The sequence below is a fragment of the Streptomyces sp. NPDC053560 genome, from assembly GCF_044544605.1.
Taxonomy (GTDB): Bacteria; Actinomycetota; Actinomycetes; order Streptomycetales; family Streptomycetaceae; genus Streptomyces.
This window is the reverse complement of record NZ_JBITXI010000003.1, coordinates 224,765-281,435: the sequence shown is the minus strand read 5'-3', so window position 1 is coordinate 281,435 and position 56,671 is coordinate 224,765. Positions and strand designations below refer to the sequence as shown.

At 69.9% G+C, this 56,671-nt stretch carries 48 protein-coding genes and 2 pseudogenes (2 of these 50 cut by a window edge); 19 read left to right on the top strand and 31 right to left on the bottom strand.

The annotated features are described in order from the left end of the window. The 3 genes from ACIGQF_RS08125 to ACIGQF_RS08115 all read right to left on the bottom strand — a co-directional run. Window positions 1-937, bottom strand: the 5' portion of a protein-coding gene (locus ACIGQF_RS08125; RefSeq protein ID WP_399707029.1) for an alpha/beta hydrolase. Its footprint begins 788 nt before the window's first position; 937 of the gene's 1,725 nt are visible here — the first part of the coding sequence; it begins with the start codon at window positions 935-937; its stop codon lies beyond the left edge, outside the window. A 75-nt stretch (window positions 938-1,012) separates the two neighbouring features. Beyond that, window positions 1,013-1,432, bottom strand: coding sequence for an SHOCT domain-containing protein (locus tag ACIGQF_RS08120; RefSeq protein WP_399707026.1), 420 nt, complete (start codon window positions 1,430-1,432; stop codon window positions 1,013-1,015). Window positions 1,433-1,462: 30 nt separating this feature from the next. Beyond that, a complete protein-coding gene (locus ACIGQF_RS08115) occupies window positions 1,463-2,596 on the bottom strand; it encodes a DUF1269 domain-containing protein (protein WP_399707023.1) in 1,134 nt (377 codons plus the stop codon). Between the two features lie 199 nt (window positions 2,597-2,795). On the opposite strand from ACIGQF_RS08115, the gene ACIGQF_RS08110 reads away from it, so the two are divergent. The 6 genes from ACIGQF_RS08110 to ACIGQF_RS08085 all read left to right on the top strand — a co-directional run bounded on the left by ACIGQF_RS08110 (window position 2,796) and on the right by ACIGQF_RS08085 (window position 10,109). Further along, window positions 2,796-3,866, top strand: coding sequence for a glycoside hydrolase family 43 protein (locus tag ACIGQF_RS08110; RefSeq protein ID WP_399707020.1), 1,071 nt, complete (start codon window positions 2,796-2,798; stop codon window positions 3,864-3,866). Window positions 3,867-4,102: 236 nt separating this feature from the next. Continuing rightward, on the top strand, window positions 4,103-5,134 hold the full coding sequence (locus ACIGQF_RS08105) for a LacI family DNA-binding transcriptional regulator (protein ID WP_399707017.1): 1,032 nt from the start codon (window positions 4,103-4,105) through the stop codon (window positions 5,132-5,134). A 205-nt stretch (window positions 5,135-5,339) separates the two neighbouring features. Further along, window positions 5,340-6,434 (top strand): ABC transporter substrate-binding protein, encoded by a 1,095-nt coding sequence (locus ACIGQF_RS08100; protein WP_399707015.1) that lies wholly within the window; start codon window positions 5,340-5,342, stop codon window positions 6,432-6,434. A gap of 129 nt (window positions 6,435-6,563) precedes the next feature. After that, window positions 6,564-8,123: a sugar ABC transporter ATP-binding protein gene (locus tag ACIGQF_RS08095; protein WP_399707012.1), complete on the top strand. Its 1,560-nt coding sequence runs from the start codon at window positions 6,564-6,566 to the stop codon at window positions 8,121-8,123. Further along, window positions 8,116-9,078, top strand: a complete 963-nt coding sequence (locus tag ACIGQF_RS08090; protein ID WP_399707008.1) for an ABC transporter permease — start codon at window positions 8,116-8,118, stop codon at window positions 9,076-9,078. Before ACIGQF_RS08095 ends, ACIGQF_RS08090 begins: the two co-directional genes overlap by 8 nt. Beyond that, window positions 9,075-10,109 (top strand): ABC transporter permease, encoded by a 1,035-nt coding sequence (locus ACIGQF_RS08085; protein WP_399707005.1) that lies wholly within the window; start codon window positions 9,075-9,077, stop codon window positions 10,107-10,109. Before ACIGQF_RS08090 ends, ACIGQF_RS08085 begins: the two co-directional genes overlap by 4 nt. Window positions 10,110-10,506: 397 nt before the next feature. Here ACIGQF_RS08085 and ACIGQF_RS08080 read toward each other — a convergent pair whose 3' ends face one another. The 3 genes from ACIGQF_RS08080 to ACIGQF_RS08070 all read right to left on the bottom strand — a co-directional run bounded on the left by ACIGQF_RS08080 (window position 10,507) and on the right by ACIGQF_RS08070 (window position 13,628). Further along, the gene (locus tag ACIGQF_RS08080) at window positions 10,507-11,172 is read right to left on the bottom strand and encodes a 1,4-alpha-glucan branching protein (protein ID WP_399707002.1); all 666 of its coding nucleotides are present in this window, start codon (window positions 11,170-11,172) and stop codon (window positions 10,507-10,509) included. A 104-nt stretch (window positions 11,173-11,276) separates the two neighbouring features. Continuing rightward, entirely contained in the window at window positions 11,277-12,581 is a 1,305-nt protein-coding gene (locus tag ACIGQF_RS08075; protein WP_399707620.1) for a radical SAM protein, read from the bottom strand. Between the two features lie 288 nt (window positions 12,582-12,869). Beyond that, on the bottom strand, window positions 12,870-13,628 hold the full coding sequence (locus ACIGQF_RS08070; protein ID WP_399706999.1) for an AraC family transcriptional regulator: 759 nt from the start codon (window positions 13,626-13,628) through the stop codon (window positions 12,870-12,872). Between the two features lie 54 nt (window positions 13,629-13,682). Here ACIGQF_RS08070 and ACIGQF_RS08065 point away from each other — a divergent pair, with 54 nt between their 5' ends. After that, window positions 13,683-14,903 (top strand): MFS transporter, encoded by a 1,221-nt coding sequence (locus ACIGQF_RS08065; RefSeq protein WP_399706996.1) that lies wholly within the window; start codon window positions 13,683-13,685, stop codon window positions 14,901-14,903. Continuing rightward, the gene (locus ACIGQF_RS08060) at window positions 14,900-15,130 is read left to right on the top strand and encodes a hypothetical protein (RefSeq protein WP_399706993.1); all 231 of its coding nucleotides are present in this window, start codon (window positions 14,900-14,902) and stop codon (window positions 15,128-15,130) included. Before ACIGQF_RS08065 ends, ACIGQF_RS08060 begins: the two co-directional genes overlap by 4 nt. Window positions 15,131-15,147: 17 nt before the next feature. Here ACIGQF_RS08060 and ssuE read toward each other — a convergent pair whose 3' ends face one another. The 7 genes from ssuE to ACIGQF_RS08025 form a co-directional block, all read right to left on the bottom strand. Then, window positions 15,148-15,681: an NADPH-dependent FMN reductase gene (gene ssuE, locus ACIGQF_RS08055; protein WP_399706991.1), complete on the bottom strand. Its 534-nt coding sequence runs from the start codon at window positions 15,679-15,681 to the stop codon at window positions 15,148-15,150. Window positions 15,682-15,790: 109 nt separating this feature from the next. Continuing rightward, window positions 15,791-16,648, bottom strand: coding sequence for a PAS domain-containing protein (locus tag ACIGQF_RS08050; protein WP_399706989.1), 858 nt, complete (start codon window positions 16,646-16,648; stop codon window positions 15,791-15,793). Window positions 16,649-16,759: 111 nt separating this feature from the next. Beyond that, window positions 16,760-17,494 (bottom strand): thioesterase II family protein, encoded by a 735-nt coding sequence (locus tag ACIGQF_RS08045; RefSeq protein WP_399706986.1) that lies wholly within the window; start codon window positions 17,492-17,494, stop codon window positions 16,760-16,762. A gap of 33 nt (window positions 17,495-17,527) precedes the next feature. Further along, on the bottom strand, window positions 17,528-17,758 hold the full coding sequence (locus ACIGQF_RS08040) for a phosphopantetheine-binding protein (RefSeq protein WP_399706983.1): 231 nt from the start codon (window positions 17,756-17,758) through the stop codon (window positions 17,528-17,530). Between the two features lie 39 nt (window positions 17,759-17,797). Next, window positions 17,798-18,367, bottom strand: coding sequence for a hypothetical protein (locus ACIGQF_RS08035; RefSeq protein ID WP_399706980.1), 570 nt, complete (start codon window positions 18,365-18,367; stop codon window positions 17,798-17,800). A gap of 66 nt (window positions 18,368-18,433) precedes the next feature. After that, window positions 18,434-19,651 (bottom strand): acyl-CoA dehydrogenase family protein, encoded by a 1,218-nt coding sequence (locus ACIGQF_RS08030; RefSeq protein WP_399706978.1) that lies wholly within the window; start codon window positions 19,649-19,651, stop codon window positions 18,434-18,436. Then, a complete protein-coding gene (locus tag ACIGQF_RS08025) occupies window positions 19,648-21,339 on the bottom strand; it encodes an amino acid adenylation domain-containing protein (protein ID WP_399706975.1) in 1,692 nt (563 codons plus the stop codon). The genes ACIGQF_RS08030 and ACIGQF_RS08025 overlap by 4 nt, the downstream gene beginning before the upstream one ends. 482 nt (window positions 21,340-21,821) lie before the next feature. On the opposite strand from ACIGQF_RS08025, the gene ACIGQF_RS08020 reads away from it, so the two are divergent. Beyond that, entirely contained in the window at window positions 21,822-22,643 is an 822-nt protein-coding gene (locus tag ACIGQF_RS08020; RefSeq protein ID WP_399706972.1) for an APH(3'') family aminoglycoside O-phosphotransferase, read from the top strand. A gap of 111 nt (window positions 22,644-22,754) precedes the next feature. Here ACIGQF_RS08020 and ACIGQF_RS08015 read toward each other — a convergent pair whose 3' ends face one another. After that, window positions 22,755-23,438 carry a BTAD domain-containing putative transcriptional regulator gene (locus tag ACIGQF_RS08015; protein ID WP_399706969.1) on the bottom strand — a complete coding sequence of 228 codons (684 nt, stop codon included), beginning with the start codon at window positions 23,436-23,438 and terminating at the stop codon, window positions 22,755-22,757. Window positions 23,439-24,365: 927 nt separating this feature from the next. Here ACIGQF_RS08015 and ACIGQF_RS08010 point away from each other — a divergent pair. Further along, on the top strand, window positions 24,366-24,833 hold the full coding sequence (locus ACIGQF_RS08010) for a hypothetical protein (protein ID WP_399706967.1): 468 nt from the start codon (window positions 24,366-24,368) through the stop codon (window positions 24,831-24,833). After that, the gene (gene ectB, locus ACIGQF_RS08005; protein ID WP_399706965.1) at window positions 24,830-26,107 is read left to right on the top strand and encodes a diaminobutyrate--2-oxoglutarate transaminase; all 1,278 of its coding nucleotides are present in this window, start codon (window positions 24,830-24,832) and stop codon (window positions 26,105-26,107) included. The genes ACIGQF_RS08010 and ectB overlap by 4 nt, the downstream gene beginning before the upstream one ends. A 291-nt stretch (window positions 26,108-26,398) precedes the next feature. On the opposite strand, the gene ACIGQF_RS08000 is transcribed toward ectB, so the two are convergent. From ACIGQF_RS08000 to ACIGQF_RS07985, 4 genes are all read right to left on the bottom strand, one after another. Next, window positions 26,399-27,331, bottom strand: coding sequence for a hydrolase (locus ACIGQF_RS08000; protein WP_399706962.1), 933 nt, complete (start codon window positions 27,329-27,331; stop codon window positions 26,399-26,401). A gap of 130 nt (window positions 27,332-27,461) precedes the next feature. Continuing rightward, window positions 27,462-30,992 (bottom strand): hypothetical protein, encoded by a 3,531-nt coding sequence (locus ACIGQF_RS07995; RefSeq protein ID WP_399706959.1) that lies wholly within the window; start codon window positions 30,990-30,992, stop codon window positions 27,462-27,464. Beyond that, window positions 30,989-31,411 carry a hypothetical protein gene (locus ACIGQF_RS07990; RefSeq protein WP_399706956.1) on the bottom strand — a complete coding sequence of 141 codons (423 nt, stop codon included), beginning with the start codon at window positions 31,409-31,411 and terminating at the stop codon, window positions 30,989-30,991. The genes ACIGQF_RS07995 and ACIGQF_RS07990 overlap by 4 nt, the downstream gene beginning before the upstream one ends. 305 nt (window positions 31,412-31,716) lie before the next feature. Further along, window positions 31,717-32,232, bottom strand: coding sequence for a hypothetical protein (locus ACIGQF_RS07985; protein ID WP_399706953.1), 516 nt, complete (start codon window positions 32,230-32,232; stop codon window positions 31,717-31,719). Between the two features lie 849 nt (window positions 32,233-33,081). Between ACIGQF_RS07985 and ACIGQF_RS07980 the strand changes: the two genes are divergently transcribed. Then, entirely contained in the window at window positions 33,082-33,423 is a 342-nt protein-coding gene (locus ACIGQF_RS07980; RefSeq protein WP_399706950.1) for a hypothetical protein, read from the top strand. A gap of 21 nt (window positions 33,424-33,444) precedes the next feature. On the opposite strand, the gene ACIGQF_RS07975 is transcribed toward ACIGQF_RS07980, so the two are convergent. The 7 genes from ACIGQF_RS07975 to ACIGQF_RS07945 form a co-directional block, all read right to left on the bottom strand. Next, the gene (locus ACIGQF_RS07975) at window positions 33,445-36,432 is read right to left on the bottom strand and encodes a BTAD domain-containing putative transcriptional regulator (RefSeq protein WP_399706948.1); all 2,988 of its coding nucleotides are present in this window, start codon (window positions 36,430-36,432) and stop codon (window positions 33,445-33,447) included. Between the two features lie 43 nt (window positions 36,433-36,475). Beyond that, window positions 36,476-38,245 carry an ABC transporter ATP-binding protein gene (locus ACIGQF_RS07970; RefSeq protein ID WP_399706946.1) on the bottom strand — a complete coding sequence of 590 codons (1,770 nt, stop codon included), beginning with the start codon at window positions 38,243-38,245 and terminating at the stop codon, window positions 36,476-36,478. Then, on the bottom strand, window positions 38,232-38,663 hold the full coding sequence (locus ACIGQF_RS07965) for a lasso peptide biosynthesis B2 protein (protein WP_399707618.1): 432 nt from the start codon (window positions 38,661-38,663) through the stop codon (window positions 38,232-38,234). Before ACIGQF_RS07965 ends, ACIGQF_RS07970 begins: the two co-directional genes overlap by 14 nt. A 101-nt stretch (window positions 38,664-38,764) precedes the next feature. After that, window positions 38,765-39,025 carry a lasso peptide biosynthesis PqqD family chaperone gene (locus ACIGQF_RS07960; protein WP_399706943.1) on the bottom strand — a complete coding sequence of 87 codons (261 nt, stop codon included), beginning with the start codon at window positions 39,023-39,025 and terminating at the stop codon, window positions 38,765-38,767. Between the two features lie 9 nt (window positions 39,026-39,034). Continuing rightward, window positions 39,035-40,879 (bottom strand): asparagine synthase-related protein, encoded by a 1,845-nt coding sequence (locus ACIGQF_RS07955; RefSeq protein ID WP_399706941.1) that lies wholly within the window; start codon window positions 40,877-40,879, stop codon window positions 39,035-39,037. A gap of 15 nt (window positions 40,880-40,894) precedes the next feature. Beyond that, entirely contained in the window at window positions 40,895-41,017 is a 123-nt protein-coding gene (locus ACIGQF_RS07950) for a lasso RiPP family leader peptide-containing protein (RefSeq protein WP_399706938.1), read from the bottom strand. 115 nt (window positions 41,018-41,132) lie between these two features. After that, a complete protein-coding gene (locus tag ACIGQF_RS07945) occupies window positions 41,133-41,840 on the bottom strand; it encodes a BTAD domain-containing putative transcriptional regulator (protein WP_399706935.1) in 708 nt (235 codons plus the stop codon). An 824-nt stretch (window positions 41,841-42,664) separates the two neighbouring features. Between ACIGQF_RS07945 and ACIGQF_RS07940 the strand changes: the two are divergent. After that, window positions 42,665-42,781 (top strand): annotated as a pseudogene (locus ACIGQF_RS07940) (hypothetical protein); the annotation flags it as partial. A 44-nt stretch (window positions 42,782-42,825) separates the two neighbouring features. Here the strand turns inward: ACIGQF_RS07940 and ACIGQF_RS07935 are convergent. Beyond that, window positions 42,826-43,950 (bottom strand): annotated as a pseudogene (locus ACIGQF_RS07935) (cation:proton antiporter); the annotation flags it as partial. Window positions 43,951-43,972: 22 nt separating this feature from the next. Further along, complete coding sequence (locus ACIGQF_RS07930) at window positions 43,973-45,874, bottom strand: alkyl/aryl-sulfatase (RefSeq protein WP_399706933.1); 1,902 nt, start codon at window positions 45,872-45,874, stop codon at window positions 43,973-43,975. Between the two features lie 297 nt (window positions 45,875-46,171). On the opposite strand from ACIGQF_RS07930, the gene ACIGQF_RS07925 reads away from it, so the two are divergent. The 6 genes from ACIGQF_RS07925 (at window position 46,172) to ACIGQF_RS07900 (ending at window position 51,213) form a co-directional block, all read left to right on the top strand. Next, complete coding sequence (locus tag ACIGQF_RS07925) at window positions 46,172-47,575, top strand: DUF2254 domain-containing protein (RefSeq protein WP_399706930.1); 1,404 nt, start codon at window positions 46,172-46,174, stop codon at window positions 47,573-47,575. A 201-nt stretch (window positions 47,576-47,776) separates the two neighbouring features. Further along, complete coding sequence (locus ACIGQF_RS07920; RefSeq protein ID WP_399706928.1) at window positions 47,777-49,075, top strand: cation:proton antiporter; 1,299 nt, start codon at window positions 47,777-47,779, stop codon at window positions 49,073-49,075. Between the two features lie 192 nt (window positions 49,076-49,267). Continuing rightward, window positions 49,268-49,867, top strand: coding sequence for a sulfite oxidase-like oxidoreductase (locus ACIGQF_RS07915; protein ID WP_399706925.1), 600 nt, complete (start codon window positions 49,268-49,270; stop codon window positions 49,865-49,867). Then, entirely contained in the window at window positions 49,837-50,601 is a 765-nt protein-coding gene (locus ACIGQF_RS07910) for a ferredoxin reductase (protein ID WP_399706922.1), read from the top strand. The genes ACIGQF_RS07915 and ACIGQF_RS07910 overlap by 31 nt, the downstream gene beginning before the upstream one ends. Window position 50,602: 1 nt before the next feature. Beyond that, entirely contained in the window at window positions 50,603-50,884 is a 282-nt protein-coding gene (locus ACIGQF_RS07905) for a DUF6510 family protein (RefSeq protein WP_399706919.1), read from the top strand. After that, on the top strand, window positions 50,881-51,213 hold the full coding sequence (locus ACIGQF_RS07900) for a hypothetical protein (protein WP_399706917.1): 333 nt from the start codon (window positions 50,881-50,883) through the stop codon (window positions 51,211-51,213). The genes ACIGQF_RS07905 and ACIGQF_RS07900 overlap by 4 nt, the downstream gene beginning before the upstream one ends. Before the next feature lie 73 nt (window positions 51,214-51,286). On the opposite strand, the gene ACIGQF_RS07895 is transcribed toward ACIGQF_RS07900, so the two are convergent. The 4 genes from ACIGQF_RS07895 to ACIGQF_RS07880 all read right to left on the bottom strand — a co-directional run. Continuing rightward, window positions 51,287-52,909 (bottom strand): amidase, encoded by a 1,623-nt coding sequence (locus ACIGQF_RS07895; RefSeq protein ID WP_399706915.1) that lies wholly within the window; start codon window positions 52,907-52,909, stop codon window positions 51,287-51,289. Between the two features lie 166 nt (window positions 52,910-53,075). After that, the gene (locus ACIGQF_RS07890; protein WP_399706913.1) at window positions 53,076-53,492 is read right to left on the bottom strand and encodes a hypothetical protein; all 417 of its coding nucleotides are present in this window, start codon (window positions 53,490-53,492) and stop codon (window positions 53,076-53,078) included. Window positions 53,493-53,638: 146 nt separating this feature from the next. Then, window positions 53,639-56,560: an alpha-glucuronidase family glycosyl hydrolase gene (locus ACIGQF_RS07885; RefSeq protein WP_399706911.1), complete on the bottom strand. Its 2,922-nt coding sequence runs from the start codon at window positions 56,558-56,560 to the stop codon at window positions 53,639-53,641. Window positions 56,561-56,608: 48 nt separating this feature from the next. Continuing rightward, window positions 56,609-56,671: the 3' portion of a carbohydrate ABC transporter permease gene (locus ACIGQF_RS07880; RefSeq protein ID WP_399706908.1), read on the bottom strand. 888 nt of this gene lie beyond the right edge of the window; the window shows 63 of its 951 coding nt (coding positions 889-951); the start codon falls outside the window, past its right edge; the stop codon is at window positions 56,609-56,611.

Sequence of the window (56,671 nt, the reverse complement as noted above, 5' to 3'; positions counted from 1 at the left end):
GCAGGTTCTCGCGCCGGAAGCCGCCCTGCCGGGTCAGATCGGCGACCGCTTCGGCGGCCCGGGACTCCGCACTGCCGGCCGATGCCAGCCCGGCGTAGGACCGGATCGGCGCCCTTGCCAGGCGGCCGGTGAACCTCGCGATGTCGTTCGCCGAAGGGCCGGTGCCGGTGAAGTTCCGCCCTTGCCTGCCCAGCGAGTCCCACGGTACGAGCGAGCCCGGCCCGCCCGAGCGCAGGCTCGACGAGGGCTGGCGCACCCCCTCCTCGGTCGTGGTGTCGCGCAGCGAGAACGCCTTGTTGGCGACGCCGACGAAGCCGTTGAGCAGCAGGCCGGTGACGATCGCCCAGACGAGGCCGGCGACCAGGGCCCAGCCGACCGCGGTCGCCGCGCGCGGCCCGACCCAGCGCCTCAGCAGGTCCTTCAGCCGGCGATACAGGTCGCGGATGCCGCGCGCGGTCAGCAGGAGGAGGCCGAAGACCAGTGCCGCGATGAGGGGCGAGATCACGGCGAGCGGGATGTTGTAGTGGGTGACTCCCATCAGCCGCCGGATTTCGTACTGCCAGTACTGCCCGAAGCCGAAGAAGAGGCCGAACAGGATGGCCGCACTGAGAAAGAACGCGGTCCAGGACCTGGGGTGCGGGGGCCGCGGCTCGCGATCGGCGAACGCACGCCACACCCACGCGGCGAGCACGCCGGCACCGTAACCGAGGGCCGCGTTGATGCCACAGATCAGGCCCTGCAGGATGCCGCCGCGCGGGAGCAGCGACGGGGTGTAGGAGAGACAGGCGAACAGGAGCGCTCCCCAACAGCCGGGGAGGGTGACGGACAGCAGCTCCCGGCGCTTGCGGGACCTCGGCGACGGGCGTGGTTCGTCCGCCGCCGAGGCATCCGCACTCCGGGACGGGCCGGCCGGTGACCCCGGACTGTTTTCCACCATGGCTACCCTCCGTCCGGAAGGCCGCGCCAGGACAGAGCAGCGACCGGTGCGACCGATGTCAGTGCATGACCGGGGTCAGTGCAGGATCCTGTCCTTCGCCCGCTGGAACTCGTCGTCCGAAATGTCGCCGCGTTCCCTGATCCGGGAGAGCTTCGCCAACTCGTCGGCCTGGCTGGGCCGGGACGTGCCGGTCGCCGCTGTCCGGCGGACGTAGTTGTCGAACGCCTCCTGCTGCGCCTGTGCCCTGTTCACTTCGCGCCGGCCCATGCCGCGGCCCCGGGCGAGAACGTAGACCAGGACACCGATGAAAGGCAGCACGACCACAAAGATGATCCAGGCCGCCTTGGCCCACCCGTTCAGCCCGTCGTCACGGAAGACATCGCCGATGACGCGGAAGAGCAGGAAGAACCACAGCACCCACATGAACAGCACGAACGTGGTCCAGAAAACCCCCAGGAGCGGATAGTCGTACGCGAGGGTCACGGAACCGCTCATGGACTTCTCCTTCCTTTCGCTTGCCTGCGGTCACACGCCGTGCAGCGCGGCGATGAGCTCGTCTTCGCGTTCCTTGGTGAGCGAGGTGTGCAGAACCGTGGGGTTGAAAGGCCGGAGGGCTTCCCGTACCCGGTCGGGAGTGGACTTCCGTACGAGCGCGAAAACCGCGGCACGCCCGGGCTCCAGGGCGCCGGCCGTCTCCTTGATGAACGCGTCGTTGAGGCCGACGTCCCGGAGCTTGCCTGCGACGGCGCCGGTCGCCGCGCCCGCCGCCGCACCGAAGACCGGCATCAGGAAGAGCATCCCGAACAGGGTTCCCCACAGGGCTCCCGTGGCCGCTCCCTTGGCGGTGGTGTTGTGGGCCTGCTGGACGTGCACCTTGCCGTCCTGGCTGCGCCAGGCCAGCGCGGCGTCCTCCAGGTCGAGCAGTTCTTCCTGGGAGAGCTGGCTGCTGAGACGCATGACGGCTTCGGCCTGTTCCTTGTCGGAGAAGCCGAGCACCACGAGTCCGGTCATGGGAACCTCCTGGGCAACGGGCCGGGCGTCGGCCCTGTGCGTTTCGTCGGTGGTCTCGACGGCGATTCCGCCCGCGGATTCACCCGTCGTCCGTTCAGTCGCCGGTTCAGTCGCTGGTTCAGCCGTCCGTTCCGTTGGTTCTTCTGACGCCCCTTCGTCGAGGCGCGCGGCGGCGGCGAGCAGTTCAGCGGCCACGGGGGCCATCGCCTCCTCGGTGAGGAAGCCCTCCGCGAGCGGCACGCCGCCCTGCTCGCGGATCGCACCTTTCAGCCTCCTCGCCCACCGGTGTTCAAGGAGGAGGAAACCCGCTGTGGCACCCGGATCCAGCGCATCCGCGATCTCTCGGATGTCGTCCGCGGCCATCCCGAAGGCGCGCCCCGGGGCCAGCGAAGGAAATGCCTTCTCCGCTTTCCGCATGCTGCCCGGTTCGAGTCCGAGCAGCGCGCTGATCGTGTCGCCCATTCCCTCGGCCTGATAGCCGAGGGCGACGAGATCACCGTTGGTGTCCTTCCGTACGACCAGGAGGTCCAGGACGAGTATCTGGCCCGCGGCCGCGAGTTCTTCCAGCTCTTCGAGGATCCGCCCCTCGAATGCCGCATCCGGGCCGAAGGTGATCACCAACAGCTGTATGGGCCCGGTCTCGGTCATCGTGTGCCTCCCTCGATAGGGGCTGCACGTCATTGAGCAGCAGATGGCGCCGGGCGGCATCCCCCGTAGCGGGTGAATGAACCCAACGCCGCGCATTCGCCGACGCGTTGACATGTCCAGTGCTAGTCGCAATGCTGTCGGAGCCATCTTCCATCGATGTAAAGCAGCATGGGAGAGGCCGAATCGATGGGACGGGACCATGAAGCTTTCTCGTTGTCTGTCCGGCGCCGCCGCCTTTGTGCTGGCCGGCGTGCTCGCCACCGTGATGTCCCTGTCGTCCGCCGAACCGGCCCGGGCGGATCAGACCGGTCTCCGGGCCGCCGACCCGAGCGTGATCCGGGTCGACAGCACCTACATCTCGGTGCAGTCGACCGGCGGCGGCATCGCCGTACGGCAAGCCTCGTCGACGGCCGGTCTCGCCTCGGCGCCCGCCCGGCAGGTCTGGTCGGACACCCGCGGCCTCGGGGAGGTCTGGGCCCCGGAGATCGTGCGGGACGGTGGCCGCTACTACATCTACTTCTCGGCCGGCCGCGGTGCCGCGCACCGGATGTACGTCATCAGCTCTGCCGCCGCGGACAACGGCTACACCGCCGAGACGAAGCTGGCGCTGCCGGACGACAAGTGGGCCATCGACGGAACCCTGTTCACCTTCAACGGACAGCGCTGGTTCGTCTGGTCCGGCTGGGCCGGCGACACCAACGTCGAGCAGAACCTCTACATCGCCCGGATGAGCAGCCCCACCGCACCCACCGGCGCCCGGTACGTCATCTCGCAGCCGCGGGAGGGCTGGGAGCGGGTGGTCGGCAACCCGTTCATCAACGAGGCGCCCGAAGCCATCAAGGACCCGAACGGGCAGCTGCACATCGTGTACTCCGCCAACGGCAGCTGGAGTGAGCAGTATTGCCTCGCCGACCTGCGTCTGCGGGCCGGCGGCGACCCGACGTATGTGTGGGACTGGTACAAGTCGAACGGCTGCCTGTTCGGCTCCAACCGCGCGACGATGATGTCCGGCTGGGACCCGACCCTGTACGTCAACGGCCCCGGCCACCACAGCTTCGTCCTGCTCAACGGCGACATCAACACCAGCCCGCCCGCGGGCCCGAAGTTCCCGCTGATGTTCCACGCGGTGCCGAAGGGAACGCCGTACTCGTGGGAGAACCGGTACTGGTACACCGGCACGTTCACCTGGTGGGGCAACAGCACCTACAGCCGTGCCAACGTGCCGGGGCCGAACACGGACACCGGCTGGAGCATCAAGTTCTTCGAGTGAGCGGTTGGCCCTTGGAAGAAAGGCCCGTTGCCGGGTTCTGACCGGACCGGCAGCGGGCGCACACCAGCACCGGACGGCGGCGCCACACGGACCTGGTTCATCGTCTTGTCAGCGTGACAGGCGAGCCGTATAACGTTGTAAAACTGCGCATCAGGGCTCGGCGCACGGCCCGCGCTGGTGACTGACATGGGACCCGCACCGGCCACCGGAGTCGGGCCGTTCGGGAAAGGATCGACGTGCGGGTCAGCCTCAAGGATGTCGCCGCGCACGCGGGGGTCTCCATCAAGACCGTCTCGAACGTGGTGAACGATCACCCGCACGTGACACCGGCGATGCGCGAGCGCGTCCAGCGGTCCATCGACGCGCTCGGCTACCTGCCCAACCTCGCGGCCAGGCACCTCCGCAAGGGACGTACGGGCATCATCGCCCTCGCGCTGCCCGAGTTCGGCAACCCCTACTTCGCCGAACTTGCCGCCGCGGTCATCGACGCGGCCGCCGAGCACGACTACATCGTGCTGCTGGACCACACCGGCGGCCGCCGTGAGCAGGAGATCCTGGTCAGCCAGGCCTTCCGGGCGCGGGTCATCGACGGACTGATCCTCAGCCCCATCGAGCTGGAGGCCGAGGACCTGTGCGACCGCGCGGAGGACGCGCCGATGGTGCTGCTCGGCGAACGCGAATACGACCTGCCGTACGACCACATCGCCATCGACAACGTCGCGGCGGCCCGCTCCGCCGTCCGCCACATGGTCGCCTTGGGGCGCCGGGAGGTGGCGTTCATCGGTGCCCGGCGCGGGCGCAGCGAGCCCGCCGAACTGCGGGTGCGCGGCTGGCGCGAGGAGCTGACCGCCGCCGGCCTGCCCGCCGACGACGGGCTCGTGGCCGTCACCGACGGCTGGGGGTTCGCGGACGGCGCCGCGGCCATGACCGGCATTCTGCGGGCCGGGCGATGTCCCGACGCGGTCTTCGCCTACAACGACCCGATGGCCATCGGTGCGATGCGGGTGCTGCACGAGTGGGGGCTGCGCGTGCCCGAGGATGTCGCGATGGCCGGGTTCGACGACGTGGTCGAGGGGCGCTTCGGCACGGTGACGCTCACCTCCGTGTCGCCGGACAAGGGAGCCATCGGCCGGCTCGCGGTGGAGTCGGTGCTCGCGCGGCTCAGCGGCAGGACGCCCGAGCGCCGGCGCATCCGGGCGAGCCACCGCCTCGTCGAGCGGGAGAGCACGCTGGGGCGCCGTACGGCGAGCGACGGCCGGCGTGCTTGAGCGCCGTACCAACGGCCGCCGACGGTCGGCAACCTGCCTGCCGAAGTCCGCGTGTCGTGCACGAAGGGTTTACAGCATCCTTCCAACGATGTAAAAACCCCTTGCGACGGACCGAACAACGTCCAACGCCCGGGGGAGAAGCACCACTTCCGCTCGTCGTTCAGCTCCCCCACTTCCTCCCAGCGGCACCCGGAACGGGGTCTTCATGCAGCACACCACTCACCGCTCTCACCTGCTCGCCCGTCCTGCGCTCGTGGTCGTCGCTGCCGCGGTGGCCCTGGCCGCCACCGGCTGCGCGAAGTCCGAGGACGACGTGTCGGACGGCAAAAACTCCTCGTCGGCCGCCGACGCCGGGCAGAAGGTCGTCACGCCGAAGCCCGGCAGCAAGAGCTGCACCATCGACGCCTACGGCGCCAAGAAGCTGGACTTGAAAGGCGCGACCGTCGGCTTCTCCCAGTCGGAGAAGGAGGCCAACCCGTTCCGCATCGCCGAGACGAAGTCCATCAAGGACGAGGCCTCCAGACGCGGCGTCAAGCTGCTCACGGCCAACGCCCAGTCGCAGTTCTCCAAGCAGATCAGCGATGTGCAGGACCTGCTCGCCAAGGGTGTCGACCTGCTGGTCATCGCACCGCTCAACTCCGACGGCTGGGACCCGGTGCTGAAGGCGGCCGCCGCCAAGAAGGTCCCGATCGTGACGATCGACCGCAAGATCAATGCCACTGCCTGCAAGGACTACGTCTCCTTCATCGCCTCCGACTTCGTCGAGCAGGGCCGGCGCGCCGCCGACCAGATGATCGAAGCGACCGGCGGCGAGGGAGAGGTCGCGATCCTGCGCGGCTCCGCGGGGAACAACGTCACCACCGAGCGCACCAAGGGGTTCAAGGAGCAGATCGAGAAGAAGGCCCCGGGCCTGAAGGTCGTCTTCGAGCAGACCGGCGACTTCACCCGCGAGAAGGGTCAGCAGGTCACCGAGCAGCTCATCCAGTCCAAGCCGGGGATCAAAGGCATCTACGCGGAGAACGACGAGATGGGCCTGGGCGCGATGGCCGCGCTCAAGGGCGCGGGCAAGAAGTCCGGTGACATCAAGATCGTCACGGTCGACGGCACCCGCAGCGCGGTCCAGGGCGTCGTGGACGGCTGGATCAGCGGTGTCGTCGAATCCAACCCGCGGTTCGGCCCGCTGGCGTTCCAGACGCTGGACACCTTCACCAAGGGCGAGAAGGTGCCCCAGGACGTCGTCATCCAGGACAGCGCCTACACCGCGGACAACGCCAAGCAGGACATCGGCAAGGCGTACTGACGCCCCGGCAGGGCCCGGAGGCAGCACGACGCTGCTGGTGGTCATCATCGCCGTGCCCGCTCGTGGCCCTGCTTCGTCCCGCCCCTTCTTCCCCTCCCGCAAGCCTCACCCCCCTTTCAGGAGGCACAGGTGTCTGCCCCGGCCGAAGTCCTCGCCGTCCGCGGACTGAGCAAGTCCTTTCCCGGCGTCCGGGCCCTGGACGACGTGGACCTCACCCTGCGTCCCGGTGAGGTGCACGCCCTGATCGGCGAGAACGGCGCCGGCAAGTCGACTCTCATCAAGCTCCTCACCGGCGTCCACCGGCCCGACGCGGGGGACATCACCCTCCAGGGCCGCAAGGTCTCCTTCGCCACCCCGCTGGAGGCCCAGAAGGCCGGCATCTCGACCATTTACCAAGAGGTCAACCTCATCCCGCTGCTGAGCGTGGCCCGCAACCTCTTCCTGGGCCGCGAGCCACGCACCCGGCTGGGTCTGCTGGACTTCGCCCGTATGCACCGGGAGGCCGGGGAGACACTGCGCACCTATGGCGTACGGGTGGACGTCCGGCAGCCGCTGCGTACCCTCGGCGTCGGCGCGCAGCAGATGGTGGCACTGGCCCGAGCGGTGGCGACCGACGCGCGGATCGTCATCATGGACGAACCGACCTCCTCCCTCGAACCGCGGGAGGTGGAGACCCTGTTCGCGGTGATCCGTCGGCTCCGCGACGACGGCATCGCCGTGGTCTACGTCAGCCACCGCCTCGATGAGCTGTACGCGGTGTGCGACACGGTCACCGTGCTGCGCGACGGCCGTCGCGTCCACCACGGCGACCTGGCAGGCCTCGACCGGCTGGCGCTGGTGTCGACCATGCTCGGCCGGGAGCTGGGCGAGGTGCGCAAGGAGGGGCTGACGAAGTTCGCCGGCGATCACCATGTCGCCGACAGCCAGCCCGTGCTGGAAGCGGACGGCCTGAGCGTCGCGCACAAGCTGCACGACGTATCCGTACGCATCCGGCCGGGCGAGGTCGTCGGACTGGGCGGGCTGCTCGGCTCCGGACGTACCGAGACGGCGAAGGCGATCTCCGGCGCCCTGCCGGTGCGCTCGGGGAACGTCATGGTGGCCGGCGTCCCGCTGCGGGGCGGCTCCACCCCCGCCGCCATCCGCGCGGGCATCAGCCTGCTGCCCGAGGACCGCAAGAGCGAAGGCATCGTCCCCGGCCTCTCCGTCCGCGAGAACATCGCGCTGGCCGCCCTGCCGCGTCTCTCGCGCTTCGGACTGGTCTCCGAGGCCCGCCTGGACAGCGTCGTCGACACGTTCGTCGAGCGGCTGCGGATCAAGGCGTCCTCGCCGCACCAGAAGGTCGGCGAACTCTCCGGCGGCAACCAGCAGAAGGTGCTCCTGGCCCGTTGGCTGGCGATGAACCCCAAGGTGCTGCTGCTCGACGAGCCCACCCGGGGCATCGACGTCGGCGCCAAGGCCGAGGTGCAGAAACTCGTGGACGAACTGGCCGCTGACGGCCTGGGCGTCCTGCTCATCTCCTCCGACCTGGAGGAACTGATCGAAGGGTCCGACCGCGTGGTCGTACTGAAGGACGGTGCGGTCGTCGGCGAACTGACCGGCGACGACGTCACCGAGGACAAGCTGATGCGGACCATCGCCGGGGACGCTCCGGCGGCGGACGCGGTCGGGAAGGCGGCCACCGATGGCTGAAGCCACCGTGCGGATGGCCCCGCTGGACAAGGCACGCGTCCTGCAGTGGCTGCAGACCTACGGCGTGTACGCCGGAGTGGCACTGCTGCTGGTCGTCAACATCGTCATCACACCGCACTTCCTGTCCGCGGAGAATTTCCGTACGCAGGCGGTGCAGGTCGCCCCGGTCATCATCGTCGCGCTGGGCATGGCCCTGGTCATCGGCACCGAGGGCGTCGACCTGTCGGTCGGTGCCGTGATGGCACTGGCGGCCTCGGTGACGGCCCTCTACCTCGGCTACGGCCTGCTGCCGGCCCTGTTGGTGGTGGCACTGTTCGCCGCCGGCGTCGGACTGGCCAACGGGGCACTGGTGGCCCTGGTGGGAGTACAGCCCATCGTGGCCACCCTGGCCCTCATGGTCGGCGGCCGGGGCCTCGCCCTGGTGCTGCTGCCGCAGCTGAAGGACCTCCACAACCCCGCGCTGGCCTCCCTGGGCTCCGCCGACATCGTGGGCATTCCCTACCTCATCCTGATCGCCGCTGTCCTGTCGCTGCTGGTCGCCTTCGTGGTGCGCCGCACCACCTTCGGCCGCCGCCTCCTTGCCATCGGCGACAGCCGCCCCGCGGCCCAGCTCGCCGGCCTGCCGGTACGCCGCGTACTGATCGTGGTGTACGTACTCTCCGCGCTGCTCGCGGCCGTGGCCGGCGTCCTCGCCACCGCCCGGCTCCAGGCCAGCGACCCGACCTCCCTCGGCAACCTGATGGAACTCTCCGCCATCACCGCCGTCGTGGTCGGTGGCACTCCGCTGAGCGGCGGCCGGGTCAACATCGGCGGCACCGTAGCGGGAGCCGTCCTCATCCAGCTGCTCACCGCCACCCTCATCAAGCACGATCTGCCCCCTTCGTGGACCCAGATCGCCCAGGCCATAGTGATCGTGTGCGCGGTCTACGCGGCACGGGGACGGGGGAAGCGATGACCGCCACGGAGACGGGCACGCCCGTGACCACGGCGAGCAACGAACCGACGGCCGCTTCCGAACCGGTCGGACACGCCCGTTCCGAGCGGCTGAGCGCGCTGGGCCAGCAGCATGGTGCGCTGGCCGTCCTGGTGATCGTCTTTCTGGTGGCGTCGTTCGGTCTCGACTCCTTCGCCACCGGCGACAACATCGCCAACATGGCGACCAGTTCGGCGTTCCTGGCCGTCGTCGCCCTGGGCATGACCTTCGTGATCATCACGGGCGGCATCGACCTGTCCGTCGGCTCCCTGTTCGCCCTCGGCGGGGTGCTGGCCGCCTGGGGCGCACGCCACGGATCCCTGCTCGCCCTGCTGCTGCCGTTGGTGGTGTGCGGTGCGATCGGCCTCGTCAACGGGCTGCTGGTGGCCCGCTCCCGGCTGGCACCCTTCATCGTCACCCTGGCCGCCATGCTCGGAGCGCGCGGCCTGCTGCTGGCCCTCACGGACGAGGGCGCCGACACCTACCTCATCGGCAAGGGCTCGCTCCTCGCCGAACTCGGCCAGGGCACCACCCTCGGCCTCGGCAACCCCGTATGGATCATGCTGGCCCTGTTCGTCGCGGGCGCCGTGGTGCTGCGCCGTACCCGGTTCGGCCAGCATGTGTACGCGGTGGGCGGCAACGAGGACGCGGCGGCCCTGATGGGCGCCCCGGTGGCCCGCACCAAGATCATTGTCTATTCCCTGTCCGGTGTGCTGGCCGGGCTGGCCGGCGCGCTCAACGCCGCCTGGCTCGCCTCCGGCGTGACCATCCTCGGCAACGGCATGGAGCTGGACGCCATCTCCGCAGTCGTCATCGGCGGCACCCTGCTGACCGGCGGCCTCGGCTACATCAGCGGCTCGCTGGTCGGCGTCCTGCTGCTGAAGGTGATCCAGAACGTCATCAACCAGATCGGCTCGCTGGACTCCTCCTACCAGCAGGTCGTCAGCGGTGCCTTCCTGGCCGTGGTGGTCATCGCCCAGACCTGGCTCGGCCGCAGGCGGCAGCTGATGTGACCCCGTACACGCACGTCTCCCACCCCCACCTCTCAAGGAGTCACGACGTGTCGCTCACCCGCACGTCGTTCCCCTGTTCCCCGGCGCAGACGCTGGGCCCGACGGGCCACCACCGCACTGGCCGCGCTCACCTTGATGGGCACGGCCCTGGCGGCCTCCGGCACCGCGGCCGCCGCACGGACCTTCTGCCCCGTCCGGGGCGTCAACGGGGGGAGTGCGGCTGCCCGCTCACCACTTCCCCGACCAGTACCTGCGCCACTACGACAGCGAACTGCGGCCGGCCACCCCGGGCGGCACACACCTGGGCCCCGTGGGCACCGTGACGGGCGCGTAGCGGCCGTCCGGCGACAGCGGCCGGCCCGGTGGGTGGCGGTACACCGGGCCGGTCGGTCGTGAGCTATGCCAGGGCGCAGGTGCGCAAGGTGGCGAATACTCCGCGTGCGCGGGCGTCGTCCGGCAGGTTCCAGTGACCGGTGACGTGGCCGATCACCCCCGGCCCGGGGACGAACGGGCCGTCCGGGGCGGGCTGCAGGACGCGGTGCAGGCGGAGGGTCGCGCCGTCCGGCACAGTCAGCTCAGTGCTTTCTAGGCCGTCGGCGGCAGTGGGGGAGAAGTGCGTGGAGAGGGATCCCTCGCCGGTGTACGCGGCGGTGACCTCCCGGTCGGGGGTGTTGCTGATGCTCTGAGCCTGGGCCTGCGCCCGGCCCTCGATCAGCGCCAGCAACTGGATGACCAGCACCGGGTCGTGGCAGCCGTCGTAGGCCCAGCGTTTCCCCAGCACCCCGTGCTCCATCGTGCCGATGAGCGCGTGCTCCGCCCCGTCCAGCGGTGCACCACGGTAGGTGAAGGGGATCAGGTACGTGAGGAGCTGGGGACCGGAGGCGTCGGTGACGACCATGAACTCGATGCCGACCTCACCTTCCGGGTCGTCCAGCCGGAAGCCACCCGCCTTCTCCAGCTTCGGTCCGCCCGGGCCGCCGTCGTACCACGGGCGGTCGGGCAGCCAGGAGTTGAGCAGTTCCAGTTTGGTCGGCGTGATGGTGGTGCGGTGCATGACGGCCATGACTGCTGCTCTCTTCCGTTATGTGGACGTGGAACGCGCTCCGGCGGCCCTGAGGCAGCCGGAGCGCATGACGGGTTGCTACCCGAGCGTGATCCGTCGCGCGGTCACTCGCCGGAGACGGGAGCGCCTTCCTCCGCGGGCAGGGTGTCCATGAAGGAGCTGACCGAGAAGACCGCGCGGCCGACGCCCGCCGGACCGTAGCCGGGAGGCGAGGACAGGCCGTGCCGCTGCATCGCCGAGCGGTAGGCGTCCAGCAGCCGGATGTGGTACTCCAGCGGCGCGCCCTGCGGGTTGCTCCTGCCCAGCGGCGTCGTCGGCTCCGGGCACCAGGTGGTGAACCGCGGGGTGATGCCGTTGGACATGAAGAAGTCCAGGCCCTCGGTGGTGGAGGCGACGGCCTCGTCCACGGTGTTGAAGCCGTAGGGCGCCGCCATCTCGACGCCGGCGACGAAGTTCGGGATCACGTTGCGCGGCCCGAAGACGTCCGCCGAGTCCAGGATCCGGCGGTGCCACTCCTCGCGGCCGACGTACCGCTCCTTGCCGGGGCAGTACAGCTCGAAGAGGCGCTTGTCCCAGACCTCGAAGTTCGGGTGGTAGATGCGGATGCCGTAGTCGTGGAAGCGCTTGACGTCGTCCTTGGGCAGCGCCTGCGCGACGACCTTGCCGGTCCAGCGGCCGGGGAACCGCTCCTCGATGGCCTTGGCGTACATCCCGTAGAAGTCCGCCTCGTCCATGCCCTGCACCTTGGAGGTGATCGAGCCACCGGTGAGGGTGTAGGCGCTGGAGGCGCCGAGGGTGTCGTGGTCGGAGATGATCTGGAGCGCCTCCAGCACCTCCTCGACGGGCTTGACTCCCGTGTAGGGGCGGCCTGCGGCCTTGTGCTGGCGCCAGTTGTGGTTGATGTCGCAGTACTGGCACTCCTCCTTGGCGCCGAAGTACTGGCACACCCGGAAGACCGTCAGGTAGATCAGGTAGCCCCACTGGATGGTGGGTGCCACCTCCATCACCGACTTGCCGTTGGCCAGCGTGTGCCGGTAGTAGTCCGGCATCGGCGGCAGGCCGACGTCCGAGATCCGCTTCCCGTCGAGGTAGAGCCCGAGGGCGCCGTCCTCGCCGGCCTGCACCCGGTAGGGGGAGTCCGGGTTCACGCGCACCGAGACGACGGTACGGCGCAGGTCGTACGGGCCGCCGGTGAGCACGACCTCCTCCGGCGGCCGCCGCAGCGCGGCCTCACCCAGCTCGGGGAGCGTGCGGTGGTCGAAGGAGAAGATGAAGTAGGACTTCGGCTTGACCTCGCCGGTCGCTTCGTCGGTCGTGTCGCTGAGCGCCGAGTCGTCGAAGGCCATTCCGCCCCGGAGCAGGTCTTCCTTGATCACCGCTTCGCGCGGGATGTGCGGGAAGCGCTGCATCAGGTCCTCGACCAGCGCGGTCCGGTTCGGGTGTCCCTGCAGGTCCTGCTGGGGGGACGGGGCCCGGCGGGACGGCACGGGGGACGGCATCGGCAACGGCGTCGGGGATGACGGCATGGTGTGAACGAACTCCTCACTTCGCGGCCCGGGGGCGCCCCCGACGGTACTCCTGCGCCCGAATCGCCCGCACACCTGCCTCCCCGTTCGGCGATCATTTCCGGCACGGGACCGCTCTGCCGGCGCGTCGATACCCCTCGGCGACTGCTTACGGTGCGTCCGTTCTCACTCTCAGCGATTGCGGCGGGCCGTGGTCGCGGCGCGGCCCGGTGTGTGGCCGAAGGTGCGGCGGAAGACGTCGATGAATGCGCTGGCCGAAGACCAGCCGCACTGGTGCGCCACGACCGTCACCGGCGTGTCCTGGGCGAGCAGCGCCAGGGCGTGGCCGAGCCGCAGCTGGGTGCGCCACTGCGGGAACGTCATGCCCAGGTCGGCCTTGAACAGGCGGGACAGCGTCCGCTCGCTGGCGCCGACCTGTCTGCCCAGGGCCGCCAGAGTGCGGTTGTCGGCCGGATCGGCGTGCAGGATCTCGCAGAGCGCCTTGAGCTGGGGCGCGGTGGGCGTCGGTACGTGGAGCGGCTGCTGGGGGGCGACCCGCAGCTGGTCGCAGAGGACGGCACGCAGGCGGCGTTGTTCCGGGCTGTCAGCGGCCGGGTCGCGGGTGCAGGCGAGGATCAGCTCGCGCAGCAGTGGGCCGACGGTCAGTACGGTGGGCTCGTCCAGGCCGAGCGGGTTGGTGTCGGCGGGCAGGCCGATCAGGTGCAGTTCGAGCTCGCCCTGTGCGTGGTGGGAGTGCACGGTGCCGGCCGGTACCCAGATCGCCCGGGTGGCCGGGGCCGTCCATGAGCCCGCGCCGGTGGTGACGGCGAGTACGCCCCGGCCCGCGTAGACGATCTGGTGGTCGTCGTGGCGATGGGCGTCGATGCCTGCGCCGGGGGCCAGCCAGCGGGCGTTGGTGGGTGCCACCGACTCATGGCGGATTTCCCTCATTGATTGGCAGAATATCGGAAGTACGGCATGGCGACCACGGCCGATCATGGCGCTATGCCAAGGAACAAGTCGATCGTGCTGCTGTCGGTGGGACATGCCTGCGTGGACGTCTATCAGGGCGCCGTGGCGGCCCTGGTCCCGTTTTTCGTCGCCGAGCGCGCCTACACGTACGCCGCGGCCTCGGGCATCGTGCTCGCCGCCAGCCTTCTGTCCTCGGTGGCGCAGCCCTTCTTCGGAGCGCTCACCGACCGGCACCCCATCCCCTGGCTGCTGCCGGTGAGCACGCTGCTCGGCGGACTGGGCGTGGCGCTGAGCGGGATCACCGGCTCGTACGCGCTCACGCTGCTGTTCGTCGCGCTGTCCGGCATCGGAGTCGCCGCCTACCATCCGGAGTCCGCGCGCCTCGCGCGGGTCGCCAGCAAGGGCCGCCACAGCTCCATGGGGTGGTTCTCCCTGGGCGGCAACGTTGGTTTCTCCGCGGCTCCGCTCCTGGTCACTGCTGTGATCGCCACCGGCGGACTGCGGCTGTCCCCCTTGCTGATCCTGCCCGCGCTGGTCGGCAGTGTGCTGACGCTGCCGGTGCTGCGGGCGCTGGCGAAGGTGCCGCAGGCCGCCGGCGGCAAGGGGGCCGCGGAGGGCCGGGACGACTGGAACTCGTTCATACGGCTGTCACTGGCGGTGGTGTGCCGGTCGATCGCGTTCGTCGGGCTGAGCACCTTCATCGCCTTCCACGTCCGGGAGCAGACGGGTGGCGGCACGGTCGCCGGTTCGGCCGCTCTGTTCGTGCTCTACCTCGGCGGTGCCGTCGGCACGGTCGTCGGCAGCAACCTGGCGCACCGCTGGGACCGGGTCACGGTGGTGAGCACGGCGTACCTGGTCACGGCCGCCGCTGTCGCCGGCGTGGTGTTCGTGCCGGGCCCGGCGATCTACCTGTTCGTGGCGCTGACCTCGATCGGCCTGTACGTGCCGTTCTCGCTGCAGGTCACGCTCGCCCAGGACTATCTGCCCACCCGTGTCGGAACGGCCAGCGGCATCACCCTCGGCCTGATGGTCAGCGTCGGCGGCCTGACCAGCCCGATCATCGGCAGCATCGCCGATGCCACGTCGCTGCGTACGGCCCTGATGCCCCTCATCGTGATGCCCGCCCTGAGCTGGCTGCTGTTCCGCACCTTGCCCGAACCGGCCGTGCCCGAGCCCCTGCTGGGAGACAGCGCTGAGGAAGCCGCGCCGGAGGCCGGCACTCAGGAGACCGGCACCCAGCGAGCCGCCACGTGACGTCCCCCTCGACCGCATCCGCCGAGGCTGCCCGTCCACCGGTCCAGGAGGCCTGTCCGCTGGCCGCCTGGGGGTGCCGTACCGGGCTGGAGCACCCCGACTGGCAGCTGATGTCCAGCCACGCCACGTCGGTCGGCAGCGTCGAGTACTGCCGGTGCACCTGTGCGGCGGTGGTGCTGCTCCACGAGGGTGAGGTGGCGGCCTTCGCGGCTCCCGATCCCGCCTAGCATCGCGGCCGGCCGGCTCAGGTCGCTGCGATCAGGGACTTGCGGAACTGCTCGATCACCTCGTCGAGGAGGTGCGTGCCCTCCGGGAGCAGCTGCGGCTCGCCCTCGTGGAAGGTGAGGTGCTCGTTGAGGAGGAAGAAGCTCTGCACCACGTGCCGTGCGCCCAGCGAGACGGCCACGGGCCGCAGGGCGTAGTCGAGGACGAGGAGATGGGCCATGCTGCCGCCGGTGGCCAGTGGCAGCACGGCCTTCTGCCGGAACCCGTACTGGGGCAGCAGGTCCAGGAAGGTCTTGAGCAGGCCCGAGAAGCTCGCTTTGTACGTCGGTGTGGCGAGGACGATGCCATCGGCCCGGGCGACCTGTTCGAGGGCCTCGGCGATCGCGGGATCCGTGGCGTCGGCGTTCATCAGCGGTGCGGCCGGCAGGGTGCGGACTTTCAGGTGCCCGACGTGCCACTCGGACTCGGCGAGGCGCCGCGCCACGTGGTCGCCGATGGCTTCGGTCTTGGAGGTCGCTGACGGGCTGCCGGATATGACCAATACGTGGGACACAGCCACCCCTGGTGTCGTGTGGTCCGGTCGGGAAACCTGGCGAGTGCGGAGCGGGGGGGGGGGGGGGGGGGGGGGGCCCCCCCCCCCCCCCCCCCCCCCCCGCCGCACGTCAGGCCGGCCAGCCGAAGGCGCTGATGGTGTCACGCTCGCGCTGCGGCTCCGGGTCGCTGAAGACGAAGCACCGCGTGTTGGTGACGCTGCCGCCCTCGGCCTGGGCGGTCGAGAAGATCAGCACCGGCTGCGGGGCGCCTTCCCTGGTGAGGAAGTTGGCCCGGAAGTTGATGATCGGCGAGTCCTCGTCCCAGCGGCCGAGGAAGTCGTCGAGCAGCCCCTGGTCCTCGTAGATGGTGCGGATGTGCTGACCGACGTACTCGTTCGGCGAGGGGGTGTATCCGACGAGGGCGACGTCCGCCGGGTTGGCGTGCATGACCTGGCCGTTGACGCCGATCAGGTGGATCGCCACCGGGGCGACCTCATAGAACTCGCGCAGCACGTCCTCCTGGTCCTTGGCGGGGGCCAGGGTGGGCAGCGGGCATGCGTTGACGGCGCGGATCCAGGTAGAGGCGTCGGAGGTGACGTCCTCGACGGTGCTGTTGGAGACCGGGAGCCGCTCGCCCAGCTCCGGCCGGCTCACCCAGTGGATGCGGGTGTCGGCGCCGCTGCCGGTCAGGACGGCGTTCACGCGGGCGGTCTGCTCGTGCGTGCCGTCGATGCCACGGTAGGTGACCTGGACGTTCTCCACGCGCTGGTCCTTCTCCAGGCGCTGGATCAGCTCCTTGAGACCGTCCGTCGCGCCGTCGAGCAGGATACGGCCGCCCAGGTGGTCGGCCTCCCCGCCCATCAGCACGGACTGGGCCCGGTTGTGCAGGACGATGGCGCCGGAGCGGTCGGTGACCGTGATGCCCACCGAGCTGTTCGCGATGACATCGATCAGCTGGTCGACGGAGGGTCGCTGGTCGTTCGGCATTGCTGACTCCATTCGTTCGGGGTGCTGAGGTGAGGGGACTGGTTACGGTGTGTTACGAGAGGTTGCTTTCGGTGTGTCGGTGTGAGGGGACAGGTTCGATGGGCCGGCTTGTCACTCCGGGGGCGTGATGCTTTCCGGGTGCCGGCTGTGGTGGACGGTCCGCGTGATGGCCTCCGCGATCGCCCGCGGGTCGGACAGGTAGTAGTCGTGGCCGCCGCGGAAGGTGGACAGCCCCAGGTACGGGCCGCTCGTGAAGCGTTGCCACTGCTCCATCTCGGCCGGGCGGGCGAAAGGGTCCGAGGCGCCGCACAGCAGGGCCAGGGGTGCCCGCACCGCCTGGTGAGCGGTCCGGTACTCACCCCGCATCCGCAGGTCCCGATCCATCCACTGCTCCCCGGCGCCGTCCTGCCGGTCCGGTGCCCGCAGGGCGGCGAACGCGGTGGTCAGCAATGAGCGGGGCTTGCTTCCCGGCTCGCGGGCGCCCGACGCGGACAGGCTGGCGGCCTCGCATACGGGCCGGGCCTCGAAACGCAGCGTCAGTTCGTAGGCGTACAGCGCGCCCAGGCTGTGTCCGAAGAAGTGCAGCCGGCGCCCCGGCAGGGCCTCGGCCAGTTCGGTGGCCCAGCGGTCGGCCGCTTCGTGCACGGAACCGGGCGGCTCCTCGGTGGCCAGCCGGCCGCGTCCCGGCGTCTCGCAGTGCACGGCGGGCAGGGCGTCGGCGAGGAGGTCACCGATCGGGAAGTACGGCGAGGCGACGCTGCCCGCCGGCGGCAGGAAGACGATGACGTCGTCGGCACTGTCCGCAGCGCCCTGGATGACTATGGACCGTTGGGTACTAGCACCCATCGTCGCTCCCCGCACGGATGTCGGCCGTCAGTGTCATTGGAAGAAGTTCTGCTCGATCTCCTTGAGGGTGCGAAAGGAATCGAGACTGACGGCGTCCGCGTCCAGTGCCGTTCCGCGCAGGTCCTCGATGTACAGGACGAGCTCGACGAACTGCAGGGAATCCACGAGGCGCGAGTCGATGATGTCGGTCTCGGGCGCCAGGTCCGTCAGGTCCGGATTCCGTTCGAGAATCCAGTCGCGTACGTCCGTCCAGGTCGCTGTCATCAGCCCTCCATGTGCCGTGCGGCGTTCGGTCCGGTGGTGTCACTGCCCGGCGGGGGTGGTCAGGCCGATGAGCGCGTTGAACGCCCCTACGCGGTCCGCCACTTCGTTTGCCAGGGCGAGATCCGACGGGCCGTAGACCCCACGGCGGTGCTTCGCCTCCCGGACGAAGACGACGTGGCCGCCGGACAGTCCGCGGTAGTCCAGCGAGACCACCACCGCCGAGTCACCGCCCCCCTCCCGCAGCAGCTCCAGGTGGCGCGGGTCGGTCTTGCCGGCGAGCTTCTCGTGCTCGCTGACGACGAGCTGCCGCTGCCCCGCCTCCACGGCGATGTCGCGCAGCGTTTTGAGGACGGCGGTCAGCTCGTCCGGGCCCTGGACGACGGCCTGCCCGTGGGTGGGCCCGGCGTCCAGCGAGACCGCGGTGGCGAAGAAGGGCGCGCAGGCCCGGGCGACGGCCGGGAGGACGCCGGCCGCGTCCTCGGTGTCGCGGACGGTGGTGCTGACGTGCGCGACGAATCCCAGGGACTCCTCGGCTGCCTTGCGCCCCGCGATGTACTTCAGGGCGGTGTTCCAGTTCTGGGTCGGGGCTCCGGCGGTGTTTTCGGGCATGGCGAGTCCTCGGAGGGTGGGGTGCGGATGGATGTGGGCGAGGTGACCGGGAAGGGGACCGGTCGCTCAGTGGAACCGGACGTCCGGGTCGAGCAGGCACAGCCGTCCGTCGGCGAGATGCAGCCGGTCGTTGCTGAAGTTGAGGACGGCCGAGCGCAGGTCGCGCAGCGCCTTTTCCAGGCGGGTCGGCGAGTCCTGGAGGTAGCCGTGCTTGAGGCCGACCGCGTCGATGAGCTCCTCCACGGCGGCGTGGCACTCCTCGGCCGCCGTGATCTTCAAGTTGTTGAGCAGCAGCTGGTGGCTGGTGACCGACCAGTCCGTACCGGACTCGGCCAGCTCCTGGGTCCGGCGCAGCAGCGCGTGCACGGTCTCCAGTCGCTGCCGGGCCCGGGAGAGCCGGGTGAGCAGCAACTCGGAGGTGAGGTCGAAGCGCTTGCGGCCGGCCGGGTCGCGCAGCAGGCGCAGCACCCGGGACAGGGCCCCGGCGGCGGTGCCCAGCCAGGCGGCAGACCAGCCGAGGTGGGCGAGCGGGCCGAAGACGGACTGCACGATGCGGTGGAAGGCACCGTGCTCGCCGATCACCTGATGGCCGGGGATACGGCCGCTGAGCTTGAGCGGCAGGCTGTGGGTGGCCCGCATGCCCAAGGGGCTCCACCCTCCGACCACCTGCACGTCCAGCTGGTGGCGGTGGGCGTAGACGAGGGACACATGGTGATCGGCCGTGGCGTACGGGCTGCGCATGGTGATCAGGAACCCGTCGGCAGAGGTGCCGCCGGTCGAGATGGGGACCGCCCGGTCGACCTCCAGCGTGCCGTCCGCCTCGTGCAGCGGCTCCTCGGACTTGAACAGGTCCGCGCCCTTGCCGCTCTCGGTGGTCACGGAGGCCAGGTACAGCTTGCCGGCGGCGAGGAGCGGGATCAGTTCCTCGCGCAGCGGCGACGCGGCGTGCCGTACCACGGCCTCGGCCTGCTGACAGTGCATCACGAAAATCATGGACAGCGACATGTCGGTACGCCCGAGCACCAGGCCGGCCTCGATGAGGTCGCCGAGGGTGCCGCCGAGGCCGCCTTCCTCCTTGGGCACCAGCAGGCCCAGCAGACGGGTGTCGCGCAGCTGCGCCAGGGCCTCATCGGGGAACGTCGCGTCCCGGTCGTTCCGGTCCAGGTGCCGCTCAGCGACCTGGGTCACCGCCGCGAGGCGTTCCGCGAGGTCGGGGACGCCGGTCCGGCCCGCACCCTTGAATGTCGTTGCTGTTGCCGTAGCCGTGGACGTTGCCGTGGTCATCGTGCCTCTTTCCGGGGGCCGGCGGGGGTCGCCGTGAGCGACCGGTAGTCGATCTTTCCGTTGCGGCTCAGGGGGAGCGCGTCCCATTGCCGCCAGTGCCGTGGCACCATCACCGGGGGCAGGGCCGCGCTCAGCGCCTGCTTCAGTTCCTGCTGCGGCACCTCCTCGCGCAGGGTGTAGTGGGCGACGAGTTCGCTGACGGGTCCCTCGTCGGAGACGGTGACGGCGCAGCTCTCGACGGCGGGGTGCCGGCTGAGGGTGGCCTCGATCTCGCCCAGTTCCATGCGTACGCCGCCGACCTTCACCTGCCGGTCGTCGCGGCCCAGGTAGTGCACGAGCCCGTCCTCGACCCGGGCGAGGTCGCCGGTGCGGTAGATCCGTCCGGTCGACGAGTCCGGGTCGAAGGGGTCGCGGAAGAAGGCACGTTCGGTAGTGGCGGGGTCGTTGAGATAGCCGAGCCCGACGCAGGTGCCGCCGACGAACAGCTCGCCGCTTTCCCTCGGTTCGGCCGGCCGCCAGGCGCCGTCGTCGTTCTGGAGCAGGACGTGGAGGGTGCAGTTGGCCACGGGAGTGCCGACCGGCAGCCGGGGGCGCGCCAGGTCGGCGCGGGTCACCACGTGCAGGGTGACATCGTCGGAGCACTCCGCGGGCCCGTAGGCGTTGACCAGGGACACATGCGGGAGCGTGTCGAGCACCTGCTCCGCGAGGGCGGGGTACACCTCTTCGCCGGTGGACAGCAGCCACCGCAGACCCGGCAGCGCCGGTCCGTCCTTGCGCCGTATTTCGTCGATCAGCCGGCCGATGACGGTGGGTACCAGCTCCACGACGGTCACGCCCGTGGTGTCGAGGGCACCGAGCAACCAGCGCGGCATACGCATCGCCGCGTCGTCGAGCACGACGACCCTGCCGCCGACCAGGAAGGGGCAGAGCATCTGCCAGATGGAGATGTCGAACACCAGCGGGGCGGAGAAGGCGATGGCGTCCTCGGGCCCCAGGGCCAGGTCTGCCACCTTGGACCACAGGTGGTTGAGCAGGCCGCGGTGTTCGATGGTGGCGCCCTTCGGGCGGCCGGTGGTGCCGGAGGTGAAGATCGTGTAGCGGGCCTCGCCGCTACGGTCACCGTACGGCCCGTCGTCCAGGCCGCCGGGCCTGCCCTCGGCCGGCAGGCTGAGGGTGCCGACCCCTTCGGCGACGGCGGCCGAGTGGGCGGCGGAGGCGGTTCCGTCGGAGTAGTCGAGCAGCAGGGCGGGCCGGCTGCGGTCGAGCACGTCCCGGACGCGGCCCTCCGGCCAGCCCAGGTCGATCGGCAGGTACGACGCCCCGAGGCTCTCCAGCGCGAGGAAGGCCACTGGCGTGTGCGCACTGCGCGGCCCGACGCAGGCGACGACGTCACCGGCCTCCACCCCGCGGATCCGCATTGCGTCCCGCGCCGCGGCGACCCGGGCTACCAACTCGGCGTAGGTCAGGGTGCGTTCGCGGTCCTGGACCGCACAGGCGTCCGGTCGGATCCGGGCGTGCCGGGCGACGTGGTCGAGGAGGGCGGTCGCCGAGTCGAGGTCCGCGGGGTTGCGCAGTACCAGTTCCCGGGCCCGGGTGACCGCACCCGGCGCCAGCGGCAGTTCGGGGCGGACCTGTGGATCGGGGTCTGCGGTTGCGGTGCGAGGCGGGGCCGAGGCCTGGCTGTCCAAGGTCTCTCCTGGATCCATCGGGGGTGGCGAGTGGTGATCGGTCAGCTGGGCGTCGCGAGGACGAGGTGCGCTTCGTGCGGCAGTCGGTGGTGCAGAAGGTCCATCGCGGAGTGCCGCCGCAACCGAACTTCGTCGCGGGGGCCGATCGCGCTGTCAGCCTTGCAAGCCCCTGTCGAGGTCTTGTCGAAAGAGAGCCCCACAAGCGGTCAACGAATGCGCATGAGGACGGCAAAGATGCAGGCCAGGGGTGCAGTGGAGGCTCCCGGGGGACCCGGAAGCGGTGGTGGGGAGGTGAGGCGGCGAGGCGCGGCGGCAGACTTCACGCGCCCGCGAAGGCGGGCGAGACGTACCTGATGGCGGGGCCGGCCGTGGGGTCCTTGCGGCAGGTCGGCGCGGTCAGGGAGCCGGCTCTGGGCACGCGCGTGGTAAGGATGAAGATCTGCGGTCCGGGTCCCATTGCCGGGCTGGCTAGAGTGGCGGCCATGAGCGATCGCCGTGGAACTCGGACCATGTCGCCGGTGCTGCTCGGCGTGGATGACGGCGGCTGGTTGCCTGTTACCGCGGGCGAGTCGGGAGCGGCCGTCTTTCGCAGCGCAGACGCCACTCGGTATGCCAAGTGCGTGCCCGCTGCGGATGCGGCCGACCTGAAAGCCGAGCGCGACCGGGTCACCTGGCTGAGCGAACAGGGTGTACCGGGTCCCCGAGTGCTCGACTGGCAGTTCGGTGACGCCGGCGGCTGTCTGGTGACGAGTGCTGTCCCCGGCATACCTGCTGATCAGGTGCCTGCTGAGGACCTGCGGGGCGCCTGGCAACGCATCGCGGACGCGGTCCGCCGACTGCACGAGGCGCCCGTGTCCCGGTGTCCCTTCCGCTGGGGGCTGGACGCCATGGTCGCCGTGGCACGCGACGTCGTGGCGCGTGACGCCGTCAACCCCGAGTTCCTCCCCGTCGACCAGCAGCGGACGCCCGCCGCGGAGCTGCTGGACCGCCTCAGCCGGCAGGTCTCACAGCGACGGGAGCAGGAAGCCGCCGACCTGGTCGTTTGCCACGGGGATCTGTGCCTGCCCAACATCATCCTCGATCCGCGGACCCTGGACGTGTCGGGCTTCATCGACTTGGGCCGCCTCGGACTGGCCGACCGCTACGCCGACCTGGCGCTGCTGCTCGCCAACGCGCGAGAAACGTGGCCGGACGAGGAGCAGGCTCGGAGTGCGGACGTGGCCTTTGCCGAGAGGTACGGCATCGCCCTCGACCACGACCGCCTGCGCTTCTACCTCCATCTCGACCCGCTCACCTGGGGCTGATCGATTTCCTGGGGGCGATCAGTGGTGAACGTGCGCATCGAGGTGGCCGGAGGCACGGCGGAACGTGGCCGGGCGCGGTGGTGCACCGCCCCGCGACCACGCACCTCTCGCTCACACGGCGCTGGGCTCCGACGACAGGATGGCCAGTTGGAGGTCCTTGAGCGGAGTGCCGGGCTCGATGCCGATCTCGCTCACCAGCCGGGTGCGCAACGCGCGCAGCACTTCCAGTGCCTCGGCCCGGCGTCCGACCAGGGCGAGTGCGCGGACGTACTGGGCGTGCAGCCCCTCGTGGAGAGGGTGCATGGTCGTCACCGCGGCGAGCTGGGTGATGGCTCGTTGGTGCAGGCCGGCCTTGATCTGCGCTTCTGCCCGTATCGCTATGGCATCGAGCCGGGACTCCTCGAAGAACCGTCGCTTGGAATCGAGTACCGGGCCCGCCGGGGTGTCGACCAGGGCGTCGCCCCGCCACAGCTCCAGCGCGTCATCGAGCAGTGCGATGCCGGCCTGGGTCTCGCCCCGCTCCAGCGCCCTGGTTCCCAGGTTCCGTATCCGCTGGAATTCCAGCCAGTCCAGCCGGATATGGGTGCTTTTCATTCCGTAGCCGCCGGCGCCGGTCACCAGGATCTCCCGGGCGACTTGGGAGGACGGGCATCCGGTGAGTTGGGACAACGTTTTCCTGCAGTTCAGGATGTAGGTCTGCAGGGTACGGAGCCCGGTGGCGGGCGGTCGCTCCCGCCAGAGCTCGCGCTTGAAGGCGGACAACGGAACCACCTGGTCCGCGTGGACCAGCAGCATGGCCATAACCGTGCGAATCTTTGGTGCGATCGAGACGCCTTCGGCCGAAGCGGAGACACCCAGGCGCAGAGGGCCGAGGACTCCGCTGTGAACCGCGACTCCAACATCCTCGTTCAGCGGGCGTGTTCGTGCTAACGGTCCAGGAGCTAGTTCGTCCATAAGCTTCGAGCGATACACCAGTGCCCACCAATCTCTTTGCGTGCCAGATGCCGGTGACCCATCGAAATTCACAGAAGCCAACACGAACATACACAGGGCTTCACAGGGCAACCAGACGTATCCGGCCTCCCGTGGCGTTAAAGCTACGACCGGACTTTGCATACAACGCCTGTGGTGGCGAAAGATGAACTCCCGTTTCGCTCCTTTTGTGACGACTGGCGCAGGGGCCGCCACCCATTCCAGGCGTGGAATTATGCGGGGGAACAGGGGATCGCTACCCGCAGTCACCTCTCGGTTCCCATGCCGCTTTCATGAGTGTCCGAGTCCCGTTGCGGCGCGCTGAAATGGCGCAATCTGCACCGTGGTTTCCAGCCGCTCCGGTGGCTCGCGGGCGTTGGCGGAAACTCCCGCGTTACACAGTGGCAATGCTTGTACAGCATCCGCGCATGATCGCGGCGATCACTGCCGGGCACCCGTCCGAGCTGCGATTCGACATTCTCTTCAACCGTTTCTTGAACACCCTTTGCAACTCTTCCGATGTCCCATCGACTCCGCCCCCGGCCGAGTCCGCGTCGAAGGAGTCCAGGGCGGCGAACGCCGTATTGACAGAGAGCGCTTTGCGTAACAAGTAGCCCAAGTGCTCGCCGTTCCGTTCCCGTTACCCCTCACGAACGACAGGCGTGACACGGCACGCCCCGCACCCCACCAGCAGCCCCTCGTCCGTCGCCGGACAGCACATGGCGGGCTGTAGGCAGGAGACAGCTCACCATGTCCGACACAGGCGTCCCACTTCGTGCAGATCCGGTCCGCCAGGCGCAGCGGCGCCGGCCGTGGACTGCCGTGGAGCGGCAGGGGCTTGCCCTCCGGTTCATCCTGATCATCGGTGACGAGCGACTGACCGAGGTACTTCGGATCGTGTGCGACCACGACGCCGTGACGGTGGATTTCCCCGAGGCGTCCGTCCGTGTCGGCCTGTCCCGACTGCTTCCCGAGGGATCCGGCGTCGTGCTCGACTGCCGGGCCTCCTACCGCTCCGGCGACCTCGGTCCGTACGAGAGCCCGTATGAGAGTCCGTACGACACCACCCGCAGGTGGCAGCGGACCCTCACCGGCTCCCCGGGTGCGCCGCACCAGAGGGAAGCGCTCCTGCAGGAGATCCTGGCCGGCCGCGACCGAGTTCCCCGGCCCGCCCGGACTCGCCTGTCCACTCCTCTGCCCCTCAAGGATGTGCAATGACCCTTCCTCGCATCGTCACTCACCCCGATCCCGACGTCTTCGAGACCCTGGAGTCGGAAGTCCGCAGCTACTGCCGCGGCTGGCCGACCGTCTTCGACCGTGCCCGCGGCTCGTACCTGTACGACGAGCGGGGCCGTGCCTACGTCGACTTCTTCACCGGGGCGGGTTCGCTGAACTACGGCCACAACAACCCTGTCCTCAAGGGCGCGTTGCTCGACTACCTTCAGCGCGACGGTGTCACCCACGGTCTGGACATGTCGACCACGGCCAAACGCGCGTTCCTGGAGACCTTCCGGGACGTGGTCCTGAAGCCCCGCGAACTGCCGTACAAGGTGATGTTCCCGGGCCCGACCGGCGCCAATGCCGTCGAGGCAGCGCTCAAGCTGGCCCGCAAGGTCAAAGGGCGCGAGACCGTCGTGTCGTTCACGAACGCCTTCCACGGTATGACCCTCGGCGCCCTCGCCGTCACGGGCAACACCTTCAAACGGGCCGGCGCGGGTGTACCGCTGGTACACAGCACCCCGCTGCCCTACGACGGCTATCTCGACGACGCCTCTTCTTTCGCCTGGTTCGAGCGGCTGCTGGCGGACAAGGGCTCCGGACTGGACCGTCCCGCCGCTGTGATCGTCGAGACCGTGCAGGGCGAGGGCGGCATCAACGTGGCCGGGGCCGGGTGGCTTCGCGAACTCGCCGAGCTGTGCCGGCACCACGACATGCTGCTGATCGTGGATGACGTCCAGATGGGCTGTGGCCGCACCGGTGCGTTCTTCTCCTTCGAGGAATCGGGCATCGTCCCCGACATCGTCACCGTGTCCAAGTCCATCAGCGGCTACGGACTGCCGATGGCGTTGTGCCTCTTCAAGCCGGAACTCGACATCTGGGAACCGGGCGAACACAACGGAACCTTCCGCGGCAACAACCCCGCCTTCGTCACCGCCACCGCCGCGCTCAACACCTACTGGCGGGACGACCAGCTGGAGAAGCAGACGCTGCTCCGGGGCGAGCAGGTCGCGCAGGAGCTGGCGACGGTCAGTGCCGAACACCTCGAAGAGGTGAAGGGGGTACGTGGCCGGGGCCTGGTGTGGGGTCTGGAGTTCCACGACACGCATCGCGCGACGCGGGCCGCCGCGCGGGCCTTCGAACTCGGCCTACTGGTCGAAACCTCCGGCCCGGACAGTGAGGTGCTCAAACTCCTGCCGCCCCTCACGGTGACCCCCGACGAACTCGACGAGGGCCTGCACGTCCTGGCTCGCGCGATACGGGAGACGGCCTGACCACCCTTGACCATCCTGTCCGGAAGCCGGCGCCGTGCCCTGTCGGGCGCTGACCCTCATGAATCCGTTTCATGCTGGTCAGCGCGGCGCCGGTGCCTGGGCAGACCAAAGCCTGCCGGCTCCTCACTTCGTGCCGTGATGACGAGGTGCGAGTTCCTCAGGCCGCGGCAGAGCCTCTCGACGCCGCTGGTACAGCCCTCCCAGTCCACGGAGCCGTGTTCAGCATCTCCTCGGGATCGAAAGTGTCCTCTTCGGCTATGGACACGCGGAACCCTCATATCCATTGGTGGTTCAGCCGGGCGGTGTGAAGCGGAGGAGCGTGGCGGTGTCGCGGTCCGCCAGCCAGAAGCTGCCTTCGGTGGCGGGGACGAGGGCGGTCAGATTCTTCGCTCCTCGTACGGGCCAGAGGATGACTTTGCCCTTGAGCTTGCCCTGGGTGGCGATGCGCCCGACTCGGTGGTCCGTTGTGAACCAGAGGGCCTTGTCCGGCCCGAGGACGATGTCGCTCGGGTACTTGGAGCCATGTACCGGGAAATGGGTGAGGCCGCCGTCGGTGTCCATGCGTCCGATGCTGCGCCGGTCGGTGAACCACAGCGCTTCGTCGGGTCCGGCGACGATGTCATTGGGGGCCGAGTTCTTGGGCAGGGGCCACTTCTTGTAGTCCCCCTCGGCGGTGAGACGTCCGATGCCCTCGTGCTGCTTCGCGCCGTACTCGTTCTTCTGGGAGAACCACACCGCCCCGTCCGGCCCCAGGGCCATGCCGCCGGCGCCGACGTCGAACTGGGTCTTCAGCCGTGTGATGCGGTCCAGCCCCCGCTTCGCGTCTGCGCGGCTGAAGACCTTCGAGCCGCGGTCGGAGTGGTCGAACCAGATGGTGTCGTCGGGGCCGAGTGTCAGGGCGTCGGGGAAACCCGGGCCGTCGGCACTGGCGCCCGGCCCGTTACCGGGTGCGCCGTAACTGTCGCTCCACCAGGTGAACTTGCCGGACGGGCCGAGGCGTCCGATCTGGTCGCCGGCGGTGTACCAGATCCCGCCGTCCGGGGACTCCTGGAGGTCGGCCGGAGCGGGCAGCAAGCCGCCGTCGCGGGGCAGGGGGTGCTGGGTGACCTTCCCCGAGGGGGCGATCTCCGCGATCGCGGCGAGCGCCGACTCGGTGACCCACAGCGTCCCGTCGTCGGACCGAATCATGTCGCCGGGGGAGGCGTTGCCCGGCAGGAGGATCACGGTAGGGACAGAAGGAGAGGGGGCGGGAGTCGGAGTGCCGTCGTCCGCGCGGCCGTGGGAATCCGGCCCGCAGCCGGCCACCGCGAGCGCCGCCGTCAGTGCGAGCGCCGCGGCGGTCCTCCGCCGTGCCTCACTTCCCGCAGCGCAGCGACGACGGTGCCTCCGTGCCCATGTGCTGCTCCCAGTCGCCCGGCCGGAGTTCCCTGCCGGCCGACGAGCAGACGGTACGGATCCAGACACGCGGATCGAGCCTCCATTCGATGAGCTGACCCATGTCGTTGGTGGTAGGGCCGTCTGGTTCGGGGGCGTCGGTCTCCGAGATGTCGGCCTCCGTCGCGGTGACGAGCTTCTTCCCGTCGGCTGTGAGGGTGAGGCCCGTCGACTCCGGCTTGTTGCCCTCGGGCAGCGGGAGCGTCCCGAGGGCACTCTCGGACGGCAGGTCGAGGAGGCGAACGGTGTGGTCCTGGGACGTCGTCCCGGCGACGAGGCCCCCGCCGGTGACCGGGCCGACGGCGGGGTCGGCTACGCCCTCGACCGTGCCGAGACGCCGGCTGCCGGACGGGGTCCACGACTCCAGAGCGCTGCTGCCGCGTTGGACGAGCAGGAGGTCGCCGGCGTAGGTGAAGCCCCGGGCGTCGTTCACGGGGATCGTACGGATGCGACCGGACTCGGTGTTGATGACGCGGATGCGGGCGCCGCCGGGCTCGCCCATGGCTTCCCCGTCAAGCACCGCGGCATGCTCGGCCCGCGCGTCCAGCGCCACGTAGCTGCGGCTCAGCTCGGCGCGGGAGGAGGCCGTCGGCGCCATGGACCTCGGGCCCGGCACCTCGCGCAGCACCTTGCCGGACTCCGCGTCCCTGAAGCGGACCGTGCCGGAGGCGTGCACCTCTGCCACCTGCCGGCCGCCGGGCAGGTACTGCAGCAGCTGGGGAGGGTCGGAGAGCCGGAGCGGGTTCGGTAGCGCGGGCCAGGTGCCGACGGAGCGCCACGCGCGTCCGCGGACGAGGATCTCCGCGCTGCCGTCCGTCCCCACCACAGTCAGACGTTTGCTGTCGGGCCGCCACAGCAGCTCCGCGAACCGGGGGACTTTCACCCTGGGGGGCATCATCCGCTGCCACTCCTTCGTGGCGGGAACACCGAGTCTCAGGGTCGACAGCCGCGTTCCTTCGCTGTCCATGACCGCCGCGTCGCGCCCGTCCGGCGAGACGGACACGCGCGGCGCCTCACAGGCCAGGCAGGAGTCCGGGACCGGGACTCCGACAGCTCGTGAGATACGTGTGCGCTGGTTCAGGTCCCACAGGCTGAGCATGTCGCGGGATGCGGAGACGAGCCTGCTGCTGCCGGAGCCGACGAAGCTGAGGGCGCCCCGGGGGACCGAGCCGGCACCCGTGAGGGTGAGGGGGTCGGACGCCTTCCCGCCAGGCGCGTGCGTCCGGCTCACGCGCAGGGTGGGACCGATGGCCGTGGCCACATGGGAGCCGCCGGGGCTGACGGCCAGGGCTGTCGTAAGGCCCGGTTCCGTCTTCGCCTCCAGATCCGGTTTGTAGCCGTCGGGCTTGCCTCGAGTCGGCCAGACCGGCAGCGAGGAGCCCTTGTTGCTGTAGCTGATGTGGCTGCCGTCCGGTGCGAGTGCGGAGGCCACGTTGTAGGTGCCGAAGCTGAGGGAGTTCCCGGCGGTGCGGGTGAGCCGCTTCATGGAGACCCGGTTCCAGTCGCCGTTGGCGTCCTCAAGGATCACCAGCTCCGCATCCCCGTCGAAGGCGAGCGCTGTCGGGTCCGACGTCATGTCCTTGAGCTGGAGGTGTCTGGTTCTGCCCGAGCCCCGGTCCAGGACCGAGAGCGTGCTCGGGACCTCGAACTCCGAGGTCCTCGTGGTGACCGCGACGTAACGCCCCGACGGGGAGACCGCGAGGGCCGTAGGCAGCTCCCTCCTGGGCAGTCGGGGCGTGGCCGAGCGCTCCCCGTACGCCCATACGCGGACCGTGCGGCGGTCGGCGGCCGCGATCGTACCGCCACTGTTGTTGGCCGCGACTGTCTCCACCGGGCCGGGGAGACGGCCGAGCTCGACATGGCGGCCGAACCGATTCCCCTCAACGACCCACTTCTCCACCATGCCGTTCCGGGTCCCGGCGACGGCACCCCGCCCGTCCGCCGTGCCCGCCACCGCGGTGACCGTCCCGGCGGCCCGCACGCTTCCGGTCAGATGGGGACTCTCGGTGACCGCGCGGAAGAGGGCCCGGCGGGTCAGTGGGTCGGCGTGCTGCCGGTAGGCCCGCTCGGCGAACAGTCCCGCGAGCCCTACGTCGCTGCGCAGCAGATCCTCCGACACATCGGCCATCCGGTGCGCGGTGGTCAGCCGGTCCCTGGCGGCCGACTCCCGGTGCTCCACCACGACACCGGACGTCACGGCCGCCACGACCAGGGCCATCGCGGTGACCAGGCGGGCGGTGCGGAAGCGGCGGGCGTACCGGTCGGCCTGCCGGAGCGTTTCGGCGAACTTGACGTCCGCGGGCTCGGGCGCGTTCGCGGCATCGGTCCGGTTCGCGGCGGGAGCAACCAGCCGCAGCCCCTTGCGGCGCGCGGCCAGCAGCTTGCTCTCCATGCCGCTGACGCCGGTGAGACGCTCACCATTGCCCAGCGCCCCCGTCACCGCGGTGCGCGGACGCAGACCGTAGAAAATGCCGCGCAAGCCGGCCACGCTGGGCCGCCGTGTCCGGGGATGCCGCAGGAGTTCCCGCAGGCCCAGGGCGAAGGCGACGCCGAGGGAAGGGCCCTCGATCCGTGGGGGAAGGGCAGGACGGTCCGTGATGACGAGGCGCCACAGCACGCACCGCGAGCCGCGACCGGGCCCCGCCAGGGCCCACGCCCGGCCGAGGGCGGTCGCGAACTGGCCGTCGGAGCTGCGCAGACCCGTCATGGAGCGGGGGTCGGGGTACAGGCCCGGAGGCCCGGCGGGGAACTCGCAGAGCTGCAGTACGCCGGTGGCACCGGGCTCCTCGCCGTCCTCGGGATCCGTCTCTCCGAACACCACCGGTACCTGTACGAGCGGCCGTCTGCGCGGCTCGCAGCCCGCCATCAGCAGCGCGGCGGTGATCAGCGTGCCGTCCGGTGCGGGGGATCGCTCGGCCTCGCCACCGGGCAGCTGCGGGATGCGTTCGAGGACCGCGTTCAGCCGCTCGGCGGTGTCCGCCGGAAGACCGTCGACTCCCCGGCCGGACGGCTGAGCAGGGCCGGGCGCGGCGTGGGCGGACAACAGGCCGCTGCCCGCCCACATGCTCCGCACGCGGGCAAGGGCATCGTCGTGCTGCGCCGCCCCGCCCTCCGGTGCGCTGAGCGCGAGGGCCAGCAGATAGGCGTGGCCGGCGGGCGTCATGGCGTCGGCCGACTGATCCGGAGCTGTCGCGTCGATCCAGGCGGCCAGCTCCTCGGCCGGCCCGGAGCGCAGCCAGGCGGGGTCTGCACGGACCGCCTCACTGCAGGCCTTCCACCACAACTGCCGCTCTCCGAGCAGCTCGTGCACCGCGGCCTGCGAACTCGCAGCCTCCCGGAGTACGGCATCGACCGCGGCGCGGTGCCGCCCGGCGGCGCCGGGCGCCGCCTTCCTGAACGGCCTGGCCGCTGTCTCCTTGGACACCTTTGATGCCGCCTCCTTGGACGTCATTGCAGCGCACTGTCGATGACGTCGCGCATCCCTTCGCCCACGACCTCCCTCACGCGACGCCAGGCGTCCCGGGTCGTTTCGTTGAGCGCCGCGCCGATGGAGTCCGTGACGGTGGCCGGGGACCAGTCCGCCTCCGCCGGGACGGGATACGGGCCGGTGGCGGCCCACGTCGCGTCCGGTCCGAAGCCGCTGAGGCGGACGTACGAGGCCGCGGGCCCGAACCGCCCCCGCGCCACGGGCACGAGGAGGACGTGCTCGTCCCCGCCCGGCTGTGCGTAGGTGACCGTGGCCAGCTGGGGCTGGTCCTCGTCGTCGCCATCGCGCACGACCAGCTCAAGTCGGTACTCGGACGAGTCGCCCGCGGGACGACGCAGCAGGAACCTCGTACGGCCGTCGGGGGAGGAGGCCTCAAGGACCACGGCGTCACTCCCGGCGGCGGTCAGCGCGCCGACCGCGGGAAGCGGCGGCAGCGTGAACCACCCCGGGGCAAGGGGACGGGCCGGGGGCCGATGCGCGAGCGGCTGTGGTGAAGCGAGGGCAGGAGCGGAGGCGGGGCCGTGGACGGGGCGGCGTGGGGGGAGGGGGACGCCGATGAAGGATGCCCAGGTGCGCTGCCAGATGCTGTACCCGGCACGTCCGCGTTCCGCTGCCCGCCGGGGGCCGGTGCTGGTGCCACGTCCGCCGGTGAATGATGCCCAGGAGCGCCGGGCGACCGATCCGCGACTCACGGCGTGGCCTCCCCTCGCGTCCGGTCGCGTCCCGGTGGCTCGGGCTGCGTGGGGACGGCCGGAGGAGCCGGGTCGGTGGGAGGGGCCGGTGTGGTGGACGGGACCGGGACGGTGGGTGCGGCGACTCCGGGCCCGGGGGCGGCTCCTGAGGGGACTCCGGACGCGGCCCCGGGAGCGGCGCCGGTCTGGAGTGCTTCGGCCATGGTGGTGGCGCTGCCCATCTGGGCGAGTACGGCAGGCGCTGAAGCGCCCACGGCGATGGCCGCGTACACCCCGGCCAGCTCGCCGTGGAGCAGCCAGCCCGCCGCACCGCCCAGCACGATGCGGAAGAGCGCGGCGAGCGCATCAGCGGGCGGGTCGATGTACGTGCTGAGCTGTGGCAACACTTCGGTGGCCACCCTCGCCGCATGCCGCGCCTGTTGCCATGCGTGCAGCCGCCCGAAGGTCACGACGGCCTCGACGATCAGCCCGCCGCCGGCGCCGTACAGCGCGCCCTCGGCCCACGAAAGCATCGGACCCCCGTCCTTTCGGCCCGGTCTCATGACCCGGTTGCATCACACCCGGTGAACCGCCCTGCTTCAGCCAAACGTACCGGCGCCCTCTCGAACTTGACCTCTCAGTAAGGAAGTTAGCGCCTCCCGGGCGGAACATGGCTGATTTTCGCCGTGTCATCTCGTGGCGGGGAGATGGGGCCGACCCGTACGCGATTCCTTGGCGGGGCCCTCGGGTGCTCCCGCAGTGGCCCGATCTTGCGCAAAGCTGTCCCTGTCGACACTTTCAGGTCAATATCCGTGTTCCGAGAATGGGCACTCGATCTCCTCCGGCGCCGGCACACGCGGGCAACGGATACTCGAACTCGTCAGGAGAGCCATGGCACTGGAGACTGGAGATGCGCGACCGCTGCGAACGATGTGGCACAGCGCTGCGTCCCGACTGCGGCGGTGAACTCGTCGGCCGCCCTCGCCGCGCGGCGGCCTAGTACCAGTCCTTGGGCCGCTGCAGCGGCCGGTGCAACGAGTTCTGCAACTCGGGCAGGAACCATGAAGCCACGGGCCTTCGAAGAGGTCAGTCCGTTGGCCGGCCCGGCAGAATTGCTTAAACGACAGGGACAGTGGGCACATCATGAAGCACTCGACGAATCCTTGGGCAACCGCTTCGCTGGGGAACGCCAGGATGTTGAGGGGCGAGTACGCTCCGGGACGAAGTGCAGAGTCCCGATGGTTACCTGCGGGCGATCCGCGGTCGTTGCCGAGGCTGGACGCGGAGGCCGCAGGCCGCAACGCGGCAGGTGAGGACGTACAGGTCGTCTACAGCGCCCGTGGCGACAAGTTCATGATCGTTCCTCGGCGGGATGAGGCAGCGTGAGCGAGATGAAGAGTGGCCCTTCACATGGTCTGAGAGCCTCGTCAGGAACCCATGCGGAACCGGAGGCCCACGAGCAACTCCGCGACCTTCCGGAGCTGCGGCTCGGGGCGGCCGCGGCGGAGCAGTGGGCGGGGCTGCGCCTGCGGGGCCTGATCACGGATGCAGCCGAGGCGCTGCCTCCGCATCCGGGCCGGGATGCGCTTCTGGCCGAGCTGACAACTGTGGCGAACCGCGCGAAGTCGTTGGATGAGGTCCTGAGTGCGACTCGCGAGGTCGGCCGAGTGGTGGCGGCAGCGATCGCCGATGCAGAGCGCTTGCGTCCATGGTGGCGGCGCTGAGCGGAGACAACGGCTTCGGCCCTACTGCCCGGGCAGAAGCAGTGTCGAGCTCCCACCGGCGGCCTTGGGCTCCAGTGCGGCCAGCCGGGCGAGAACGGTGCCGGCCTCGGGAACGCCGAGCGCGGTGTAGAGGGCCAGGGCATCTGCCCAGTGACGGTGGGCCTTGGCCCGGTCGCCGGTGGCCAGGTGGGTGGCGGCAAGGCCATCGTGGGCGCGGGCTTGCTCGAATCGGGCGCCGATGGCAGTCGCCACGGTCAGTGCGGCGGTGTGCCGGGCGCGGGCCACGGCCGTACGGCCGCCGGCATGCAGGCTCTCGCCGAGGCCGTTGAGCGCCGCTGCTTCGCCGGTACGGTTGCCGAGCCGCCGGAAGAGCCGCAGGGCTTGGTCGTGCAGCTCGATCGCTCGTCCATGGTCGCCTTGAGAACAGCGGAACCAGCCTTGAGCCGTGCGGGCATAGGCCTCCCCGGAGCGGTTGCCGAGCCGGCGGCACAGGGCCAGGGCCTGCTGCAGCCGGTCGATGGCAGGGCCGCACTCGCCCTGCTTCCAGGCGGACAGGCCGAGAAAGAGCAACGCCAGGGCTTCTCCATCGCTGTCGCCCGCCTGCCGGAAGAGAGCGATGGCGTGCTGGTGGTGCTCGGTGGCCTGCTGGTAGTGGCCCTGCCGCCAACGGACGAGACCGAGGTGGCTCAGTGCGTCGCCTTCGCCGACTGTGTTGCCGGTCTGCCGGAACAGAGCGAGGGACTGATCGAGGTGATCACTTGCCTGTGGGTAGTGGCCCTGCCAGAAGCAGACCATTCCGAGCCGGTACAGCGCGCGGGCTTCAGCCGTCCGGTCGCCGGCACTGCGGGCGGCCTGATGCGCGTGGGTGTGCACGGCGTGTGCTTCGGCATATCGGCTGCTGACGTCGAGGTAACGGGAGAGCGTGTCGGCCAGGCCGAGGGCAGGTGGGTGCAGGCCCGTACGCGCGGCGTGGAGGCAGGCGGCGACCAGGTTGTCGCGTTCGGTCTCCAACCAGTCCCGGGCCGCGTCGGGGCCGGTGACCGCCGGCAGTGGGGCGGGCAGGGAAGCCGCGGGTGGCCGATGGTGTGGGGCTGCTGGATGGAAGGCGGCCATGGCACCGGTGGCGCTGAACAGATAGTGATCGAAGAGACGGGTCAGGGCGGCGTGCCTGTCGGCATCGGAGTCGGTACGGGTGGCGAGTTCGGCGGAGTAGGCGCGCAGCAGATCGTGCATGCCGTAGCGGGTGCTTCCGGTGTGGTGGAGGAGGTGCGCGCGAACCAGTACGCCGAGTGAGCGGCGGGTCTCCTCCGGGCCGGTGCCGTTGAGAGCGGCCGCCGCGGTGGGATCGATGTCGGGCCCGGGGTGCAGACCGAGGAGGCGTAACGTGCGGGCAGCGGGAGCGGGCAGCTGCTGGTAGGACCAGGAGAAGACGGCGCGTACGGTGGCGCGGGGGTCACCGCCGGAGTCCAGGAGGTCCAGTCGCCGTTGCTGGTCGGTCAGCTCCGTGACCAGGACGGACAGGTCGTCGTGCGGACGTGAGGCGGCCAGTTCGGCGGCGATACGGAGCGCCAGCGGCAGCCGTACGCACAAGACGGCCAGCTGCGCGGCGGCCCGGGGAGCAGTCTGTACGCGGGGACCGATCAGCCGGCGCAGCAGCGTGAGGGCGTCGGTCGTGGGCAGTGTGCCGAGGGTGAGCCGTCGGGCGCCGTGCAGGGCGACCAGGTCGGCGAGGGAATCCCGGCTGGTCACGAGCACTGGACACGTCGGGGTCCCGGGCAGCAGCGGCTTGACGTGCTCTCCTGAGGAAGCGTTGTCCAGGAGTACCAGAACGCGCCGCCCGGTCAACTCGCTGCGGTAACGGGCCGCCCGGTCCTCCATCGTCAAGGGGATGCTCTGCCCGTCGAGTCCGAGTGCGGTCAAGAACCGGGCCAGCGCATCGCCCGGAGCCACCGGCCGTTCGGGGTCGTACCCGCGCAGATCGATGTACAACTGCCCGTCAGGAAATGCTTCTTGCGCTCGGTGGGCCCAGTGCACCGCCAAGGCCGTCTTGCCCACCCCGGCCGCACCGGTGACCGCACCGATCGCCATCCCGCGGTCGTCCGAGCCCCGATGCGCCAGCGCATCGAGCTCGGCCAACTGCTCCTGCCGCCCGATGAAGCCCATGACGTCACCAGGCAGCATGCGAGGTGCCCGTACCGTTTCGGCCCTGGTCATCGGCGGTGAGGTCAGAGCGGGATCGGCGGTGAGCACCGCCTGCTCCAGACGCCGCAGCTCGGGGCCGGGGTCGACGCCCAGTTCGTCGACCAGCAACAGCCGGGCGTCGCGGTACACGGACAGCGCCTCGGCCTGGCGGCCGGAGCGGTACAGGGCGATCATGAGGTGTGCGTGCATCCGTTCCCGCAACGGGTGGTGCCTGACCAGCCCGGTCAGTTCGGCCACCAGCTCCGCGTGCCGGCCCAGTGCCAGGTCCACCTCGATACGCTCCTCCAGCACGGTGAGTCGTTGCTCCTCCAGCCGGTCCCGCTCGATGTCCAGCAACGGTGCGGTAAGCCCCTCGCACAGCCGGCCCCGCCAGAGCCGCAGCGCACCATGCAGTGCCTCGGCCGCTACGGCCATATCGCCCGTGGCCCGAGCGGTGTGCGCACGTGCCACTTCCCGGCCGAAGGCGTGCAGGTCCAGTGCATCGGCGGGCACGGTCAGCAGGTATCCGGCGTCGGTCCAGGCGAGAAGGGAGGACGGACCGCGAGGCCGCCGGTCCGGTTCGAGCACCCGGCGCAGTGCGGAGACATGCCGCTGCAGCAGATTCAGCGCGCGTGCCGGAGGCGCGAGTCCCCACACCGCTTCCATGAGCCGATCCGTCGATACCGGTTGGTTGGCGTGCAGCAGAAGCACCGCGAGTACCACACGCTGTTGTGCCTCGCCGAGTTGCAGCGGTGCGGTGCCGAGCCGCACACGTAACGGACCGAGCAGTTCGTAAGACCGTGCAGGTGCTGTCTGCTGATCACTCATCGCAGTCCCCGTGGCCGACTGTCCCCGTGCACCGAGCAATCCCTTACAGCCTACGCTGACCCGGCGTGAGCAACTGGCTCTGCGCCAGTGTGCGGTAGAGACGGTCGGACCGTAGGAGCTCGTCGTGCGTGCCGGTAGCGCGGATTCGGCCGGCGTCGAGTACGGCGATGTGGTCGGCGGAGCGGACCGTGGAGAGACGGTGAGCGATGATGAGAAGCGTCGCCTCTGCCGTCACCTGCTCCAGCGTGTCGGTCAGCGCAGCCTCGTTCAGCGCGTCCATCTGCGAGGTGGGTTCGTCCAGGAGAAGCAGAGAAGGGCGGGGCAGCAGCGCACGGGCGATGGCGACGCGTTGGCGCTCGCCGCCGGACAGGAGTGTGCCGCGGTCGCCGACCGGGGTGTCGAGGCCGGCCGGCAGCCGACGCAATAGGTCGTTGAGGTTGGCCAGCTCGACGGCGCGGAGCAGTTCGGCCTCGGTGGCGTGCGGAGCCCCGTAGCAGAGGTTGTCTCGGAGGGTGCCGTAGAGAACGGGAGAGTCCTGTTCGACCAGGCCGATGCGGGCCCGGCAGGTGCCGAGGGCGAGCTGTCGGCGGGTGTCCAGGCCGTCCAGGAGGATGTCGCCCCGGTCGGGGTCGTAGAAGCGGGCAATGAGGGCGAAGACGGTCGACTTACCGGCACCGGAGGGGCCGACAAGGGCCGTGCGGGAGCGCTGCGGCACGGTGAGGGAGACGCCCCGCAGCACAGGACGGTCGCCGTAGGCGAAGTGGACGTCGCGCAGCTCCAGTACGGGCGTTGCCGCGTGGCAGCCGGGACGCCAGGCACGGTGGCCGTTGGTTGAGATCAGGTCCTCGACCGGCAGACGGGCCATGCCGTCGATGCGTTTCAAGGCGCCGCGGCCTCTCTGTATCAGACCGGCGGTCTCGAAGAGGGCGGACAGCGGCGCTTCGAGGTAGGTGAGATAGAGCAGGAACGCGACGAGCCGGGCCAGGTCGAGGCTCCCGTGCGAGACCCGCACACTGCCGACGACCAGGACGAGGATGAACGTACCGTTGGTGGACAGGCCGACCAGGGGACCGATCACGGCGTCGAGTTTGACGACGTGGATCCCCGCGCGCCACGCGGCACGTGCTTGATCCGTGACGCGTCGGGCCTCGCGCTCCTCCGCGTGATTGATCTTGACGGTGCGGATGGCGGACAGCGCCCGGTCGAGGTCCGCTGCCATCCGGCCCACGCTTTCCTGGGTGCGTTCGGTGGCTGTTCTGATGCCTCGCACCAGCAATGTGGTGAGGCAGGTGCAGACGCCGATGGTGACGCAGACGAGAACGAAGAGGAACGCATCGATCCACACCATCATCACGGTCGCCCCGATGACGAAGAGCAGTCCGGAGAGTACGTCGACCGATCCGAAGGCGACCACGTCACGCAGCAGGGTGGTGTCCGCGTTGACACGGGAGATGAGGTCGGCCATGCGGTGGTTGTCGTACGTGCGCATCGGCAGCCGCAGCAAGCGCGAGACGAGCCTGGTACGCAGACCCAGAACGATGCTTTCGCCGACGCGTTGCAGGAGGTAGTGCGCGCCGCCGCCGGCCACCGCCTCCGCCACGAACACCAAGGCGAGCAGGATCAGAAGGGGGACGAGGCCCGGTCCGCTGCGGGTGGCTTCGACGGCGCGCATGGCCAGGAGCGGCTGAGCCAGGCTCAGTGCGGAGGAGGCGATGGTGAGGAGCAGAGCCAGGAGAACGCTCCTGCCGTGACCGCGAGCGGTGGCGAGGAGGGTCCGCAGGGACACACCGGCGGACGCGTCACGCAGGAACATCACCCGTCCCGGCACCCGTCGGCAGCGGACATCGTTCCGACGGGCGTGGTCCGATGCGTATCAGGGCCCGGTACTGGCCGACCTCGGCCGGCTCTGCCACGGGCCGGCCGTCGGCCTCGACCCAGGCGTGTGCCCGGAAGGGGAACGTCCGGACTCCGGTGCACCACGTGGGCCAGACACCGGTCGCCCGGCAGAGCAGAGCCGTGGCAAGTGAACGCACCACGCATGCCTGCCCCGCACACATGCCGCTCATCGCGACCACGTCCCGTCGGGCTCGCTCCGCCTGCCCGTACGAGGCGGGAGCGGCGCCACGGCTCAGTACACCGAGGACGGTACGGATGCGCGCGGGTGACCGCCGTGCCAGAAGTCGCGCCGTACCGACGGCAACGCCTGCCGTTGCCTTGCGCCGTAGTGTCATCCGCCGGCGGTCACGCTGCCGTTCGGCCGGATGCAGCGTGGTCCTGGCGGTGGTGAGGACGGGGCGTTCCGGTTCACTCGTGACGGGAAGTTCCGGTTCACTCATGAGGTCTCCACGAGACGGGCGGAGCGCAGCGAGTCGATCAGAGCCGTGACATCCTCGCTTGCCCGGTCGGCCGGGACCGGGTGATCATCAGCCAGTACACGTGCCGCGTCGGCAGGTGTACCGCCTGCCAGGAGGGTGTCCAGCACCGCGGTGCCGGTGTGGTTGAGCTGCCAGTAGTCGCCGCGGCGTTCGTCGAGCAGCACGGCTCCGTCGTCGTTCTTCGTGAGGGACACGTGCGGAAACAGGCGCAAGGTCATACGTCCTCCTCAAGCATCGTCACGGCGGCCGGCCGCGGACTCCATGTCGCGCAGCCACGCCTCGCAGGCGAGGGTCAGCGCCAGCGCGTGAGGGCTCAGGCCGGGCATGAAGGAGCTCGCGCACATCCGGCGCAGAGCCATCGCATCGATGAGTCCCCGGGCGGCCAGTCGGGATTCTTCGGTGAGTGCGAGCAGTTCGCTGCGGTGGCGTCGCAAGCCTTCGTACAACAGCTCCTCCGCGACGCCACCGCCCTTGGTCGTGCGGCGCAGCAGCTCGTGGGGGAGCAGCCCGCGCATGGCCTCCGTCATGAGTGGTTTGTAGTGCCAGGGCGTGGTGCGTTCGTGCGGCCGGACAGCCAGGCACGCCTCGACGACCCGGTCGTCCAGCAGGGGAGCGGCCATCGGCAGCCCGCTGTCCGCCATGAGCCAGCCGTCCAGCCGGCTGGCCCGGCCGCTGAAGCGCACGGCTTCCAGCGTCGAGTGCTGCCCTCGGTGCGCCGCGAGCGGTGTCCACGGTGACTCTTCGGCGAGGGAGTGGACCGCGTCGACGGCCCTGGCGGTGGCCCACGACGGGAGCCGGGGGGCTTGGCCCCAGCCCAGGTGTTCGGCCGGTGTCGCGGGAGGCGGCGGTTCGGTGAGGTGGGGGAGAACGGCGGCGAGCCACTGGCGGTAGCTACGACGATCGGCCAGTGCGGCCAGTGAGTCGCGCAGCGACCACCGGTGGCGTGCGCGGTACCCCCGAAGGTGGTCCCAGGCGATGCGCGGACGCGTGCGTGCGAGGTCGTACAGGTAACTCAGCATGCATTCGAGCACCTCGTCACCGCCGTGCCCGGTCAGATGGCGGCCGGAGGAGTGGTGGGGCAGACGGCGTGTGACGTCCAGCAGGAGAGCACGGTCCTCCAGGCCCGGGTAGGGCTCGTCGAGCACCGTGCCCGGTGTGCTCACCTCCGCGAACGGCAAGGGCGACTCCCCCTCGGGGACGAAGACCGCTTCCACATCCGGCAGCGCTGCCAGCGCCGTCTTCACCCAGTACGGGTCATCATCGCCGGTACCGGCGACCGGGAAGGTGAACGTGGTGAGACGGTCGGCCAGGCGTGCCGCCAGGAAGCAGACCGGGGTACTGTCCAGGCCGCCGGAGAGGTCACAGCTGCGGGCTCCACCGCCTCGGACCGCAGCAGTCACTGCGGCGCTGAGGGCGTCGCGCAGCCGTGGCGCCCCCGCGGAGAGGGAGAGGCCGGCCGCAGGGGGGCACCACCATGTCGTCGTCGTGGCGGGCCGGTCAGCCCTCAGATGAAGGTACGCGTCCTCCGGCACGGCCTGTACGCCGGACCACACGGACTGGCCCTGCAAAGGGTGCGGAGCGGCGGGTGACAGCAGACGTACGGCAATCTGCCGGTCATCAATTCCCGTGCCCAGCATCCGGGCGAGCACGTCGGCGCGGCTGGCGGCAAGGCGGTGATGACCGGCGCGGGCACGGAAGACGCGACATGTGCCGGAGAGCGTGCCCTGTACTCGCACGCCGTCCGGGTCGGCCGCCACCAGATGGAAGGCGCCGGACAGCTGAGGCAGTAGGCGGTCCACGTCATGGACGGTGTGCAACGGCCGGATCGCAGCGGTCAGCTCCGCCTCCGTCATGGAGCAGTATCCGATCAACGCCACCCGGAGCGGGCCGGCTTCGGCAACGGTGACGGCTCCGTCGCGCCACTGCCCGAGCAGCCAGGGGCGCCCCGAGCCGTGGTCGATGCGCCGGAGTCCGGCGAGTACCGGTACGTGGGACACGGCGAGAGCGGCCGCGTGGTCGGGCAGGACCACGAACCACGCCTCGCCGTGCACCGACCCGGGTAAGTGGGTCATGCCACTCCTAGCGCATCAGTGATAGGGGCAGTACCAGCCCCGACAGTCGCGGTCTTCACCGTGCCTTCGACCGCGGGTCAGGTCCGCGAACGAACCGACCTTCACCAGCATGGGAGGCTCATAGGCCGAGCTGCGCATTGCGCACCCCCTCTCTCCGCTACCGACGTTCGGTTGTGGGTGCCGAACAGACTGCCCCGGGCGCGTCACTTCGCCGTCACACCGCAGGTGAGTAGGGGCGGTGCACCGCCCCGGGTCAGGTCAGTGCCCGTCGCATCAGCGCACGGAACCGGTCCGAGGGCTCCACCCCGAGCTCCCGGCGCAGGAGGCGGCGGAAGGCCTGGTAGTGCCGTACCGCATCACCGAGATTGCGTTCGGCCAGATGCACGGTCACCACCGCGCGGTGCGCACTCTCACGCAGCGGGTCCGTTCGCACGCACTCCAATGCTGCCTCCAGCGCCAGTGCGTACCCGGCGTGTTCGATGAGGTGGCCGACCAGCGTTTCGAGAGCGTGCAAGCGCAACTGCTGGAGTCGTTCGCGCTCCAGCACGACCCAGTCCTCGTCCCAGCCGGGCAGTAGTTCTCCGGTGAGGAGCGGGGCGACGTTGGGCTGCCTGTCCGCCGTCGCCTCCGGCTGCACGGCACGCAGTGCGCACCAGCACAGGTCGTGTACGTCGACGCGCACCGAGTCCTCCAGCGCGAGGGTGTCCTGGTGGCTCCGGACCACTGACGGCCGCTGATGGCGCAGCCGCCACAGTGTGGTGCGCAGGCTGCCCAGCGCGTGGTCTTCTGTGACGTCCGGCCACAGTGTGCCGGCGAGGACAGTGCGGGTCGCTTGCTGACGTAGCCCCAGGTACGCCAGCAGTCGCTGGCCGCTCGCGCTGACGTCAGTTGCCTCGGAGGCCTCACCACCGTACTGAAGCCGGAAGCCCCCGAGCAGTCTGAGGTGGGCGATGGGAGGCACGTCGGGTGTGGTCGCCGCTCCGGTTCGTGGGTGCTCCGGTAACCGTTCTGTCAGCTGTCGAGTCATCGCGGAATATCGCCCCGATCCCGGTCCACAGTGTGCCGTCCTCCAGCGAAATGCATCGAGCGCATCGAGCGCCGCACTGTCTCGCTGTGCGGCTCGCGAACATCGGTGCCGTCCCGCGGGAGTTCCTTGACCTCGCGATCAGCGCATCGAGCGCGAGCCATCACGAGTTCGGAGTGCACGCCTTCCCGGGGGCCAACCGTAGGCGGGAGCTGCGGCGTTGCTAGCTGCCGGAGGTCGTTGAACGCGGGCCGAGCGGTTCTGCGGTGGCAAAGTCCTGGTAATCGCGCCGTGCTCGATCGGCAGCGTGCCGGAGAGCGGCACAGCTCTGTCCGGGGCCTGCCTGACATACGCTCACACTGCTGGCGTATCCATCGGAAACCAACCAGCCAGCACCCCTTGCCGGAAGTGTGTTCCGCCCTGGTGGACACCGACGAGCCGGAACCGTACGTCATGTGCGCGGGGGCGCTCGAAACCGGTGCCGTTCTGAGGGAGGCCGGGGGATCCCAGGTGATGCCGGTCGGCGACCTCCATTGAGTGGACCCTCGTCGCGACGCGTGCAGTTCCCCGCATCGCGCCCGGCGGCCCGAGTGGATGGCTCCGCTGATGACCGTACGGACAGAACCCGATGGCGAGCCCAAGGGGTGCGGGATGCCCCACGCCGCCGTCGCGCGACCGGGGGAGAAGGGGCGCCGACCACTGTTACCCGCGCGCCTGCGAAAACGCCGGGCGAGGCGTGCACCCTGCGCTACGGCCGTGCCATGCGGAATCGTCCGGAACAACCTCCCGCGCTGACCGAAAGGCACCGAGTGGGAGGACGGTTCCCCACACCCGACCAGGCTCCGTCCCTCGGACGAATCCTGTGCCACGTGCTCCAGGAGAACGCACGCCACGTCGGCCACCTCGACATCGCCCGTGAGCTGATCGCGGAGAGCATCGCCGCGCCGACCAGTGCTGCGGCCTCGTCCGAGCCGAGGAGTTTCTGGTCCAGGCCGATGGTGGTGATCGCGACGACGAGCGGCAGGCACGTCGAGGCGAACAAGGGCAGGGCCACCCGGTCACGACGGCTCAGATCCCTGGGAGCGAACAGATACACCGGCCCACCGCGCACCAGCAGGAACAGCAGCAGGAAGAGCGGCACCAGCAGGAGGGTGCCGGGGTTGTGCAGCAGGGCGTCCAGGTCGAACTCGATGCCGGTGACGACGTAGAACAGCGGTACCAGGAAGCCGAACCCCATCGCCTCCACCTTGCCGAGCACCTCCGCACTGCTGGCGGGCGCGGCCCGGTGCAGTATCAGGCGGGTGAGGACCCCGGCGGCGAAGGCGCCCAGCAGTACGTCGAGGCCGAAGACCTCGGCCAGGCCCAGCATGCAGGCCAGCAGGAGCATGACGAACCGCACCGCGAACTGGCCGCTGCTGTGCAGTGTCCGCTCGGTGAGCCGGACGAACCAGCGTGACCGGGGACGCAGCGCCCAGAAGACGGCGCCGGCTGTGAGCACTCCGAACGCTGCCAGCAGGGCCGCCGACTCGGCCGGCCGGCGCCCGCTGAGCAACAGCGCCACGGCGACCACGGGACCGAACTCGCCGACCGCCCCGAACGCGGACATCACTGTGCCGAAACGGCCCCGCAGTTCACCGCGGTCACGCAGCATCGGCAGGACCGTCCCGAGCGCCGTACTGGTCAGTGCCGTACCGATGACGAACGCCTTGAACATCTCCCCGCCGCTGATCAGGAGGGCCAGCCCGATACCGACGGCCAGGGAGACCAGCCAGGCCCACAACGCGCGTCGCAGTGTGTCACCGCGGACATCGGCGAACTCGATTTCGTAACCGGCCAGGAAGATCAGCATGGCCAGTCCGAGGTGGGCGAGTGTGTCGGTGACCTTGTCGGGGTGTGCCCAGCCGAGGACGTCCGGGCCGAGCAGGATGCCGAGGGCGATCTCGAAGATGACCAGGGGTACGGAGAGCCGGCGTCGTGTGACGTATACCAGCAGCGGCGCCAGTACGGCGGCGGTCATGATCAGGACGAGGGTGCCGGGATGCGTCATGAGTTGCTGCCGTGTCGCCGTGTCAGGGGGTGACGATGGCGAAGTCGGGGTCGGGATCGGTGAGGAAACCGAGGAGTTCCGTCAGCTTTCCCAGGTCGCCGGTGACCTCGACGCCTGCGCGTTCGGCCAGTTCGTCGGGGGTGATGGCGCCGACGAGCACCGCGCGCAGGGCCGCTTCGTCGAGGGCGATCTCCACGTCCGGATCGGCCGCTGCCGGGCTGACGCCGGTGACCTGGGTGAGGACGCCGTTGCGTAGCTGGAGGGTGATGGGGGCCGCGGCTTTGAGGTTCCAGCGGATGGCGATCTCCGTTTCCCAGCTGCGCGGGCCGTTGACCCGGACGGCGAGGGAGTCGAAGAGCTGTTCCAGCGTCAGGGCCGACAGCAGGTCGGCGGCGACGGTCGAGGTGGGGGTGCCGACCGGTCCCTTGCGCAGCTCCAGGGCCCCGGTGAGGAAGAAGTTGCGCCACGTACCGTTCTCGCTGCCGTATCCGAGCTGCTCCAGGGCGTCGGCCTGCAGCTCACGGGCCTGTGCATTGTCCGGATCGGTGAACAGCACATGATCGACGACCTGGACCACCCACCGGAAGTCGCCGTCGGCGTAGCACTGCCGGGCGCGGCCGAGGACCTCGTCCGCACCGCCCATGAACTCCACGTACCGCCGTGCCGCCTCGACCGGTGGGTGCTGCCACAGGCGCGCGGGGTTGCCGTCGAACCAGCCCAGGTACCGCTGGTAGACAGCCTTGGCGTTGTGGTTGACCGAACCGTAGTAACCGTGCGTGTGCCAGGCCCGCTCCAGAGCCGGAGGCATCTTGATCACCTCGGCGACCTCCGGGGCCGTCAGACCCTGGTTGAGCATGCGCAGCGTCTGATCGTGCAGGTAGGCGTACAGGTCCCGCTGTTCCGACAGGTACGACAGGACACGCTCGCGACCCCACACCGGCCAGTGGTGCGAGGCGAACGCGACGTCCGAGCCGTCGACGAACAGGCCGATGGACTCGGTGAGGTAGCGGGCCCAGTTGCGCGGATCACGGACCTGGGCGCCGCGCAGGGTGAGCAGGTTGTGGAGGTTGTGGGTGGCGTTCTCCGCCATGCACAGCGCCGCATGGTCCGGGAAATGGATGTTCAGCTCCGCCGGTGCTTCGGTGCCGGGGGTGAGCTGGAAGACCATCCGGATGCCGTCGATCGTCTCGGTCTGCCCGGTGCGGGCGATGTGCACGGTGGGCGGGATCAGGCCGACCGCGCCGGTGGAGATGGTCTGGCCCAGGCCCGTGCCGATCTGGCCGCGCTCGCCCTTGGGAAGCGCGGCACCGTACATGTAGGTGGCTCGGCGGTTCATCGCCGTACCGGCGTAGACGTTCTCGCTGACAGCGTGGTCGAGGAAGCCCTCGGGCGCGAGCACCGGAAGGCTCCTCGCCGCCTCCCCGTCGGGGACGACGCCACGCACCCCGCCGAAGTGGTCGGCGTGACTGTGCGTGTACAGCACGCCGGTGACGGGCCGGTCACCGCGATGGGCGCGGTACAGCGCGAGGGCCGCGGCGGCGGTCTCGGCGCACAGCAGCGGGTCGATCACGAAGACGCCCCGCTCGCCCTCCACCAGGGTCATGTTCGACAGATCGAAGCCGCGTACCTGGTAGATGCCCTCGACGACTTCGAACAGACCGTGGTCGGCAGCCAGCCGGCTCTGCCGCCACAGGCTCGGGTTGGCCGTGTCCGGGCAGTCCTGATCCAAGAAGCCGTACGCGCCGAGGTCCCAGACGGTACTGCCGTCGGGAGAGCGGATCAGGTTGTCCGACGCGGTCCCCATGAAGCCGCGGCGTGCGTCCTCGAGGTCCTGCGTGTCATCGAAGGCAAAGCGCTGCCGCACCGCCCGGTTGGCATCCGCGATGACCGGCTCCGCGGACTTGGGCTCGGTGTTTCCAGGCATCGCAGCTCCTTCGCAGGCTGTGCGGAGGCCAGTGGCACAACGACCCCACAGGCGCTGTGCGGAGGCCGGTGACTCGACGACGCGCGGCAGTGTCACTCTTCCCTGGCCGTCCGGCCCGGACAACCGCATGTACGCCGTCGGGAGGACGGTGCGCCTGTGCAGGCGTCCGAGTGGGCCCACGCGAGCGGACCCGCGGGCTGGCGCGGCCGCCGGCGCCGTCCGATGCTCGAAGTCCGATGTCCCGTGCCCGGAACCGAGGGAGCCGATGAGCGAGCTGTTCCCCACCCCCGGCCGACGATGACGGACCCCCTGCGTACGCGGTTCGCGCACGGCAGTCGGGGTACGCACCGCGCCCGACGCACGCGCAGCCATGCCCTCGCGCTCCTCCTGGTCGTGGCGGGCGCGCTGCTGGGCTGGACGCTGCCGCTCTGGGAACGGCAGCTGCCCGCGGCCGGCCTGACCTTCGACGCCTCCACGGCGCAGGCAACGCTCGCCGCGATCGCCGGCGGCATGATCACCCTGGCCGGTTTCGTCGTCACGGCCATCACGCTCGTCGTCCAGACCGTGCAGGCCATGTCGCCCCGCCTCGTCGCGGCCCTCGGCCACTTCAGCCGGTACCTCGTCCTGTTCGGCCTGCTGATCGGCACCGCTCTGTACGCGCTGGTGGCACTGAGCCAGATCCGCGGCGAGAACGTCCCCCGGCTGACGGTGACGCTCGCCGTCGGCCTCGTCCTGGCCGACGCCGTGACCGTACTGTCCCTGCTCGCCTCCCTGCGGCACGCCGTGACCGGCGGTGGGCTCGCGCGAGCCGTCGGGGCACGGCTGCGCACTGTCGTCGACCAGGTCTATCCGCCCGAGGCGGGGTCGCGTCCCGCTCCCACCGGCGGGCAGGGGCCGGTGCCGGAGAGCCACGCGTTGCCGCCAGAGGTGCCCGTCGTCTACGGCAGGCGGCCATCGGTGATCTTCGCGCTGGACGAACCCCAGCTGATCCGGCTCGCCGCCAGGCACGACATCCGCGTGCGCTTCGTGCACGCCGTGGGCTCTTTCGTCGGCACAGGCACAACGGTTGCCTACCTGGAGTTCTTGAATGCCCAACCTGCCTGCGCTTCCACGAGCACCGACACCGCCATCGGCGCCGGCACTGGCTCGGCGCGGCACAGCCGGCTGGCCCGCCAAGTGGCCGCCCACATTCGCTTCGGCCCCAGCCGCACCGTGGAGCAGGACCCCGCGTACGGCTTCCGCCTCCTCGCCGACATCGCCATCAGGGCGCTGTCACCCGCGGTGAACGACCCGACCACGGCGGTCCAGGCACTGGACCAGATCGAGGACGTCCTCCTACGCCTGGCCCGCCGCCCCCTCGGCCCCGCGTGGCTGCTGGACAAGCACGGCCGGCCGCGCATCCACAGTCCCGCACCCGAGTGGCCTGACCTGATCTCGCTCGCCCTGGACGAAACACTCCTCTACGGCGCCGCCAACCCGCAGATCGTCCGGCGCCTGTATGCCCTCTTCGACCGCCTGCTCGCCGCCACCACCGGTGACCGCAGAGCACCGGTCACCGAACGCCGTCAGGCACTGGAACGCCTGGCGGCCACCGGCCTCCCCGACCCACTGCTGCGAAGTGTGGCGGTTCAGCCCGACCCCCATGGCCTCGGCGGAGCCCAGCTGCACGGTGCCCGAGCCCGGGAAGAACGGAACACGTAGCGTGAGCCGTAGTCATCCGAAGCGTCAGGTAGCTGCGCCGATCACTGGAAGGCGACAACGACCTGTCGAGCAGGAGAAGGAGATGATCTCGACGTGCTGCTCACGAACGTGGTTCCCGGGATCCCGTCCGGTCGAGTCGAACTGGCGGGATCTTGTGGTCTTCGGAGGTTGCGGTAGCAGGCGCCGATTTCCAACGTTTGGGTGCCCTACAGCTTCCCGACGGTCAGCGAAGTGTGGCTGCACCTGCTGGACGGGTGCGGTGTGCAGGGGGTGCCTGGCGTGCCGGATGTGTCGTTCGTCAACCTCTTCGCGGTCGTACTGATCGCGCTGCTCGCTCCGCTGCTGCTCGGCCTTGCTCCCCGCGTGCGCATTCCAGCGGTGGTGCTGGAGATCGTCGCGGGCATTGTCTTCGGCCCTGCCGGTCTCGGCTGGATCCAGGTCGACCTGCCGGTCCAGATCGTGGCCCTTCTCGGGCTCGCGTTTCTGCTGTTCCTGGCCGGTCTTGAGATCGATCTGCATTGGCTGCGGGGGCGCTTGCTGGGCAACGCGCTGCTCGGCTATGTGGTAACCCTCGTCCTCGGTACGGCGGCAGGGGTGTTCTTCCGGTTGGCCGGGTGGGTGCAGAGTCCGCTGCTGATCGCGGTCGCCCTCTCGGCCACCTCTTTGGGGCTGGTCGTTCCACTCCTCAAAGACGTGGGTCACACGGGCAGTGAGGTGGGGAAGGCCATCATCGCGGCCTCCTCGGTGGCGGACTTCGGCGCTGTGGTGCTGCTGTCCCTGCTGTTCTCCACCTCGGGCGGTAGTACCGGCGGCCGTGTCGTGCTGCTGGTCGCCTTCACCTTTCTGGTGGCCCTGGCCGTGTTGCTGGCGAGCCGCTCGATGCGCCTCGGTGATGTGCTGCTGCGCTTGCAGGACACCACGGCGCAGATCAGGGTCCGGGCGGCGGTCGTGCTGCTCGTCGGGTTCGTTGCGCTGGCCGAGAGGCTCGGTCTGGAGACCATTCTGGGGGCGTTCCTGGCCGGTGCGGTCGTCGGCCTGGTGGACCGGGGCTCCGCCACCCACCCTCACTTCCGCACCAAGCTGGAAGCCCTCGGATACGGCTTTCTGATTCCGGTGTTCTTCGTCGCCAGCGGCCTGCGTCTGGATCTGCGGGGGCTGATCGAAAGCCCTTCGGCCCTGCTGCCGGTTCCGCTGTTTCTGGTGGCTTTGCTGGTCGTACGCGGCGTGCCGGCACTGCTGTACCGGCGCTCGCTGGGGATACGGTCATCGCTGGCGGCAGTCCTGCTGCAGGCCACCTCCCTGCCGTTCCTGGTCACAGCGGCGCAGATCGGGGTCACCGTGGGGCTGATGAGGCCCGTCACAGCCGCGGCTCTGGTCTGTGCCGGACTGCTGTCCGTTCTGTTGTTCCCGGTGGGCGCGCTGGTGCTGCTGCGCGGCCGCGAGGAGGCGCCGTCGACGCAGACCGGGACGGGCCCCTCGGGTATGGGCGAGGCCATGTGAGGGTGCCTACGCGGCCCCGGCCTGCTGCCTGGGCTCAGAGCCGGCAGATCTCGACGAAGTGCGGGTTGCGGGTTGCGTGTGGTTGCGCATCCGGGATTCGGGGAGTATCCGAGCGGGGATGACCGCTACGGCGTTTTGTGTATTCTCGAAGAACAGGCAAATCCATGGGAGTTACCCTCAGGGGGCAGATCCATGGGAATCGTTTCGCGGGGCTTTCACGGCCGGGCGCGCCCAGCGGATGTGAAGCTGCCTCCCGGCCAGTATCTGACCGAGGACTTTCCGGTGCTGTCGGCCGGTCCCACGCCGAGCATCGCGCGGGGGGACTGGGAGTTCACCATCACGACCGAGAGCGGAAGACGCCACCGCTGGTCGTGGCCGGAGCTGCTGGCGCTGCCGAGCGAGCGGCCGACGGTGGACCTGCATTGCGTGACCAAGTGGTCGAAGCTGGGCACCGGCTGGCAAGGGGTATCGCTGGACACGCTGTTCGCCGGGGTGGAGACGGCGGCCGATTTCGTGCTGGTCCACTCCTACGGCGGCTACACGACGAACCTGCCGCTGGCGGACCTGCTGGGCGGCAGGGCGTGGATCGCCTACCAGTACGAGGGGGAGGACCTGGCTCCGGTGCACGGCGGGCCGGCACGGCTGCTGGTGCCGCATCTCTACCTGTGGAAGTCGGCCAAGTGGGTGCGTGGCATGCGGCTGCTGACCGAGGACGAGCCGGGGTTCTGGGAGAGCATCGGCTACCACGACTACGGTGACCCGTGGCGCGAGCAGCGGTACCAGGGCGACTGAAGGGCCCCCTGACCTGGCAGGCCGCCCGACTGGTCGGCCTGCACGACGAGACGCCCACGGCCCGCACGCTGGCTTTCGACGTACCAGGCTGGACCGGGCACCTGGCCGGCCAGCACGTGGATGTGCGGCTGACCGCCGAGGACGGCTACAGCACCCAGCGCAGCTACTCGCTGGCCTCTGCGCCCGACGGCGACCGGATCGCGCTGACGGTGCAGCGCGTGCCCGGCGGGGAGGTCTCGCCGTATCTGGCCGATGTGATGGAGATCGGTGACCTGGTGGAGATCCGGGGCCCGGTGGGCGGCTGGTTCGTCTGGCGCCCGGCCGACACCCGCCCGGTGCTGCTGGTGGGCGGCGGATCGGGGATCGCCCCGCTGATGGCCATGATCCGCACCCGCCGCAACCTCGGCAGCCCCACCCCCTTCCGGCTGATCTACTCGGTTCGCACCCCCGAGGACCGGTACTACGCCTCCGAACTGCGCACCCCGCAGCCCGGTGACGGCGGCCTGGAGGTCACCCACCTCTACACCCGGCGGACGCCTGAGAACTGGCCGAGACCCGCCAAGCGCCTGCAGCTCGCCGACCTGCAGGCCTATGGCTGGCCACCGGAGATCGAGCCGGTCTGTCTCGTCTGCGGGCCGACCGGCTTCGTCGAGGCCGCCGCGGCCGAGCTGGTGGCCACGGGCCACGATCCCCGTCGGATCAGAACCGAACGCTTCGGCCCCACGGGAGGCTGACATGGACCGGCAGGACACCATGGAGTACGAGGACGGCAACGCACTCGCCGGTCCCCTGGGCGAACTGTTCGTCCTGGATGTCACGGTGGCCACCGGCCGCTGCGCCGACTGCGGGCTGACCGCCCGTGTTGCGGAGCTGCGCGTGTACGCGCATGCCCCGGGCCTGGTGGCCCGCTGCCCGCGCTGCGACGCAGTGATCCTCCGGCTCGTACGGGCCCCCGACGCCGCATGGCTGGACCTGCGCGGGGCGGTCTGCCTTCGCGTTCCGCTGCCTCCCGCATGAAGCCGCGGCTCCGCCTCGGCGCCGCTCCCGTGGGACGGGGCGGTAGCGGACCTCCGCGGCGGCTTTATTGGGAATTCAGGACCACCACCGGCATCAGCACCGGTACGACATTCGAGGAGTGCCGGCAGGGCCGGGAGGGGAATGCGCTGCCCCTGCGTATCGACGCCAAGGACCTGAGCAGGCAGCGGACGATCAAGGTGGGGACCGTGCTGGGCACCGAGACCAGAGAGGGAAACCTCGCCATGCTCAAGGTCACCGAGATCACGCCCAGTGCGGAAAGCGATCTGCCGGACGTCCTGACCGAGCTGACGCTCCGGGAGAACGCTTGATCAGTGATGTGGAGAGGTTGACCTGGCTCGGAAGGAAGAGCGAGCCCTGTCGCCTTCCTTCCGAGCCTTCCGGCTATGGCGACGGCTGGGTGGCGTCGGGGCCCACCGACGGCAGGTAGTGCGGCGCTCGCCAGGCGGACAGCCGGTGTTCCACCGCGGCCCCCAGCGACAGCAGCCTGGTGTCCTGGTGGTTACCGGCCATCAGGAGCACTCCGACGGGCAGCTCGTTCACGAACCCGGCGGGCACCGAGAGGGACGGGTATCCGGCGACGGCCGCGGGGGTGGAGGACGGGATCACGTCGTTGTCGCCCCGTGCGCAGTCGGTCGTCCAGGCGGGCGGATTCGTCGGCGAGGCGATGGCATCCAGCCGATGGGCGGCAATGGTCTCGTCGATGGAGCGCTGCGAGAGATCCTTCAGCTCGGCGCGCTTGGCCCGGTACGAGGGATCGGTGGTGGGAGGCGCGGCGAGGGCCTGCTCGAACAGCTGCTGGCCGGCGAAGCAGGTCTGCTCCGCGGGGTGGGAGCGGTTGAACTCGATGAGTTCGGCGAGGCTCTGCGGCCCCTTGCGGGTGGCGAGGTAGGCGTCGATGTCCCGGTGGAACTCACTGAGCAGTGCCGGGAATTCGAGCTCGGCGAGTCGCTTCTGATACGGGGGCGTCACCTCGACGACCGTGGCTCCCGCCGCCCGCAGCTTCTTCGCGGTACGGGTCATCAGCGCGTCCACCTCCGGGCCGAGCGAGGGCAGCCGCCACAGGCCGATCCGCTTGCCGCGCAGGTCGCCCGTGCGAGCCGACCCGTTCGGGAGGCCGAGGGAGTCACCGGGGCGCGAAGCGGTACGGTCGCCGCTGAGCACCGACAGGGTGAGCGCGGTGTCGGTCACATTGCGCGCCATGGGCCCCGCGGTGTCCTGCTCGGCGGAGATCGGTACCACGCCGTCCTGGCTGACCAGTCCGAGGCTGGGCTTGTGGCCGACCACCCCGTTCATTCCGGCCGGGCAGACGATGGAGCCGTCCGTCTCGGTGCCGATCGCCACCTGTGCCAGGGAGGCGGCGAGCGCGGCGCCCGAACCGGCGGAGGAGCCGCACGGATTCCTGTCGAGCACGTACGGGTTATTGGTCTGCCCGCCCACCGCCGACCAGCCCGATGTCGGCTTCTCCGCACGGAAGTTGGCCCACTCGGAGAGGTTGGTCTTGCCGAGGATCACCGCTCCCGCGTCCCGCAGTCGCTGCACCAGGAGGGCGTCATTGCGCGGTGGGCTGCCGGCCAGTGCGAGCGACCCGGCCGTCGTCGGCATACCGCGGGTGTCCACGTTGTCCTTGAGCAGGACGGGGATGCCGTCGAGCGGTCCGAGGGTGCGTCCGTGCCGGTGCCGGGCATCGCTGGCGGCGGCCTGGCGCAGAGCCGTCGGGTCGGTACGCAGCACCGCGTGGACCTTCGGGTCGATGGTCTTGATCCGCCACAGGTAGGCGCTGGTCAGCGCCGACGAGGTGAGCGATCCGCGAGCCATACGTGCCTGCAACTGCGGGATGGTGGCCGTGTCGAGGTCGACGCCCGGCTTCGGAGGTGAACCGGCCGGTGCCTGCTGATGGTCGGCACCAGTATTCGCGCCCTCCGCGTACGAATGCGGTACGGCGGCACACAGGGTTCCCGCGACCAGGGTGACGGCTGCCAGTGTCCCCATGCTCCTGTTTCTCATGCTCCTCATGAGAGGTAGCCGACTATACGGCCGCGCCCTGGCGCAAGGGTGCCTCGATCGCTTGCCTCATTGGTGGGAACGGTCGGCGTAAAGGCCTCATTGGGGGCGGGGCGGCCACTCACCGCGGTGGGCCGGCTCTGGGCGATCAGTTCTTCCAGGATCGCCGTCACGACCGTGGGCTGCAGGGAAAGCCGGTGTGGCCGGTGTCCAGGCTGTGCACGTCGTAGGTGTTGTCAGGGGTGAGCGCGTCGCCCTCGGCGATCAGCCGGTCCTGCATTGCCACCGGGAGTGTGCGGTCACTGGTGAGTCGGATATACGTGCGGGCGATCGTTCCCCAGGTGTTGGCGTGCCCCCGGGCGCCAGCCGCCATCACAGCAGGGGACTCATCGGGCTGCAGGAGGTTGAGAAGGGCGCGGAACTGCTCGTCGGTGGCATCCGCCATGCTCGCTGCCTTGGCGGCGTCGAGCATGGCGGGATCGGCCGTCCGGTAGTTGGCCCTGCCGACGCCGAGGCCGGCCGGGTCGCCCACGTTCAACGCTGCCAGTGGGGCCAGCAGGTTGTCGGCGCACTCGGGCTCCTGCATGTACGCGACCGGACTGTGCAGCTCAACGCAGGACCACGCGGATATGTAGACGAGCCATCATGGTGAGTACTCATGATCCGGATCGTAGTGAGCACGCCTCGGCCCGGCCGCTGGTTTTCGGTGGGCCGCCGGCCGTCCGGACACGCTCACTCGCGGTCGTCGGCCACCACCACGCAGGCGCTGAGATGCCAGGTCCGGTCCTCCTTCGCGGAGAATTCCAGGTCCACTTCGCGCCCTGAGGACCCGCCGTCCAGGGGGAAGCGGAGCCAGGTGAACTCCCGTCCGTCGAGCTGCTCGCTGCGGGCCTTCTCCTCGCCGTCCACGCGGACGACCAGCGTCCTGTTGAAGGTGTTGGGATCGCCGGTGAGCAGATGCGCTGTGCAGCGCCCGGCGGGCAGCTTCAGGCGCAGCACGGTCGGGGCGCTGTCGCGTACGTAGTCCCGGCGTACGACGTCGAAGAGTCCGGTGTCGGTGGCGTCCGGTGTGTTGCCCACCCAGCCGAAGTCCGCGCCCTCGTGCCAGGTGCTGTCGGGCGAGAGGCGGGTGTAGTCCTTGAGTACCGGCGCCGAGCCGGGCCCGGCGTCCAAAGCGTGTACGCATCGGGCGGCGGGCGGGACGACGACGGCCTTTGCCAGGCTGCGCAGCGAGGAGTCGAGGACCGGAACGGACCCCGACTCCGGGCGCGCGTGCAGGGTGGCGAGTGCGGGGACCGGCGGCGGTACCACGGTCATCCTCACCGTGGTGTCTCCTCGTGAGGTCACGTAGCCGGTTGCCTGCTCGGATCGCCAGCCGTCGGGTACGTCCAGCGAGACGGTCGTGCGCAGGCCGGAGCCGGTCGCATTGACCAGCTGCACCGGCAGCTCGTTGCGTTCGCCGCCCAGCAGCGCCGTGTCGGCCGGGGCGATGACCGCTTGGAGCCAGCTGCGCCGCTCGTCGCGCACCCGGCTGAGCTCGAACCAGTAGGCGACCAGGGTGTCCCGCCACTTTGCGGCCTCGGCCAGCTGCCGGTCGAACTGGCGGTGTACCTCGGTGAAGCGTTGATGGTCGATGCGGCGGCGCAGCCCGTCCCAGTCCTTGCGCATGTCGGCGACCCGTGCCGCACCGGCGAAGTGTGTGTCGTAGATGTGCTGGATGACGGTCGTGCCGTTGGCCAGCCGGTGGGTGTAGGGGACGTGGTGGAGGAAGAGGAGCAGCTCCTCGGGACAGTTCTCCAGTGACTCGTAGGCGTCCCGTGTCGCCGGCGCGTAGAGCTCGGTGTATCCGTTGCCGGTGGCGGCCGTACGGTCGTAGCCGATGCCCTCGCGGTTGGACTTGTGGAACTGGGTGGTCGTGGTCGGGCTGGGGTCGAAGTGCCCCGTCACCGAGCCGTCCGGCGGGTGCGTGATGTATCCGGTGCCCAGCGGTGAGGTGTAGTCCTCGTAGGTGTGCCAGGAGCCCAGCAGCAGGGCGGAGACCGTGGTGATGACGTGGGGGTCGTTGCCGAACGTCATCCGGGTCCACTCGTCCGCCAGGTCCTCGGCGGACAGCTCCGGGTTCCAGGCGAGCCTTCCGTAGCCGTGGGTGTTGGCGGCGGCGAGGTGGGAGCCGGTCCAGTTTCTGGCGTCGCCGAAATTCATCACGCCGGCGAAGCCGGAGCGCGTGTAGGAGTGCACCCGGCCGGTCACGACACGGGCCACGGTGCTTCCCTCGCCGCCCTTGCGCGTGTCGAAGTCCAGGACTTCCTTCCATTGCGGCACCAGGTAGCACAGGTGGGTGGAGTGCCCGGTGTACTCCTGCGTCACCTGGAGCTCGATCATCGAGTTCGTACGCGGCAGCGAGCCGAAGAGGGGATGGGCCGGTTCGCGGACCTGGAAGTCGATGGGGCCGTTCTTGATCTGCACGATGACGTTTTCCGCGAACTTCCCGTCCAGCGGCGTGAAGTCCTGGTAGGCCTGCCGGTCCCATTGCTCGTCGCCGTCGTGGACGAAGGACCGCCACATCACGATCCCACGGTGCGGTTCGAGTGCGCCTGCCAGCAGGTTTGCCCCGTCGGCGTGGGTGCGTCCGTAGTCCAGCGGTCCGGGGCGCCCCTCGGAGTTGGCCTTCACGAGGAAGCCGCCGAAGTCCTCGATCTTGCCGTAGATCTCCTTGGCCTTCTTCTGCCACCAATCGCGCACGCCCGCGTCGAAGGGGTCGGCCGTGTCCAGCCCGCCCAGGTCGATGGGCGCCGCGAAGTTCGCCGTGACGTACAGCGTCACGCCGTAGCGGCGCAGTACGCCGGCCAGCGCGGCCAGCTTGGTCAGGAACGGCTCGGCGAGATAGTCCGCGGGCGTGTTGACATTGTTGATCACGGCGCCGTTGATGCCGAGCGAGGCCAGGACGCGCGCGTAGTCCGTGTACCGGGCGTCGGGCTGCGGCAGTCTCTCCCAGTCGAAGAAGGACAGGCCCGCATAGCCGCGCTCGATGGAGCCGTCGATGTTGTCCCAGTGGTCGGCCACGCGCAACGGCGCGGCGGGGCGCTCCGTGAGATCGACGTGCTCCAGCGGCCGCCGGGTCTGCACGAGCCGCAGCAGATGGAACGCGCCGTAGAGCACACCGCGGTCGGTGTGGGCCGCCACCACGGTGCGGATTCTGCCGCGCTTGGTGACGTGGCGGATGAGGTAGCCCTCATCGCCCAGCTCGGCCAGATCGGCCGCCGGGATGAGTTCCCGAATCAGGGGGGAGGTCTTCGGCGTACCCACCACGAGTGCCGCGCCGGACGGGGTGTCGGAGCGTGCCTTCACACGCGTGCCGAGCAGGCCGGTCAGCCCGCGGGTCAACTCGTCCACCGCCGATCGCTGGAGCGGGCCGCCCCCCTGCCAGACGAGGGTCCGCAGAGCGGCGCGGTAGCGCTTGAGCTGTCCGGGGTCCGCCACCTGCCGGTAACGCAGCCACAGCTCATAGCCGTCCTCCGCGGACAACGTTGTCGACGAGGGTCCGGCACCGACGGCCGACTGCGCCGAGGCCGGCCCCGAGAGGCCTGGGGAACCGACCACGCCACCCAGCGCGGCCGCGGACAGAACGCTCCGGCGCCGTATTCCTGAGCTCATGAGTTCTCCCTTTCGTCGCTGAACGAACGGTGCACACAAGGGTGTTGGCTACTGGCCTCCCAGGCCCGTGGTGGCCACCGACTTCACGATGTGCCGCTGGAAGAAGACGAA

Excerpts from the sequence above, each read along its gene's own strand:
- ACIGQF_RS08120 (WP_399707026.1), bottom strand. The coding sequence starts at position 1,432 with ATGAGCGGTTCCGTGACCCTCGCGTACGACTATCCGCTCCTGGGGGTT.
- ACIGQF_RS08115 (WP_399707023.1), bottom strand. The coding sequence starts at position 2,596 with ATGACCGAGACCGGGCCCATACAGCTGTTGGTGATCACCTTCGGCCCG.
- ACIGQF_RS08110 (WP_399707020.1), top strand. The coding sequence starts at position 2,796 with ATGAAGCTTTCTCGTTGTCTGTCCGGCGCCGCCGCCTTTGTGCTGGCC.
- ACIGQF_RS08100 (WP_399707015.1), top strand. The coding sequence starts at position 5,340 with ATGCAGCACACCACTCACCGCTCTCACCTGCTCGCCCGTCCTGCGCTC.
- ACIGQF_RS08090 (WP_399707008.1), top strand. The coding sequence starts at position 8,116 with ATGGCTGAAGCCACCGTGCGGATGGCCCCGCTGGACAAGGCACGCGTC.
- ACIGQF_RS08085 (WP_399707005.1), top strand. The coding sequence starts at position 9,075 with ATGACCGCCACGGAGACGGGCACGCCCGTGACCACGGCGAGCAACGAA.
- ACIGQF_RS08080 (WP_399707002.1), bottom strand. The coding sequence starts at position 11,172 with ATGGCCGTCATGCACCGCACCACCATCACGCCGACCAAACTGGAACTG.
- ACIGQF_RS08075 (WP_399707620.1), bottom strand. The coding sequence starts at position 12,581 with ATGCAGCGCTTCCCGCACATCCCGCGCGAAGCGGTGATCAAGGAAGAC.
- ACIGQF_RS08070 (WP_399706999.1), bottom strand. The coding sequence starts at position 13,628 with ATGAGGGAAATCCGCCATGAGTCGGTGGCACCCACCAACGCCCGCTGG.
- ACIGQF_RS08065 (WP_399706996.1), top strand. The coding sequence starts at position 13,683 with ATGCCAAGGAACAAGTCGATCGTGCTGCTGTCGGTGGGACATGCCTGC.
- ACIGQF_RS08050 (WP_399706989.1), bottom strand. The coding sequence starts at position 16,648 with ATGCCGAACGACCAGCGACCCTCCGTCGACCAGCTGATCGATGTCATC.
- ACIGQF_RS08045 (WP_399706986.1), bottom strand. The coding sequence starts at position 17,494 with ATGGGTGCTAGTACCCAACGGTCCATAGTCATCCAGGGCGCTGCGGAC.
- ACIGQF_RS08040 (WP_399706983.1), bottom strand. The coding sequence starts at position 17,758 with ATGACAGCGACCTGGACGGACGTACGCGACTGGATTCTCGAACGGAAT.
- ACIGQF_RS08035 (WP_399706980.1), bottom strand. The coding sequence starts at position 18,367 with ATGCCCGAAAACACCGCCGGAGCCCCGACCCAGAACTGGAACACCGCC.
- ACIGQF_RS08030 (WP_399706978.1), bottom strand. The coding sequence starts at position 19,651 with ATGACCACGGCAACGTCCACGGCTACGGCAACAGCAACGACATTCAAG.
- ACIGQF_RS08020 (WP_399706972.1), top strand. The coding sequence starts at position 21,822 with ATGAGCGATCGCCGTGGAACTCGGACCATGTCGCCGGTGCTGCTCGGC.
- ACIGQF_RS08015 (WP_399706969.1), bottom strand. The coding sequence starts at position 23,438 with ATGCTGCTGGTCCACGCGGACCAGGTGGTTCCGTTGTCCGCCTTCAAG.
- ACIGQF_RS08010 (WP_399706967.1), top strand. The coding sequence starts at position 24,366 with ATGTCCGACACAGGCGTCCCACTTCGTGCAGATCCGGTCCGCCAGGCG.
- ectB (WP_399706965.1), top strand. The coding sequence starts at position 24,830 with ATGACCCTTCCTCGCATCGTCACTCACCCCGATCCCGACGTCTTCGAG.
- ACIGQF_RS07995 (WP_399706959.1), bottom strand. The coding sequence starts at position 30,992 with ATGACGTCCAAGGAGGCGGCATCAAAGGTGTCCAAGGAGACAGCGGCC.
- ACIGQF_RS07985 (WP_399706953.1), bottom strand. The coding sequence starts at position 32,232 with ATGCTTTCGTGGGCCGAGGGCGCGCTGTACGGCGCCGGCGGCGGGCTG.
- ACIGQF_RS07975 (WP_399706948.1), bottom strand. The coding sequence starts at position 36,432 with ATGAGTGATCAGCAGACAGCACCTGCACGGTCTTACGAACTGCTCGGT.
- ACIGQF_RS07970 (WP_399706946.1), bottom strand. The coding sequence starts at position 38,245 with ATGTTCCTGCGTGACGCGTCCGCCGGTGTGTCCCTGCGGACCCTCCTC.
- ACIGQF_RS07965 (WP_399707618.1), bottom strand. The coding sequence starts at position 38,663 with ATGACACTACGGCGCAAGGCAACGGCAGGCGTTGCCGTCGGTACGGCG.
- ACIGQF_RS07960 (WP_399706943.1), bottom strand. The coding sequence starts at position 39,025 with ATGACCTTGCGCCTGTTTCCGCACGTGTCCCTCACGAAGAACGACGAC.
- ACIGQF_RS07955 (WP_399706941.1), bottom strand. The coding sequence starts at position 40,879 with ATGACCCACTTACCCGGGTCGGTGCACGGCGAGGCGTGGTTCGTGGTC.
- ACIGQF_RS07950 (WP_399706938.1), bottom strand. The coding sequence starts at position 41,017 with ATGCGCAGCTCGGCCTATGAGCCTCCCATGCTGGTGAAGGTCGGTTCG.
- ACIGQF_RS07930 (WP_399706933.1), bottom strand. The coding sequence starts at position 45,874 with ATGCCTGGAAACACCGAGCCCAAGTCCGCGGAGCCGGTCATCGCGGAT.
- ACIGQF_RS07925 (WP_399706930.1), top strand. The coding sequence starts at position 46,172 with ATGACGGACCCCCTGCGTACGCGGTTCGCGCACGGCAGTCGGGGTACG.
- ACIGQF_RS07915 (WP_399706925.1), top strand. The coding sequence starts at position 49,268 with ATGGGAATCGTTTCGCGGGGCTTTCACGGCCGGGCGCGCCCAGCGGAT.
- ACIGQF_RS07905 (WP_399706919.1), top strand. The coding sequence starts at position 50,603 with ATGGACCGGCAGGACACCATGGAGTACGAGGACGGCAACGCACTCGCC.
- ACIGQF_RS07900 (WP_399706917.1), top strand. The coding sequence starts at position 50,881 with ATGAAGCCGCGGCTCCGCCTCGGCGCCGCTCCCGTGGGACGGGGCGGT.
- ACIGQF_RS07895 (WP_399706915.1), bottom strand. The coding sequence starts at position 52,909 with ATGAGAAACAGGAGCATGGGGACACTGGCAGCCGTCACCCTGGTCGCG.
- ACIGQF_RS07890 (WP_399706913.1), bottom strand. The coding sequence starts at position 53,492 with ATGCAGGAGCCCGAGTGCGCCGACAACCTGCTGGCCCCACTGGCAGCG.
- ACIGQF_RS07885 (WP_399706911.1), bottom strand. The coding sequence starts at position 56,560 with ATGAGCTCAGGAATACGGCGCCGGAGCGTTCTGTCCGCGGCCGCGCTG.